Annotated in this window: 45 protein-coding genes, 1 tRNA gene and 1 pseudogene (2 of these 47 cut by a window edge); 30 read left to right on the forward strand and 17 right to left on the reverse strand. The window is 43.8% G+C overall.

The features are described from left to right. Nucleotides 1-93 carry the beginning of a CoA transferase subunit B gene (locus LU351_RS02610; protein ID WP_232592445.1) on the reverse strand. It extends 564 nt beyond the left edge of the window, so the window shows 93 of its 657 coding nt (coding positions 1-93); its start codon is at nucleotides 91-93; its stop codon lies off the left edge, out of view. A 113-nt stretch (nucleotides 94-206) separates the two neighbouring features. Next, nucleotides 207-908 (reverse strand): CoA transferase subunit A, encoded by a 702-nt coding sequence (locus LU351_RS02615; RefSeq protein ID WP_232592446.1) that lies wholly within the window; start codon nucleotides 906-908, stop codon nucleotides 207-209. A 1,005-nt stretch (nucleotides 909-1,913) separates the two neighbouring features. On the opposite strand from LU351_RS02615, the gene LU351_RS02620 reads away from it, so the two are divergent. Beyond that, nucleotides 1,914-2,861 (forward strand): LysR family transcriptional regulator, encoded by a 948-nt coding sequence (locus LU351_RS02620; RefSeq protein ID WP_232592447.1) that lies wholly within the window; start codon nucleotides 1,914-1,916, stop codon nucleotides 2,859-2,861. A gap of 209 nt (nucleotides 2,862-3,070) precedes the next feature. Here LU351_RS02620 and LU351_RS02625 read toward each other — a convergent pair whose 3' ends face one another. Further along, nucleotides 3,071-3,541, reverse strand: a complete 471-nt coding sequence (locus tag LU351_RS02625; protein WP_232592448.1) for an Lrp/AsnC family transcriptional regulator — start codon at nucleotides 3,539-3,541, stop codon at nucleotides 3,071-3,073. 367 nt (nucleotides 3,542-3,908) lie between these two features. Here LU351_RS02625 and LU351_RS02630 point away from each other — a divergent pair, with 367 nt between their 5' ends. From LU351_RS02630 to LU351_RS02655, 6 genes are all read left to right on the forward strand, one after another. Then, nucleotides 3,909-5,099, forward strand: a complete 1,191-nt coding sequence (locus tag LU351_RS02630) for an amino acid aminotransferase (protein WP_232592449.1) — start codon at nucleotides 3,909-3,911, stop codon at nucleotides 5,097-5,099. A 653-nt stretch (nucleotides 5,100-5,752) separates the two neighbouring features. Further along, nucleotides 5,753-6,904 (forward strand): arylsulfotransferase family protein, encoded by a 1,152-nt coding sequence (locus LU351_RS02635; protein WP_232592450.1) that lies wholly within the window; start codon nucleotides 5,753-5,755, stop codon nucleotides 6,902-6,904. Then, nucleotides 6,864-7,265 (forward strand): hypothetical protein, encoded by a 402-nt coding sequence (locus tag LU351_RS02640; RefSeq protein ID WP_232592451.1) that lies wholly within the window; start codon nucleotides 6,864-6,866, stop codon nucleotides 7,263-7,265. Before LU351_RS02635 ends, LU351_RS02640 begins: the two co-directional genes overlap by 41 nt. A 9-nt stretch (nucleotides 7,266-7,274) precedes the next feature. Beyond that, entirely contained in the window at nucleotides 7,275-7,664 is a 390-nt protein-coding gene (locus LU351_RS02645; protein WP_232592452.1) for a hypothetical protein, read from the forward strand. After that, a complete protein-coding gene (locus LU351_RS02650) occupies nucleotides 7,636-8,748 on the forward strand; it encodes a sulfotransferase (protein WP_232592453.1) in 1,113 nt (370 codons plus the stop codon). The genes LU351_RS02645 and LU351_RS02650 overlap by 29 nt, the downstream gene beginning before the upstream one ends. Before the next feature lie 80 nt (nucleotides 8,749-8,828). Beyond that, nucleotides 8,829-9,293 carry a GyrI-like domain-containing protein gene (locus LU351_RS02655; protein ID WP_232592454.1) on the forward strand — a complete coding sequence of 155 codons (465 nt, stop codon included), beginning with the start codon at nucleotides 8,829-8,831 and terminating at the stop codon, nucleotides 9,291-9,293. A 42-nt stretch (nucleotides 9,294-9,335) separates the two neighbouring features. On the opposite strand, the gene LU351_RS02660 is transcribed toward LU351_RS02655, so the two are convergent. From LU351_RS02660 to LU351_RS02675, 4 genes are all read right to left on the reverse strand, one after another. Further along, nucleotides 9,336-10,634, reverse strand: a complete 1,299-nt coding sequence (locus LU351_RS02660) for a DUF1513 domain-containing protein (protein WP_232592455.1) — start codon at nucleotides 10,632-10,634, stop codon at nucleotides 9,336-9,338. Between the two features lie 8 nt (nucleotides 10,635-10,642). Beyond that, nucleotides 10,643-11,674, reverse strand: a complete 1,032-nt coding sequence (locus LU351_RS02665; RefSeq protein WP_232592456.1) for an imelysin family protein — start codon at nucleotides 11,672-11,674, stop codon at nucleotides 10,643-10,645. Between the two features lie 179 nt (nucleotides 11,675-11,853). Beyond that, a complete protein-coding gene (locus LU351_RS02670; RefSeq protein ID WP_232592457.1) occupies nucleotides 11,854-13,392 on the reverse strand; it encodes a di-heme oxidoreductase family protein in 1,539 nt (512 codons plus the stop codon). A gap of 177 nt (nucleotides 13,393-13,569) precedes the next feature. Next, nucleotides 13,570-14,832, reverse strand: coding sequence for an imelysin family protein (locus LU351_RS02675; RefSeq protein WP_232592458.1), 1,263 nt, complete (start codon nucleotides 14,830-14,832; stop codon nucleotides 13,570-13,572). Between the two features lie 547 nt (nucleotides 14,833-15,379). Here LU351_RS02675 and LU351_RS02680 point away from each other — a divergent pair. The 3 genes from LU351_RS02680 to LU351_RS02690 all read left to right on the forward strand — a co-directional run bounded on the left by LU351_RS02680 (nucleotide 15,380) and on the right by LU351_RS02690 (nucleotide 19,100). Next, entirely contained in the window at nucleotides 15,380-16,507 is a 1,128-nt protein-coding gene (locus tag LU351_RS02680) for an OmpA family protein (RefSeq protein ID WP_232592459.1), read from the forward strand. A gap of 116 nt (nucleotides 16,508-16,623) precedes the next feature. After that, complete coding sequence (locus LU351_RS02685; RefSeq protein WP_232592460.1) at nucleotides 16,624-17,433, forward strand: mechanosensitive ion channel family protein; 810 nt, start codon at nucleotides 16,624-16,626, stop codon at nucleotides 17,431-17,433. Between the two features lie 212 nt (nucleotides 17,434-17,645). Then, nucleotides 17,646-19,100 (forward strand): sensor histidine kinase, encoded by a 1,455-nt coding sequence (locus LU351_RS02690; protein WP_232592461.1) that lies wholly within the window; start codon nucleotides 17,646-17,648, stop codon nucleotides 19,098-19,100. A gap of 146 nt (nucleotides 19,101-19,246) precedes the next feature. Here LU351_RS02690 and bfr read toward each other — a convergent pair whose 3' ends face one another. The 5 genes from bfr to pyrC all read right to left on the reverse strand — a co-directional run bounded on the left by bfr (nucleotide 19,247) and on the right by pyrC (nucleotide 23,469). Next, nucleotides 19,247-19,723: a bacterioferritin gene (gene bfr / locus LU351_RS02695; protein ID WP_232592462.1), complete on the reverse strand. Its 477-nt coding sequence runs from the start codon at nucleotides 19,721-19,723 to the stop codon at nucleotides 19,247-19,249. Nucleotides 19,724-20,096: 373 nt separating this feature from the next. Then, nucleotides 20,097-20,324, reverse strand: a complete 228-nt coding sequence (locus LU351_RS02700; protein WP_232592463.1) for a hypothetical protein — start codon at nucleotides 20,322-20,324, stop codon at nucleotides 20,097-20,099. Nucleotides 20,325-20,820: 496 nt separating this feature from the next. Then, nucleotides 20,821-21,030 carry a bacterioferritin-associated ferredoxin gene (locus tag LU351_RS02705; RefSeq protein ID WP_232592464.1) on the reverse strand — a complete coding sequence of 70 codons (210 nt, stop codon included), beginning with the start codon at nucleotides 21,028-21,030 and terminating at the stop codon, nucleotides 20,821-20,823. Nucleotides 21,031-21,503: 473 nt separating this feature from the next. Beyond that, a complete protein-coding gene (rnt, locus tag LU351_RS02710) occupies nucleotides 21,504-22,181 on the reverse strand; it encodes a ribonuclease T (RefSeq protein ID WP_232592465.1) in 678 nt (225 codons plus the stop codon). A 244-nt stretch (nucleotides 22,182-22,425) separates the two neighbouring features. Continuing rightward, nucleotides 22,426-23,469, reverse strand: coding sequence for a dihydroorotase (pyrC, locus tag LU351_RS02715; protein WP_232592466.1), 1,044 nt, complete (start codon nucleotides 23,467-23,469; stop codon nucleotides 22,426-22,428). A gap of 300 nt (nucleotides 23,470-23,769) precedes the next feature. Between pyrC and LU351_RS02720 the strand changes: the two genes are divergently transcribed. The 12 genes from LU351_RS02720 (at nucleotide 23,770) to LU351_RS02775 (ending at nucleotide 36,286) form a co-directional block, all read left to right on the forward strand. Then, entirely contained in the window at nucleotides 23,770-24,795 is a 1,026-nt protein-coding gene (locus LU351_RS02720) for a flagellar protein MotY (RefSeq protein WP_232592467.1), read from the forward strand. A 434-nt stretch (nucleotides 24,796-25,229) separates the two neighbouring features. After that, nucleotides 25,230-26,450 (forward strand): argininosuccinate synthase, encoded by a 1,221-nt coding sequence (locus LU351_RS02725; protein ID WP_232592468.1) that lies wholly within the window; start codon nucleotides 25,230-25,232, stop codon nucleotides 26,448-26,450. 264 nt (nucleotides 26,451-26,714) lie between these two features. Continuing rightward, nucleotides 26,715-28,160, forward strand: coding sequence for a cytochrome-c oxidase, cbb3-type subunit I (gene ccoN / locus LU351_RS02730; RefSeq protein WP_232592469.1), 1,446 nt, complete (start codon nucleotides 26,715-26,717; stop codon nucleotides 28,158-28,160). A gap of 28 nt (nucleotides 28,161-28,188) precedes the next feature. Further along, nucleotides 28,189-28,800, forward strand: a complete 612-nt coding sequence (ccoO, locus tag LU351_RS02735; RefSeq protein ID WP_284285256.1) for a cytochrome-c oxidase, cbb3-type subunit II — start codon at nucleotides 28,189-28,191, stop codon at nucleotides 28,798-28,800. A 14-nt stretch (nucleotides 28,801-28,814) separates the two neighbouring features. After that, on the forward strand, nucleotides 28,815-29,066 hold the full coding sequence (locus tag LU351_RS02740) for a cbb3-type cytochrome oxidase subunit 3 (RefSeq protein WP_232592470.1): 252 nt from the start codon (nucleotides 28,815-28,817) through the stop codon (nucleotides 29,064-29,066). Further along, entirely contained in the window at nucleotides 29,063-29,971 is a 909-nt protein-coding gene (gene ccoP / locus LU351_RS02745) for a cytochrome-c oxidase, cbb3-type subunit III (RefSeq protein ID WP_232592471.1), read from the forward strand. The genes LU351_RS02740 and ccoP overlap by 4 nt, the downstream gene beginning before the upstream one ends. 128 nt (nucleotides 29,972-30,099) lie before the next feature. Next, entirely contained in the window at nucleotides 30,100-31,575 is a 1,476-nt protein-coding gene (gene ccoG, locus LU351_RS02750; RefSeq protein WP_416053924.1) for a cytochrome c oxidase accessory protein CcoG, read from the forward strand. A 27-nt stretch (nucleotides 31,576-31,602) separates the two neighbouring features. Next, the gene (locus LU351_RS02755) at nucleotides 31,603-32,205 is read left to right on the forward strand and encodes a FixH family protein (RefSeq protein ID WP_232592472.1); all 603 of its coding nucleotides are present in this window, start codon (nucleotides 31,603-31,605) and stop codon (nucleotides 32,203-32,205) included. Next, the gene (locus tag LU351_RS02760) at nucleotides 32,202-34,634 is read left to right on the forward strand and encodes a heavy metal translocating P-type ATPase (RefSeq protein WP_232592473.1); all 2,433 of its coding nucleotides are present in this window, start codon (nucleotides 32,202-32,204) and stop codon (nucleotides 34,632-34,634) included. The genes LU351_RS02755 and LU351_RS02760 overlap by 4 nt, the downstream gene beginning before the upstream one ends. 19 nt (nucleotides 34,635-34,653) lie before the next feature. Continuing rightward, the gene (ccoS, locus tag LU351_RS02765; protein ID WP_232592474.1) at nucleotides 34,654-34,902 is read left to right on the forward strand and encodes a cbb3-type cytochrome oxidase assembly protein CcoS; all 249 of its coding nucleotides are present in this window, start codon (nucleotides 34,654-34,656) and stop codon (nucleotides 34,900-34,902) included. Nucleotides 34,903-34,986: 84 nt separating this feature from the next. Beyond that, a complete protein-coding gene (locus LU351_RS02770) occupies nucleotides 34,987-35,733 on the forward strand; it encodes a sulfite exporter TauE/SafE family protein (protein ID WP_232592475.1) in 747 nt (248 codons plus the stop codon). Between the two features lie 76 nt (nucleotides 35,734-35,809). Then, nucleotides 35,810-36,286, forward strand: a complete 477-nt coding sequence (locus LU351_RS02775) for a hypothetical protein (RefSeq protein WP_232592476.1) — start codon at nucleotides 35,810-35,812, stop codon at nucleotides 36,284-36,286. Between the two features lie 64 nt (nucleotides 36,287-36,350). On the opposite strand, the gene LU351_RS02780 is transcribed toward LU351_RS02775, so the two are convergent. The 3 genes from LU351_RS02780 to LU351_RS02790 all read right to left on the reverse strand — a co-directional run bounded on the left by LU351_RS02780 (nucleotide 36,351) and on the right by LU351_RS02790 (nucleotide 40,602). Next, a complete protein-coding gene (locus tag LU351_RS02780; RefSeq protein ID WP_232592477.1) occupies nucleotides 36,351-39,236 on the reverse strand; it encodes a TonB-dependent receptor domain-containing protein in 2,886 nt (961 codons plus the stop codon). A gap of 390 nt (nucleotides 39,237-39,626) precedes the next feature. After that, complete coding sequence (locus tag LU351_RS02785; protein WP_232592478.1) at nucleotides 39,627-40,205, reverse strand: energy transducer TonB; 579 nt, start codon at nucleotides 40,203-40,205, stop codon at nucleotides 39,627-39,629. A gap of 139 nt (nucleotides 40,206-40,344) precedes the next feature. Further along, the gene (locus LU351_RS02790; protein ID WP_232592479.1) at nucleotides 40,345-40,602 is read right to left on the reverse strand and encodes a DUF3820 family protein; all 258 of its coding nucleotides are present in this window, start codon (nucleotides 40,600-40,602) and stop codon (nucleotides 40,345-40,347) included. 335 nt (nucleotides 40,603-40,937) lie between these two features. On the opposite strand from LU351_RS02790, the gene LU351_RS02795 reads away from it, so the two are divergent. The 4 genes and pseudogenes from LU351_RS02795 (at nucleotide 40,938) to LU351_RS02810 (ending at nucleotide 50,243) form a co-directional block, all read left to right on the forward strand. Then, nucleotides 40,938-43,808: a TonB-dependent receptor gene (locus LU351_RS02795; protein ID WP_232592480.1), complete on the forward strand. Its 2,871-nt coding sequence runs from the start codon at nucleotides 40,938-40,940 to the stop codon at nucleotides 43,806-43,808. 64 nt (nucleotides 43,809-43,872) lie between these two features. Further along, entirely contained in the window at nucleotides 43,873-47,892 is a 4,020-nt protein-coding gene (gene pulA / locus LU351_RS02800) for a pullulanase-type alpha-1,6-glucosidase (protein ID WP_232592481.1), read from the forward strand. Nucleotides 47,893-48,332: 440 nt separating this feature from the next. Next, nucleotides 48,333-48,968, forward strand: coding sequence for an RNA ligase family protein (locus tag LU351_RS02805; protein ID WP_232592482.1), 636 nt, complete (start codon nucleotides 48,333-48,335; stop codon nucleotides 48,966-48,968). A 175-nt stretch (nucleotides 48,969-49,143) separates the two neighbouring features. Next, nucleotides 49,144-50,243: pseudogene (locus LU351_RS02810) on the forward strand (AAA family ATPase). A gap of 399 nt (nucleotides 50,244-50,642) precedes the next feature. Here LU351_RS02810 and rtcA read toward each other — a convergent pair. Further along, nucleotides 50,643-51,656 carry an RNA 3'-terminal phosphate cyclase gene (gene rtcA, locus LU351_RS02815; RefSeq protein ID WP_232592483.1) on the reverse strand — a complete coding sequence of 338 codons (1,014 nt, stop codon included), beginning with the start codon at nucleotides 51,654-51,656 and terminating at the stop codon, nucleotides 50,643-50,645. A 90-nt stretch (nucleotides 51,657-51,746) separates the two neighbouring features. Beyond that, on the reverse strand, nucleotides 51,747-52,949 hold the full coding sequence (locus LU351_RS02820; RefSeq protein WP_232592613.1) for an RtcB family protein: 1,203 nt from the start codon (nucleotides 52,947-52,949) through the stop codon (nucleotides 51,747-51,749). A 282-nt stretch (nucleotides 52,950-53,231) separates the two neighbouring features. On the opposite strand from LU351_RS02820, the gene rtcR reads away from it, so the two are divergent. The 4 genes from rtcR to LU351_RS02840 all read left to right on the forward strand — a co-directional run. Continuing rightward, nucleotides 53,232-54,863 (forward strand): RNA repair transcriptional activator RtcR, encoded by a 1,632-nt coding sequence (rtcR, locus tag LU351_RS02825; RefSeq protein ID WP_232592484.1) that lies wholly within the window; start codon nucleotides 53,232-53,234, stop codon nucleotides 54,861-54,863. Nucleotides 54,864-56,096: 1,233 nt separating this feature from the next. Then, nucleotides 56,097-56,654 (forward strand): HNH endonuclease, encoded by a 558-nt coding sequence (locus tag LU351_RS02830; RefSeq protein ID WP_232592485.1) that lies wholly within the window; start codon nucleotides 56,097-56,099, stop codon nucleotides 56,652-56,654. A gap of 133 nt (nucleotides 56,655-56,787) precedes the next feature. Then, nucleotides 56,788-56,864, forward strand: a tRNA-Met gene (locus LU351_RS02835). 426 nt (nucleotides 56,865-57,290) lie between these two features. Beyond that, nucleotides 57,291-57,671, forward strand: partial view of a slipin family protein gene (locus LU351_RS02840; RefSeq protein WP_232592486.1) — the beginning only. 777 nt of this gene lie beyond the right edge of the window; the window shows 381 of its 1,158 coding nt (coding positions 1-381); it begins with the start codon at nucleotides 57,291-57,293; its stop codon lies beyond the right edge, outside the window.

Below are 57,671 nucleotides of genomic sequence, written 5' to 3' on the forward strand. Positions count from 1 at the left end.
TAAGGTTGGAATACCAATGCCTAGATTGACATAAAAGCCATCTTGTAGCTCGCGTGCAACACGTTGCGCCATTTGTTCACGTGATAAAGCCATCCGTTATTGCTCCTATGCTGTACATTTAATCGATTGTTCATCTAACCGATTGTTCATCTAACCGATTGTTCATTTAACTGACTGTTTATTTAATTAATTAACCGATAGGCCGTCTAAGCAGAGCGCACGGTGCGCTTTTCAATGCGTTTTTCAAAACTACCCTGAATCAGACGATTCACGTAAATTCCCGGAGTGTGAATGTGAGCGGGGTCGAGTTCGCCGGGTTCGACGATCTCTTCTACTTCAACAATCGTAATTTTTCCGGCGGTGGCAGCCATTGGATTGAAGTTTTGAGCCGTGTGGCGATAAATCACGTTGCCATATCGGTCGGCTTTCCACCCTTTAACAATGGCAAAGTCCCCAGTAATGGATTCTTCCAGGATGTAGGGACGGCCATCGAATTCTCGTACTTCTTTTCCTTCGCCGACTGGGGTGCCGTATCCTGTTGCAGTGTAAAATGCGGGAATGCCCGCACCGCCGGCACGCATTTTTTCGGCCAGTGTGCCTTGTGGTGTCAGTTCAACTTCTAACTCGCCGCTGAGAAATTGTTGTTCAAATAAGGCGTTTTCCCCAACATAAGAGGAAATCATTTTTTTGATTTGGCGATCTTCCAGCAGTAGCCCAAGCCCAAAATCATCAACGCCACAGTTGTTAGAGACAAACGTTAGTCCCTTCACACCCATGGATTTTATTTCGGCAATGATGCCTTCTGGAATTCCACATAAGCCAAACCCCCCTGCGATGATGGTCATGTCATCGGTTAGGCCTGCTAACGCTTCAGCGTAGCTTTTAACGACTTTATCAAAGCCGGCCATGCATGCCTCCTAATTAATGTATTTGGTGTTAGTTGTATAAAGGTTAATTTGTACTGACAAAGTGTAGATGGTTGCATTGCCATCAATAAAGTTGGTGCCATTACTGTTTGCATATTTCATGATTTTCAGAGAATCTCATTCAAAATGCAGTTGTTTTTTCATGACTTCGCGATCTGTCTAGGCCGAACATTCGGGTAGGCAGATCGCGGAAATGCATGGTGAGCCAAATTGATAAAGCCAGTAACAATAGAGTTAAGCATACTCGTGTTTGCTAAGTAGTAGGCTTTGAATGTCGTTTATAATTATTTTTTGGCGCCATTGTTTTCAAAAATAAAAAAGTGATTTATGTTACTCACAACAAATGCTACTAACTGATCAATCTTACTAACCTTTGTGTTCTAAATATCAGTATTTTTTTTACACAATCTCCAATAACGGTATATAGTAATAATCATGCACATAGTGTGCATTTGCCAGACGTTAGGATGTAAATCGACTATTTTCGGTCGAGTTAATCCAGGCTGAACCTTTGCACGTAGGCACATGTGCAATCAAATAAAACTAATTTCTGGCGGAATTAATCATAGTTCCGATGACTTAACTCTTTGGTAATGTCTAATTGTTGATTGAGGCGCCTAAGGGTGAATCATTGTTTTACGATTATTTTAAGAGTGTTGTATCAGAATGACGTATTTGTCGTGATTCACTCTTTTTTAAAAGTGTGTTGATAATTATGACGATTAGGTGATTGTGCTGATCATACTCGTTCCAACTCGGTTTTTGGCTGCAAATGCTTTACAACCAATACCGTTGCAAACTTTTTGCTGATTGTTTAGCAACATTTCTGCAACAACTTCAAGATCGGTCCGATGTGTTATCAATACCATAACGCAGTGGGCAAGAAAAGTTGGGTTGAAAACATTTGTTCACTTTAACAGCTGCGGAGTGAGTCTTCTTAATCTCACTTCAGAGGACTAATTGCGATAAGCTAACAGGAGTTTCGCTGTGAATGTTACTATCAAACAAATTAATGCATTTGTTGTTGTTGCTCAAAGTCAAAGTTTTGCTGAGGCTTGCAACCGTGTTCATCTCTCTCAGCCCGCCCTTAGTATTACCATTAAAAATCTTGAAGAAGCGCTGGGTGGAGCTTTATTAGTACGTACAACACGAACATTGGCATTGACGCCAGAGGGGCAGGCCTTTCTTCCTGTGGCAAAACGTTTATTGTTGGATTGGAATCAGGCATTAACCGATATTGGCAGCCTGTTTTCTATGAAGCGAGGTAAGCTTTCTATTGCTGCAATGTCTTCCTATGCGGCGAGTCTATTGCCAAGGGTCGTGGTTAATTATCAAGATCAACACCCCGATATTAATCTTTGCATCCATGATGTGATTGCAGAAGATGTGGTGGAGCTGGTTCGTGGAGGGCGTGTTGAAATGGGTGTGTGTTTTGACCCAGGCCCCTGTGATGACTTGGTTTTTGAAGAGCTTTTCACCGATGCATTTATGGCCGTATTTCCCAAAGGTCATAAGTTTGACTCTATGAAAGAGATCACTTGGTCTCAGTTAATGGATGAACACTTTATTGCTTTGCAAAAGCCGTCCAGTACACGTCTTTATATTGAAAAGATATTGGCCGAGTACGATATCTCTTTCGCTGCTCAAACAGAAGCCAACCAGTTGTCGACCATTGGGCGTATGGTTTCTGCAGGGGTGGGAGTAAGCGTTGTGCCTCAATTATGCGAAGCTCAAATGCGAGATATGAATTGTGCTTGCCGGACTTTAAAATCGCCACAAGTTGCACTTCCTGTGGGCTTATTGCATCGTCGTCGCTATTCTTTATCTGCGGCGGCTGAAGCGATGCGTCAATCAATTGTGCAAGAACACTTGGAGGCGAAGCCGGCAATGATTAATCGAGTAATGGCTGAAGAGTGTACGCCGTGCTTGCAATAAGGGGCTGCAGAGTAGCCAGTAGCTTTGTGTTTTCAGGCTTTGTGTGTTCGGGTTTTGTACTTTAGGGTTAACCTTTATCAAGGTGTTTATTCACAAGGATGTATTGATCTTATTTTAGATAATAATTGTTCTTAACAGCTTGTCGTCATTATTTAAATTTGAACAAGATCAGCCTCTGAGGGAGGCGATCGATTTAAGGTGTTCATCGACTAAATAGGAAGTTGAGTTGTAAATTTTACCTGCTTGAGTGCAAAAGTCGAATTAATGGAAGAAACGTTCGGCAAATGCACCAATGTGGTTTTCAGTAATTTTTCATAGTGATCTACGCTATTGACGACAATTCTTAGCATGTAGTCTTTATCGCCACTGGTGGAATAACATTCCACTACCTCCTCTACTTTTAACACGGCGGTTTCGAAGTCATTGAGCGCGCTTTCTTCGTGGCTCTTGATGGTGACATAGGCATGTACCGAAACGCCGAGATTCAGTTTCTCACTGTCGAGCAGAGTCACTCGTCCTTTGATAATCCCTTCTGACTCCAGACGTTTGATTCGGCGCCAGCACGGAGTATGAGACAGTCCCACCTTCTCACCCAACTCGGCCATTGAGTAGTCGGCATTTTCCTGAAGTGCTCGGAGTATCTTACGGTCAAAATCATCGAGTTCAGAAGATAAAGACATGCGTAGTTTTCCATTTCGCAGAATATTCCTACTAATGATAGAAGGTGGTGCGGAAGATGTTCAACTTTGATGAGTAATTCTTTATAACTCTTGCTCATGGTTTTCCGGTGGCGTCCGGCTATAATGCTTTGCCTTTTATGTGGCTCTGCGTTCTGACTCGTGCAAAGGTTTTCGCTGACAGAAGGGGAAACAAGAGAGAATGCAAAGCTTATTTTAAGTGCAAATAATCGTTGTAAATTCAACAAAATAAAGAGAAAGGTTACGTTGAGCGCGGGGGGAGCGGTATTCACCGAGCCTGGTTTGATGACGGGCTTGGAGGGGTGATGCGCTTAACAATGCTTGATATTTATCCTGATTTGGAGATGTTATGTTTAACCAGCTTGACACCTTAGCGGCTGATCCAATTCTGGGGCTCATGGCAGCCTACCAGCAAGACACACATCCTCAAAAGTTAGATTTGGGGATTGGTGTTTATAAGAATGAAGAAGGGCTGACACCCGTACTTGAATCTGTTAGTGAAGGGCAGAATCGTCACATCGCGTTAGAAAACACAAAGTCGTATTTGAACCCGGCCGGTTATCCCGGTTTTAATGAAGCCATGCAAACCCTCATTTTTGGTGAAGCACACCCAGCTTTAATGTCACATCGTGTGGCCACGGTGCAAACGCCAGGGGGGTGTGGCGCGTTGCGTGTGGCGGCTGAGTTAATCAAGCGAGCGATGGCGGATGTGACCATTTGGGTTAGCGACCCCACTTGGGCAAATCATATTCCTTTGTTAGGGGATGCCGGATTGTCCATCAAAACTTATCCCTACTATGACCCAAAGAATAAAGGCGTCCGATTTGAGGACATGTTAGAGGTATTGGCCCAATTAGGCACGGACGATATTGTTTTGTTGCACGGTTGTTGTCATAACCCTTGTGGTGCGGATTTATCCAAAGAGCAATGGCAAACGCTGGCAGGCTTGGCTTTAGAGAGGGGGTTTGTACCGTTTATTGATATGGCCTACCAAGGCTTCGGTGATGGGCTTGAAGACGATGCTTATGGCTTGCGCTTGCTGTCTGAACAGCTTCCAGAAGTGATTGTTGCCACCAGTTGTTCCAAAAACTTTGGCTTGTACCGTGAGCGTACGGGGTGTATTTCTTTTGTCTGTGAATCGGAAAAAGCCATGAAAGCCACAAAATCTCAGCTTCTTAGTGTGGCTCGTGGTATTTATTCTATGCCTCCCGCCCATGGCGCAGCAATTGTTGAAGCGATTTTGAATCATTCAACTTTGCGTGAACAGTGGATACAAGAAGTCGATGGCATGAGAAAGCGTATGCAAGGGTTGCGTTCAGCGTTTTCGAAAGGCATGGCAATAAGAGGCCATGATAATTTCAGTTTCATTGAAAATGAAAAAGGGATGTTTTCGTTTCTTGGTTTAACACCGCAGCAAGTTGAAGCCTTAAGAGTGCGCTACAGTATTTATATGATTAACTCAAGTCGGGTAAATATTGCGGGCATCAGTTCAGTAAACATTGATTATCTTTGTGACAGTGTCAGTGAAGTGCTGGAGTGAGTTGATGCATATGAATTTGTAATCATGTTCTTGAAAGAGTCTTTCTGTAGGCTCTTTCTTTCAACCTTCTCTTTACCTCCTTTCTTTTTCCTCTGATATACACCTTCCTCTTTTGATGTTCCTTCTGTGGTGTCTTGCTGCGGGTTGCATTTTATGTGTTGAGTGGTTGAAATTAAGAATTATTTTTTTTGTTATAAAAAAATAATTTTTTTATTCCTGATTTTTAATTTTTCAAAATGTGATCAATTCCGGTTTTGGCTTTTTTTTGTGTATTGTTTTTTCTGATACATTGTTTTTTGTAGGGAGAGCTTTTATCGTACGGCTTTTATGGGTGAGTGTTGGGTGAGATATTCATTTTTTTGTTTTATTAATATGGCATGGTTTGTGTTAAGCACCCAATAAAGGGGAGTGAAGGGCTGTAAGCTGCCGTGGTAATAAAAAACGATTGAATACGGTATAAAAAATCACATTTTAAATGCCGAATTGGAAAATTGAAATTGGGGTGGGTGTTAATGGCCAGTCGTTTGCCGATTGTAGTATCTTTGTTGTCTTTATTGTTTCTGACTTCAACTGCTACGTTTTTTTGGGGATACTCAGTAAAGGCAGAAGTGCGATGGCCAGCCCCTTTGATAGATAAAGCGTGGGGTTATCTTATGCGCTTTTTTACCACGGGGATGCTTGTACCCCCTGGTTTAATCGTACGTGAAAGTCCGCATTCACAAGGTGATTTTTACAGTGAGGTGGAGGACGGCCTGTATCGTTATGTGATGAAGTATGATGTGAGTCGTGGTATTTACATAGGTCAGCTAATGGATAGTAAGGGCGTCGTCTTAATGAGTTGGCCCCTTGGTGGTGCACAGTTGACAGGTAGCGTTGATTTGCTTGGCAAAAACCCTCATGCGAATATTGTGCTTCCAGATGGCGATATTATTGTCAGCTTTACCGCCACGGATAAAATGATGGCGCGAGTCTCCCCTTGTGGTGAGGTAAAATGGTTCAAGGGCGATTACTACCATCACTCCTTTGATATCGATAATGACGGTTTAGTGTGGACGTGGCTTGGAAGTACCAGTACGTATTCTCAAGATCAATTATTGGTATCGATTAACCCTGAAACGGGTGAGCATGTTGAAGAAATTGATTTTGTTGAAGATGTTCTTAAAGAAGATAAATTCGCAAAAACAATGATGGGGTTGCCAGAGTATTTTTGGGATGAGCAAATACGTTCTTATGAAAATAGGGCGTCGGATTTGTTTCATCCGAATGATGTAGAAATATTGGATGAGGAGCTTGCTGAAGCGTTTCCCATGTTCAATGCAGGAGATCTCCTCATTAGTTTACGAAACTTGAATTATATTGGTGTAATTGGTCGTGAAGAGAAAAAAATAAAGTGGGGTTTTATGGGGCCATGGCGGCATCAGCATGACCCAGACTTTCTTAAAAATGGTAAAATCTCGGTTTATAACAATAATTTTTTAGTTGGGCCTGAGTACGAAAAAAGAACGAATCTATTGGTGGTTGATCCGGCAACGAATCGAGTGATCAACCCAATGTCTGGTGATTATCCTTATTTTTTCTCAGAAACGATGGGTAAACACCAATGGTTAAACGAGCATTATGTTCATATCACTATTCCAAAGGAGGGACGGTTTATTGAGGTGGATACCAGAAGTAATCAAGTGGTTTATGAATTTAATAATCGTGCGATAGAAGGGTTTAATGCTATCGTACCCAATTCGTATGTACTAACAAGGGAGTATTTCAATGAAGATCCTAAAACATTTGCGTGCAATCGTGATGTCTAACCAGGGTGGGCTAATCTCAGGTATTGCTATTCTTTTCTATTGTTCTCAGGCTTCGGCTTACGTAGGGCCAGGGTTGGGTTTGGGAGTGATCGGAGCCATCATTGGCACCGTTGTGGCTGTCATTTTGGCGATATTCGGTTTGGTGTGGTACCCCATTAAAAGCGCAATGAAAAAGAAAAAAGCCGCAGGTGGTGCGCCATTAGAAAGTATGGCTGCTAATAAGGAGTCAGATCATAAAGAAGGGAATAGTGAACACAGTATCTCTGCTCAGGCCCATGACGTATCTTCTGAGTCGTTGTCGTCTGAAAACATGCCCTCTGAAAATGGTTCGTCTCCAAATAGTTCGTCTCAAAATAGATAGGAATTGATTATGTTTGCAGTCGTGATGCTGGCATCAATTGTCTTTTGGGAACTTTTTATTGTTGTTAAAGCCAATAGTACTGCCAAGGAGCTGTTGGGAATTACGAAGCAGTCATTGGGTGTAATTCGATCGGAAAGCATGGATGACGATGAGAAGGCCATTGCCATGCAAAAAAATAGCCTGAATATGTTAAAGCAGGTCTTTCTGTGCTGTTTGAAAATTATGGCTGCGTTATTTGGCTCTTTTGTTGTGTTTTATATGGCCCATATCACTGGGGGATGGACGCTAGAAGAGTTAGCGCTTTACAGTGTTAATCCTATCGTCTTAATTGCTGTTGTAATTTTATTGGTTGTCTATGGGAAGATAAGACATGCCGTCATCGGAAAACGTATCCAGTAATCAAAATTATTCATTTGTTGATCGACTTATTCACCGTATCGCTTTTATCCACCCTATGGTTCAACGCTCATTAGGAGGCATAGAGGCGGATATTTTTAAGTCAGATTTACAACCTGCAAAAATTGATCGACCAACCTTTGTGACCGGCTTACCTCGTGCGGGCACAACGTTAATGCTTGAATCTTTTTATTCAACACAAACTTACGCCACGTTTACCTATCGTAATATGCCGTTTTTGTTAGCCCCTTTGTTGTGGGAAAAGCTCAGTGGTGGATTTCAAAAAAAGGGGGAGTTACAAGAACGAGCGCACCGTGATGGAATGGAAATCTCCTTTGATAGTCCTGAGGCATTTGAAGAGGTTTTATGGTTAAATTTTTTCCATGATCGTTATGTGGACGAGGCGCATTTAAACTGTATTCCCCAACAATGGATTACTTCCGAGTTTGTCGAATTTTTTGAAGCAACGATTAAAAAACTGTTAGTGGTCAATCAGCAAAAGAATCCTTCTGGGAGTAAGGTCAATTCACTGCGTTATCTGTCAAAAAATAACGCCAATGTTTCTCGCTTAGAGAGCATTAAGGCCGTTTTCCCGTCCAGTGTGATCGTGGTGTGTGTGCGTGATCCTGTTACCCATGTTCACTCTTTAATCTCTCAACATCAGCGCTTTTTAAACATGCATGACGACGATAATTTTTCGAAAGATTACATGCGTTGGATTGGGCATTATGATTTTGGCGGTAATTTTAAACCCCTTAAAGTGAGTGATGAGGTGGTTTCACCTAGTAATGTGGCGCAGTTGACGCCTGCTTATTGGTTACGCTATTGGATTGAGGTGTACCGCAAGGTAATGGAAAGCTCGGTTAAGCCAATTATCGTTTGTTATGAAACACTGAATGAAAAGCCGCAAGATACCTTAACGTACATTGCAGAGTTAGCCGAAGTTCAAAATTCTTCTGCGTTTATTCAAAATCACACGAATATTCGTGGGATTTCTAATAAACAGTCCGCGTTAGACGTGCCTATTGAGTTATTGAATGAGGCATACGATATTTACGAGGCTTTGAAAATTCGATCTTGTCGATAGTGCACTTAACCTGTGTGGATTTACTTGCTTCTTTTTACTACGATGGGGCGATGTATATGAACTAAGGGCGCACTGTTGATATGAAAGTAAATGATATGGAAGTAAAACGGGTTTCAGAAAAAGTCATCCATGGGTTATGCACCAGAACCGATAACGCGACAGAAATGACCCCCAACAAAGGGAAAATTCCGGCACTGTGGCAACGGTTTGATGAGTCTGTGCCCGTTGACTACAAGGGTGGCGAAAGAGTATACGGTGTGTATTTCGATTATGAGACAGACCATACTGGGGAATTTACCGTCTTGGCCGGGTTTGATGGGAAAACACTTCCTGCGGATGTCAGCTTGCAAGAAGTCATTATTCCAGCGGCGAAGTATCTTGTGTTTACTCATAAAGGTGAAATGCCACAGATTGCTATTGATGCCTGGACAGAGGTTTGGAATTATTTTTCTGAGGGACATTCAGAGTATGAGCGGTTATATTCAATGGATTTTGAGTACTACCCAAGCGCCGGTGAAATAGCGGTTCATATTGCGATTAAGTGATGGCCTCCTGGCTCTTACGATAGTTTCCATTATCTTTTCACTTTATCCTCTAAACAAACTCAGGTGATTGTCCCAGGCAATATTGTCCCAACCAACATTGTCCCAAGTAACATTGTCCCAAGTAACAGTGGAAAATGAGAATGTACTTTTTTCTCTCTCCTTTTTCAGTGTGCGTTTGTTGATTTTCTGTGGCTGATCTTGGTGTGGTTGAAACGAAAGCTTTTGGAGTTTGCCAAAACCATTACTCGCAATAAAGGTTTTATTTTCATCACTGTAAACCAAGCCTGCGGTATCTCGCATGGGAATAGAGTCAATTAGGGTACGGTGATGTATATCCCAGGCGCTGATGATATTTCCCTTCGGCGAAGAGACCGCTGCAGATTTTCCATCTTGAGAAACGGCAACACTGGCGATGTATTGTTTAAAACGCATCCATTCAATATCGTCGGCTTCCATGGCATGGAGTGGGCAGCCCATTTCGTGTGAGAACACTAATGGCATTGGATCATTTGTGCCTCCTTCAAACTGAGCACCGACTACGACTTTATGATTGGATGTGACGTCCAAATGCCTCAAACTGAGTTGATGGTGTGGTGGTATGACTTGGTCGAGTAATTCTCCGGAGCGCACATCAAGATAGGAGAGGTTGGGTGCCATGGTAGCAAGATTGAGTTTTTTTCTTCCTTTTTCTGGGTGGGTTAAAATACCTCCGTTGGCAATCACCAGAGTGTGAGTGTTCACTAAGTGTTTTAGTTGATGAGGCCCGATGCCATGTGTGTTGAGTTCGCCCACTCGCTTAAAGTGATCGTGAATATCGTAAACGCCTAAGCAACCGGTTTGTTCTTTGAAATTATTCTCGGTGCAGAATAAAAGGCCATTGTGTACCACACCATGCCCATAAAAATGCCGATGAGGAGCACTGGTGATGATCTGTTCGAGACGCCCTGTGCTGACATCCACAACATAGCTTTGAGTTCCAGGACGGCGAGCAAAAAAAAGCGCCTTATTGATTTCTGGTATAAATAAACTGTCATGAGCTCGGTAAGGTACTGGAAGGGCAAATAGTAACTTACCGTTGTTAGAAATGGCGCCGACATGATGTGTATTTTTATAATCAAAGGCGGAAAAAAGAATGCTTGCTTCCGTACTCCGTTCAGTATTTTCTACTCTTAATGTTTCTTTTATTTCACTGGCGTTCGCATTTTGAATCGTACTTTTTGAATGCAAAAGTTGATGATGTTTTATGGCAAAGCCAGTCGAGATGGTGAGAGCAGTAGCTCCGCCACCGAGCATAAGTCGTAAAAGTTGTTTGCGAGAGAGACGATGATTGAGATGCTTCATGTAATGCCTTAATCGCCATCGTTGTTATTAAAGCCAAGGGTTAATCCTAGTGCGGCGGTGACATCATGACTTAATACCTCAATCAGGGTCGTTAAATGTGTCTGCATTTTTTCCAATGAAGGCTGCGCGGCGTCCAATTGGGTAAAAAGGGGAGCCGGTGTTTCGGATAGCGCACTGTTTAATGCAGTGAGTTCTCGTTCAATGTGCTCGGCGTAATCACTGTTATTGGTTTTGATCAGGTAAGTACGTAAGCCGCCCCGATTAAAAAATTGGTGGAACGCTTCAATGTTATTACGAATGTACACCAGTGAACTTTGGCTTCGCCAAGCTTCCAGAAAATACGGGTTAAGTCGAGCATTCTGACGCTCACTGCCAAGAGGCTGACCAATTTTTTGATTCTTCAGTATTTCCAGTTGCGATAAGTAGGCATCTAATAATATGGCTACGACGGCTAGCTCGCTGGAAAACTCTGCGTCGTCACTGTAGGTAAACAAATCGTTTTGGTAAGAGTGCCAGCCTTTGGTCAAGCTTTGGGCAATACTGCTCAATTGTTGGCTGATCAGAGGTACTAATTCGCAGTAACGCTCTGGTTTGCCTGCACTCATCGCTTGAGGATCAAAGAGTAAAAATTCCAAGGCGCTGAAGCCTTGAGCGACGACGCTGGCCTGGCTGAGTTGCTTAGACGTTAGTGGTTCAGTTTGGGAAAGTAAACCTAATGTTTTTTGTGCGACGAGGTTTTTTTTATCTGGCCAGAACTGTAACTTCCAATCTAAATTTTGCTGGCTGATTGGGCCGAAACGAATGGCTTGAATCGTGGACCAAGCTGCCATAGTGTCGTGCCAGTGAATTTGAAGCTGTTCTTTTTGAATAGGCTCATTATTTTCATTACAGAAAGTGTGGCTGGCTTCTGATAATGCGATCGAAGATTTTTCCAGCCCCAAATAGCTAGGAATAATGATGTGCTCTGTTGTAGCACGCACAAACGCATGTTCAGGTGATTCGGATGAACAACCAAATAGAGTGAATGCCGCAATATTCACACTAAGTATTATTCCTGCTTTTTTCCTGCAGGAAAGAAAGGTCGTGACAATATTGTTAATGACGCAATAGGACATGTTACTTCACTCTTTTTGATTGTGCTTTTTCTTCTTATCGAAACACTTTTTATATGCAGTCTTTTATGTACGGTCTTTTATGTACCGCCTTTTATGTACAATATTTAAAGGCTCTCTAAAAAAGACAGTAATGATTGTCTGTCTTCCGTAGAGAGTTGCTTAAATTGCACTTGGCTCTGCTCGGCTTCGCCACCATGCCATAAAATCGCTTCGGTTAATGTGCGTGCTCTTCCATCATGAAGGTATCCAAATTCACCGTTCACCGTTGCTGTTAATCCAATTCCCCATAAAGGAGGTGTGCGCCATTCACTGCCTTTTGCATCAAATTCAGGGTGATTATCATCTAGGCCCTCACCCATATCGTGTAAGAGCATATCTGTGAATGGGTAAATAGTTTGGTTAGTTAGCCAGGGCTGCGGGATATCTAGGCCAATGCCGCTTTGATCTTCTGTGGTTTGCCATTTTTGGTGATGACAATTTTCACAGCCCGTTTCAACAAAGAGGCGTGCACCTTGTTTGACTTGTTCACTGTCGGCGTTTCGCCGCTTCGGCACGGCTAAGTTTGCGCTGTAAAAGGTGACTTTTTGAAGAATATTTTCACTGACTTCCGGTGCGCCACCCGTGGGGGCACTTTCGCACCGGGTTTGGTATTCGGTGCAATTACTGTTCATAAAGACTGGCGTGGTTAAGCCCATGTCACCATTAAACGCTGCTGCATTTTGTTGTTTTAATGTAGGTTGCCCAGCCTTCCAGCCAAATCGACCTAATTGCGTTTTATTTTTCGTCGCATTCCAGACGGAATTAGCGGTGCCTGAAATTCCGTCGTTATTGCGATCATTCGGATCAGCACCTGCCAAAATAGCGGCTTCAGGAATAGAGGCTAATAACCCTAGCCCAATGACAGGTGAGGCGATACGAATGGAATATTGAATGTTATTTAATGGGCCATAGGCTGGATTATTGAATTGTGCAATGGGTTTTCGTAACGAAACTGTCTCACCGTCGGCCAGTGTGACGGTTTGATACTCGTATTTTAATGCTATGTTTGCTTCAGGTGTGTGGCCGGGTATGGCAAAGTCTTGTAATTGTCCGCCGTAGCGAGGATGTGGGGTGGAAGCTTCTCTTGGTTTTTTTCCATCGCCAATACTTAAGCGAATCAACATGGAAACATGGTTATCTTCCAGATTGGCAGGAAGGTGTCCACGTCCATCTTTAATATGGCAATTTTGGCAGGCATTTGTATTAAACAAAGGGCCCAATCCGTCGCGGGCATCGGTGGACGCAGGGGCGATCACCCAAGGGTTGCGAAAAAAACTATTACCAACACTAAAATCCAATCGTTGTTGAAAGGGCATATTGGCGGAAGGCAGTGAAAACGCATTGCTGGTTTGATTATTGACACTGGCTTCGCCCGCCAACTTATCGGGGACATTCAATTCGCTAGTGTGTCTTTGCGTCTGTGGCTGTTTGTTGTCACTGTCGCCGAGAGTTGAACTGTCAGGATTAATGCCGCATGAAGCCATTAGAAGGCATAGGCTGGTAACAAGGCTTGAGCGTTGAAGCAGTTTAAAAGAAGATAAATTCACGGTTTTGGCGGTGAGAGGCTTTGGAATGATGGAGAGTGTGATGGCTGGCTTTTGCATACGTCTCGAATCTGTAAGAGGAAAAATGTGTGTAGTTAATGAGTACTCATGAACGTGATCGTTAGCGCATGATAGTGATTTAATATTAAGTTCTTCGGTGTTAAGTGCTTGCTAATGCCAAGCGGGTAACCCAATAGTAATAGTACCCGCTTGGCGATGTGTTACGATCGATACAAATCAAAAATTATGGTCTGCATTATCAGGGTTTAAGTTTTCAATCTTAAGTGTTCGTGCGACTTGTTCTAGTAGTGCGGTTTCGTTAACCAATGCTTGAATGGCATCATTAATCATTTTGGCGCCGGGTTTATTGCCACCGGCAATTAACTGGTCAAATTTTTCAGGAGATTGAGCGGCCTCAGCTTTATCGACAATACGCTGTAGTTTTGCTTGTGAAGTCGTAAAGGCGTGTTGTAATTGTTGATCTAGAGAATTGTTCTTATTGGCGATTAATTCTGATAGAGAATCACCATTAAACAGTTTGCCATCAATGCGCTGGTATTCATTCAGGTACACATTTTTAATGCCCATTGCATTGTAGAAGTGTGAATAATGGGTGTTGTCACTGAAGCAATCGTGTTCATCTTCCGGAGAGTTGGCCTCTAATGCGACTTTCATTCGTTCGCCGGCCAGCTCACCCAGCGCCAATGACCCCATGCCAAAGAGCATTCGGGTCATTGCTTCTTTTGTGGGTAAGGCAAGCAAGGTTTGGCGATAATTGTTTGTCGCATCGGGCGTCCATTGTTCGACCATATACGTGAGGTCTTTCACCAGTAATTCTGTTGTGGCCAATAAATATTCGGCTCGTCGATCGCAATTGCCATGAGTACATTGCTCCCCTTTGGCAAAGTCGGTGTAAGGACGGCTGCCTGCACCAGCTTTGGTGCCATTAAGGTCTTGCCCCCACAAGAGAAATTCAATAGCGTGATAGCCTGTTGCAACATTGGCTTCTGAACCACCAAGCTCGTTCAGATTGGCCAATAATTCACCGCTTAACGGCTGTAGGTTGATTGTCTCAGCCCCTATTTTTAAGGTCTGGCTTGCGATGATATTGGCGGTAGCGCCGGGATTACCGAGTTCGCCTTGATAGCTATTGTCCACATAATCAATTAAGCCTTCATCCAGTGGCCATGCGTTAAGTTGTCCTTCCCACTCATCCACAACAGCGTTACCGAAGCGAAAAACCTCAGATTGTTGATAAGGTACGCGAGCTGCCTTCCATGCGTCTTTTGCGGCTTCCAGATGTTCTGCAGAAGGCGCTTCAACTAATTTTTTGGCTTGTTGATGTAAGGTTTTTGCGGTGATCAAAGAGTCTTCATAAACCACATGAGCAAGGTCGGCGTAGCTCATTACCACCTCTTTTTCTGTGACCGCTAGGCTGTTTTGGCACACGAAACCAAGGGTGGTAAAAAGAACGGTTTGAGAGAACATTAAGCGTGGCATGACTACTCCTAATATTGTAATCAGTAATATTGTAATCAGTGACAGTATTGGTATCCGGCACGACACTATTTCGTGGGCAGATATTAGTAATAATAAGAACTATTATCAATGGTTGATCATCGGCTTATTCTTTCGTCTCAACCAATAATTTGTATTAATAATGAGCAATGTCGGAAGGTCTAAGGGTTATTCATGTTGCGGTTGTTTTGCTTTATCACACTAAAGTTGTCAGTTCGTATGTGAAATTAAGTATTTGTTCATCTGTAAGGGTATTTAATGATTGCCACCTAAAAGGATTGAGAGCCAAAAAACAGAGAAAGGACGTCACTGCCATGAAAAACGTTTATGACAGTTTGACCAAGACTATTTCCCATGCTTGAGTTGAAGGTTTAAACGTATCAAAGATAAGCTGCGTGTTTTACTTGTTTCTTATTATGCTTGTTTCTTAAATAGCACCATTGTATTCACGCAATTCTATCAATAATAAAACACTATCTCCGAACCAAAATAATGTCATTGGGGATTCAACCGCAACAGGAGTGATTACATGAAACGTCTATTAACGATTAATGCTTTGGCCGCCACAATTGCTATTGGGTCTTTTCCCGTTTTTGCCGATCAGGGGGCGGGCTTTACCGTAACGCCGGGAATAGGTTATTACACTTTTGATAATGATCGCGAGTTGGACAATCATGTATTTGGCTCAATTGGGCTGGGCTATCAATTTGCCAACCCTTGGTCTATTGAGTTTTTATATTTGCGTGGAGATACTGAGGCTGAGCTAACGTCTGAAGCCGATGTGCTTATGGAGCAATTTCGACTGGATGGTTTGTACCATTTTCCGCGACAAGAGAATTGGCAAACGTACCTTGCAGCAGGATTGGGAGATAACCAATACAGCGACAGTTTTGATGCAGAAGAAACCATTCTAAATGCCGGCGGCGGTTTGAAGTACTTTTTTAGGGATAATGTTGCCCTGCGTTCTGATTTGAGATTAATTCATAGTCTTGACGAAGAAGATTTGGATGTCGCTCTAACATTGGGATTAAACATTTTATTGGGTGGCACCACGACAGCGGCAGCAAAACCTGCACCGATGCCCGAAAAGAAAATGATTGAAGATAATGATCAAGATGGTGTACCTGATGATCGAGATAATTGTTTGCAAACACCGACAGGCGCGCCAGTTGATAACCTAGGTTGCGCATTGGATAGTGACAACGACGGCGTTATCGATTTACGTGATCAATGCCCTGACTCAGCTGCAGGAGCAAGAGTCGATGAGACGGGGTGTTACATCAAATTATTGGAAGATCGTGAAGTTCGCCTAAATGTGCAATTTGCCAATAATTCGGATGTAGTAACACCGCAGTTTTATTCAGAAGTAGAGCGTGTGGCGAGCTTTATGCGCGAATACCCTGGTACGTCAGTGGTGGTTCAAGGGCATACCGACGATCGCGGTTCGGCGGCATACAATCAGCAATTATCAGAACGTCGAGCCCGTGCAGTAGCTGCGGTGTTGGTTGAGCAATTTAATGTCGATTCCTCTCGTGTTTCTGCTATAGGGTATGGTGAGGAGCGCCCTCTAGTAGATAATGATACGGCAGAAAATCGAGCTAAAAATCGACGTGTTGTGGCGGTGGTAAAAGCCCAAGTTGAAACAATTGCACAATAAAAATCATTATTTGCCATGGTATGGAGATGTTGTGGCCAAGGTATTGCTATGAAGCCTTGGCTGTTTTCAGTTTGAAGTAATTTTTTCTTCTTTATCTTTAGTGGGAACGTGATTTTATGAATGTTAATGAAATAATAGAAAAGTTGCCTGGCTTGGGTGTGGAATATACGATCAAAATCATTTTGGCAGTTGCAATTTTTGTGATTGGTAAATGGTTAGCAAAATCAATTACCCGATTGATGGCAAAAGGCTTGGAAAAAAAAGGAATTGAAAGCACTCTTTCGTTCTTTGTAACCAATATTCTTTATTATTTATTAATTGTCGTTGTTATTATTGCGGCGTTGGGTCAACTGGGTATTCAAACTGCCTCGTTTGTTGCAGTCATTGGTGCCGCCGGCCTTGCAGTAGGCTTGGCTTTACAAGGGTCTTTGTCTAATTTTGCTGCAGGTGTCATGCTAATTTTGTTTCGCCCTTGTCGAGTTGGCGACTATGTCGATGTGGCGGGTGTGTCCGGCACCGTAAAAGAAATTTCTATTTTTGCGACGACATTGTTAACGGTGGATAATAAAACGGTTATCGTTGCAAATTCTGCAATTACCAGTGGTAATATTGTCAATTATTCTACACAGTCTACTCGCCGTGTTGATTTTCTCTTTGGGGTTAGTTATTCCGCAGATATTAAAAAAGTAAAAAGTATTTTGTTAGAAGTGGCTCAGTCAGATGAGCGAGTCTTAAAAGACAAAGAGGTGACATGTGGAGTGGTTGAATTGTCTGATTCTTCTGTGAATTTTGTTTTGCGGCCATGGGTAAAAAAAGAAGATTATTGGGGAGTCTATTTTGATACCATGGAAGCAGTAAAAGCACGCCTAGATCAAGAAGGTATTGAAATTCCTTTCCCGCAAATGGATGTGCATTTAGATAAATAAGGTGAGTCCAAGAAGTTGGGCGCAAAAAATGCGGTTTTTTTCTAGTACACTGAAGGATGGCTGGATTTTTACAGCCATCAAGGTTGATCGAAAATGACGGCATTAAAATTTTTATGTCAAAGTGCGATAAGTTCTTTGTTTTTATTCTGTTTTTCTTTTCTGCCATTCAAGGTTAACCGAAAGCTTAATGAAAGTGTCTATACTCCAGCAGTATGAGAATACTGATTTTACACATTGATTTGGAAGATTCAGGTTGCATCTGTAATTGGTTAGAAGGTATTGCAGAGTGCAGTCTGTTTTCTGATGTTAATGACCTTGTCGATGCTTATAATGCATCGTCTGCAGATATTATTGTTTTTCAAGCCGATACCAACATATCTTATTTCTATCAATATGCCCAAGTGATTCGAGAGGAGCCGGTTGGGTTCCGTGGGCCATTGTTATTGGTTCACAACAGTAGTCAAGATGTGAGTCTGGCTACTATTTATAATAGTGGTGTTACCGAAAGTTTTTGTTTATCAGAAGCTGAGCCATTTCAAAATTTCGTCAAGCGTTTTATTACCAATCAGCGCAAAATAGATGCGACCATTTTGTTGGTCGAAGATTCTGTGACACAACGTAAAGTGATCAAGCGCCTGCTACAAGACGCTTACTTCACCATTTTGGAAGCTGGTGATGTGAAGAGTGCATGGCAATTGTTTGAGTCAAACAGTGTTGATCTAGTTCTAACGGATATTGTGCTGGAGGGGGCGGCAACCGGTGCTAATTTAGTCAGTACTATTCGTCGAAGTTCTGGTGAGCAAGCAGATACTCCCATTATCGCTATGTCTGGTTTTTCGGATTCTGCGCGTGTTGTGGAGTTGTTTGCATTAGGTGTTGATGAATATATTTCGAAACCGCTTCAGCAAGAAGAGTTGTTGGCACGGGTTCGTCGGCTGATTCGTGCTTATAGCGATCATCGAGAGCTGCGTCGAACTAATGCTGCAATGAGCCAGTTTATTAGTCGTTTAAGCCATGAGTGCCGAAATCAGATTAATATTGTGTTGGGGGTATCAAGAATGCTCATTCGAGGGGGCGGCTTATCTGAGCGCCAAATGGAGCAGGCTCGTGTGGTTGAGCGGGCAGGGGTGGGTCAGCTTTCTTTATTCAATGATATTTTGGATTACACCAAATTCATTTACGAAGGTTTGGTACTGAATGAAAGTTTAACCGATATTCCAGAGTTAGTCGCTGAAGTGGTTTCGCTTTTTGAGTATCAGGCCAATGAGAAAGGGTTAACAATAGAGTCTGAAATTGCTTCACCACTTTCCACGCCTTGTGTAGTTGATCGACAAAAATTATTTCAAGTAATGATTAACTTAATGGGCAATGCCATCAAGTTTACTGAGATTGGGGTTGTAAAGATAAAAGCCAGTATTAGCGACGACGGTCAATTACTCAGGCTATCAGTAAAAGATTCTGGGCCAGGCATTGCGGAAGAAGAATTGAGTTTACTTTTTCAAGCGTTTAAGCAAACTGGGGCAGGGTTAAATGCCAAGGTGGGGACTGGATTGGGCTTGGTGATTTGTAAACAGTTTGCAGAAATTATGGGCGGAGAAATTAAAGTGTCTAGTGTTTTAGGAAAGGGGGCGCAATTCTTACTTCAGATTCCCGTACGATACGAATGAGTGGTGGTCTGTGCTGGAGGTGAAGAGTTCGACAAATTGCCCCACAGCAATTGCGCAGCAGCTATTTACAGTCTCAGATGCTTGCAATTACTGCAGGTGTATAGAGAGAAGCCGGGACTTGGTCACTGCAACTAAGTTACTGCAACTTAGTCAATTTCACCCATGGCGGATTGTAAGTAGTTTTCCAAGCCCACTTTATCAATAAGACCAAGTTGTGTTTCAAGCCAGTCTACATGCTCTTCTTCGTCCTCTAAAATGGATTCAAATAAATCTCTGGAGACGTAATCCTGCACGGACTCGCAATACTGAATGGCTTCGCGAAGCTCGGGAATGGCAATAAGCTCTAGCTTCAAGTCGCATTCAAGCATTTCCTTCGTATTTTCGCCAATCATGAGCTTGCCGAGATCTTGAAGGTTTGGAATACCTTCCAAAAATAAAATACGCTCAATTAATTTATCAGCGTGTTTCATTTCATCAATGGATTCTTCATATTCCTTTTCTGCTAACTCTTTTAGCCCCCAATCTTTATACATGCGAGAGTGCAAGAAGTATTGGTTAATGGCCACGAGCTCGTTATAAAGCGCTTTGTTTAGATAATGAATAACTTTAGCGTCGCCTTTCATTGCTTTTCTCTCCAGTAGGGATGTGATCAGAGGTTAAATAATCGAGTGAATTTTGGACTTGGTGTTTTATTTTGTCAAGGTAAGTTATTGATTTTAAAAGAAATTTAAATCTAAATACGAAGGTTTATTAATTCGTTTATCAAAGAAAGAGTCAAAAGGGAAAACCACTGGGATCATTATAATGATGAAGTTTTTATTGTAATAATAAAGGTAACTTGTACAAAGAGAGTGGTATGAAGAAATACAATTGTATGAAGAAATAATGAATTTTTCAGGAGAGATTAAAAAAGTGCCGTTACACACTTTTTGTATGAGAATAAACCAATAGAGTAATAAAGCGTAGTGTGCGAATATTGAGTAGATGGTGAGTGGTTTAAAAAAGCCACTCATACCCAATAGCCATGACTAAATAAAGGCAAAGTGCAGCAAGCGTATAAGTACGCCAGGATCGGCCATCGTTGAGTTGTTTACTGCTGGGCTTGCGGACTGAAGAAATGTATGCGGAGTTGCAGGCTGGACATTTACCTTGTGCGGTTTGTAAGCCTTTGTAGCCACAGGCAAGGCATTGATATTTGACAGAAGTGACGTGCGATGCAGGCATGGAGAACTCGTTATTGGTTGTTGTATTTTTAGTTATGCTGCCCATTTTGTGTTGAAAAGATAAGTAAATATTTCACATCGTTATACGAAAGTTCAAAAGCGTGAATTGTAGTGGCGCCTAATACAATTTATTTCACACCTTGTGGGGCTAGAAGATCACGCTGTCGAAATGATTGGTTTACGCTGAGATTGGTTTACGCTGAGATTGGTTTACGCTGAGTCAGTCCAGCTTGATAGGGTGGTTAACTAAGGCGGTATTTTGTAATAGCGACTGATCTTCAAATCACTTGCTCGGGAGAAAAGCAGAGAGGGTAAGTCTTGAAAAAGTAGTAGAGGCAGTGGAGAAAGAGGGGCGGATAAAAACCGTCTATATCTAGAGGGTACTGTGTCTAGAGGATACGGCCAGAAAGGAGGCGAATTACACAAGGGATTAGAAGTGGGTGGCCTTCATAGCGATCAATTGGAATTAAGATCGGTAAAAAAGGAAGGCCTTTAAGTTAAGCCGCTGAATAGAAATTGGGCTCGCCACTTGAGAGAGCTTTATCAGCCAATGTTTGTTCAACGATATCGCGAGTCATCATTGCGCATTTTCCGCACTGAGTCATGGCCCCTAACTGCTGGCGTACTTTTTTCAGGTTACTTGCACCACCACACACGGCTTCGCGAATTTGGGTGTCAGTGATTCCCTTACAGATACATACATACATTGCACTATCACACTCTATTAATCATCAAATACATCTAATCGTTGAAATACCGGGTTATTGAAAAGGGTATTTCTTTAGTCAGTTTTCTCTACAGGCGGTTATCCATTCCTTTGCTCATTAACCCTAATGAGAATGATAAATCAATGAGAATCATTGTCAACTATCGATGAGAATTGTTTTTATTTGTATTTTGTTAATACTTTTTGCTTCCTCATAGTTTTGTTCAATAATAGACCGAGTTAAATAATATTAATGCTTTGGGGTCATTAGAGTAGGTAGGTTAAAGCAAGCTCGAAGTAGTACCAGGTGCAAGTAGTATTAGGTGTCAGTAGTACTAGATGTCAGTAGTACTGTGCGGCAGGAATCGAGGGGAGTGAGATAAATAGGTCGCCGTTGCTCAGAAGCTATTGGGCAACGGCAATATTGATTATTAGCAGGCTGTCTATAGAGGACGTGGCGAGCTGGTTTTATCTTCAGGGTGAATCGTTGTCGTTTTCCTCATCAATTTCGGATTCCGGTAGTGGCCACCCCCCTAAATCCCTCCACCGATTGACAATATAACAAAATAGATCTGCGGTTTTTTCTGCATCATAAGCGGCAGAATGTGCCTCTCGATTACTGAACGGAATACCTGCGGTGGAACAGGCTTTGGCCAGTACGGTTTGCCCCAGTGCTAATCCTGAAAGCGTTGCGGTATCGAAACACGAAAAAGGGTGGAAGGGGTTACGTTTTGCATCTACCCGTTGGGCGGCTGCATTCACAAACCCAAGATCAAAGTGCGCATTATGGCCCACAATAACCGCTCGTGTGCAACCATGGGTTTTGATCGCTTTGCGAATCGGCTTAAACAGCTCCGGGATAGCGATGATTTCAGGTTCAGCAGGTCGGTTCGGGTTTTCTAGGTCAATACCGGTGAAGTCTAAGGCAGATTGCTCGATATTTGCCCCCTCGAAAGGATCAATGTGAAAATCGAACGTTTCTTCCCGGCGTAGAGTACCATCGTCGTCCATGGTGAGTGTGACGGCTGCGATTTCAAGCAGTGCGTCGCGACGACTGTCAAAGCCTCCGGTTTCGACATCGACAATAACAGGTAAAAACCCTCTAAATCGTAGCGCGAGGGGTGATTTTGTTTCAGGAGGTGACTCAGTCACGTGGATTCCTTAACTGATGTATCTTGAGGGAAATAGTATTGAGATAAACGATCTTTGATTAAATAGCCTTAACATCTTAAGGAACAGTGCTTAACACTCAAACACTGCTCTTAATGATCTTTACATTATGAAAGGCTCTACTGCCATTATGCAAGACGATAGGTTATTCGTAGATTGTAAAAGGTACTATTTGTACAAGTACTATTTGTACAAGTTGCTAAATATAGACCGCCGTTTTTCGCGGCTAATTTCTTACAAGCTTCCACGGTAATGTTTCTCCGGCTCGTAAAGGGGATAGCGTTGACGTCCCCAAAGGAAGGCTATCAGGGGCGGTCCATGGTTCTTTTACCAAAGTGACGGTGTCGTTATTTCTGGGTAAGCCGTAAAAATCTGGGCCGTGAAAACTGGCAAAGCCTTCCAGCTTATCCAGAGCATTCATAGACTCGAAGGCTTCAGCGTACATTTCCAATGCGGCATAAGCGGTGTAACAACCTGCGCAGCCACAGGCACTTTCTTTAGCGTGAGTGGGGTGAGGGGCAGAATCGGTGCCTAAGAAAAATTTTGTACTGCCACCGGTGGCGGCTTTCAAAAGCGCTTCCTGGTGAATATTTCTCTTCAGTATTGGCAAGCAATAGTAGTGCGGCCTAATCCCCCCGACGAGCATATGGTTGCGATTGTAGAGTAGGTGGTGTGCTGTGATGGTGGCACCGAGTTTGGAAGTGGCGCTTTCAACAAACTCTGCGGCATCTTTTGTGGTGATGTGCTCAAGTACCATTGCCAGTTCGGGAAAATCCTTCACCAAATGGCGCAGTGTTCGATCAATAAAAATCTTTTCTCGGTCGAAAATATCAATGTCACTGTGAGTGACTTCTCCGTGCATTAAAAGCTTGACGTCGTGCTTTTGCATGGCCTCCAGTGTTGTGTAGATCTTTTTAATATCAGTGACACCGGAGTCCGAATTGGTGGTGGCGCCGGCTGGGTAGAGTTTACAGGCAATGACACCGGCTGCTTTGGCGGCTGCGATATCTTCTGCTGACGTGTTATCAGTGAGATACAACACCATCAATGGCTCAAAGTTAGCCCCAGGGGGAATAGCCGATTCAATGCGTGCTCGATAGGCAAGGGCATGTTCTGCGGTGGTCACTGGAGGAACAAGGTTCGGCATGATAATGGCCCTGGCAAAGGTGTTTGCCGCATCTGGCACAGTCAGGCTCAGAGCGTCATTGTCGCGCAAGTGAATATGCCAATCATCAGGTCTGGTCAAGGTGAGGGTTTGGGGGGTGGTCATTAAACAGTTACCCTAAGTCATTGCGAGCGTGTTATTCGTTCCGAAAACGGCATCGTTTCGAAAAGCGTTTCTTAAATCGCTGAGTTGAAATTATGGGGGCCAAAAAAGCTGTATTTTGGCGGCGCTATGCTATCGAAAATCCTACCTAAAGCACAGTTGATCTATGCCGATAATTGTAACTGAAAGAGACGAGTCTCTACGATTGTAGTGCGTAGGGTTATCGTTTATGTAGCTTTCTTCTACGGTAATGAAGAGGCATTGTTCAACACGGTAAAGGTAAGCAACTTGGCAGGCGTATTCTTGTTTTTCACGTATGGGTTAAATTGCCACTCAATACAATGGATTTCACCTTGGCGTTATGTCGGTTGTATTGTTGCGTTGTTACTTTGGGTAATTCCACTTTTGGTAATCCCGCGTACCGCTATGGGCATTCCCTATACCCCGCCTATTGAAGACACTGAGTGGTTGGTTGAGGCGTCTATTTTTGAATGCAGTTTATCCCAGCCCATTCCAGACTATGGCCGAGCGGTGTTTTATCACCGTGCCGGAGAGCAGTTACAGTTTATTTTGGATTCCCATATACAGCATATGAAAACGGGGCGGGCACAGGTGAAGGCAACAAGCCCGCTGTGGAAGCCTGAGGAAGAAGACCAAAACCTAGGGTATGTAGATGTGTTACAAGGCCCTGAGCCCATTGTACTGGGTAACGCCTTATCGCATAAATTAATGCAAGAGTTGTATGTGGGTAATCACATTGAATTAAGGCGTCGGCCCTGGTTTGATGAAAGAAGCTCAGTATTAGTGGAGGTCTCGACCGTTAACTTTCGTGGTGCCTATCGAAAATATATCGATTGTCTCGCCAGTTTACTGCCGGTAAATTTTGATCAAATCGAGCGTACCGCTATTTATTTTGGTTCAGATGGCGTTGAATTGATGCCCACAGAAAAGAGGAAGCTTGATAATATTGTTACCTATGTGGATGCTGATCCTTCTGTCCAATCTTTTTATTTGGATGGCCATACCGATAGTGTCGGCACACGGGTAGATAATCTTGATCTCGCTGAACGTAGAGCCAATGCCGTGAAGACGTATTTGACAGCGGCAGGTGTTAATCCAGAATCCATTCAAACGCGATGGCATGGTGAGCGTTACCCTATTGCGGTCAATAGTCATCGCAAAGGCAGAGCCAAAAACAGAAGGGTAACTATTCGATTAACTAAGGAGCCTCTGGAACCTTTGAAGTTGTTAAGCCCTGAAAAAGAAAATAAGAGCACTGGTAACATGCTTCCTGGAGTAAGCGATAAGGCGGGTATGCCAAGCCCATAGCGTTTCTGTGTTACGAACTTTTATTTTCTCTCGCTGATTTATTCAACGAATCGCCTGTATTTTCTCCTTCAGATTTCTAATCTTGTTCTCTTCTTTGCAGTCCGCTGCTTCAGAGGCTTTATTGGGGAAGGTGGAATTTATCGTGTCACAATTCAAAGAAGTGACTATTCTTTGAACATTGATGATGTGCCCCGTACAGTCAAAATCATTCTCAAAGTAAAAGTGAGTTATTGCAGAATTGCTGTTTGATTGTTTTTTGCTCTTTTTGGCGCGTGTCGCTGGTTATATGTCAACGCTCAGTGCTTTTGTGACATCACAATGACAGGTAATGTCTGGGAATTAGGCGTAATAAAAGCTACAATTCGCGCCGCTGAAAATTCGGGTTGTTTTATTTTTGATGCTTGTGAAAAGCAAGTAAACCGTGAGGGTCATGTATGTCATCGGTAAAAAAAGTGGTTCTTGCCTATTCAGGCGGTCTTGATACTTCTGTGATTGCAAAATGGTTACAAGAAACTTACCGATGCGAAGTAGTGACATTTACCGCCGATATTGGCCAAGGCGAAGAAGTTGAGCCAGCTCGAGCTAAAGCTAAAGCCTTAGGTATCGAAGAAATCTACATTGATGATTTACGCGAAGAATTTGTTCGTGATTTCGTCTTCCCCATGTTCCGTGCGAACACCATTTATGAAGGTGAGTATTTACTCGGCACTTCCATTGCTCGTCCATTGATTACCAAACGTATGATTGAAATTGCCAACGAAACGGGAGCTGATGCGATTGCGCATGGGGCAACCGGTAAAGGTAATGATCAAGTCCGTTTTGAGTTGGGTGCTTATGCTCTAAAGCCGGGTGTGAAAGTGATTGCACCTTGGAGAGAATGGGATCTTAATTCGCGTGAAAAATTAATGGCCTATTGTGAAGAACACAATATTCCGGTGGATTTTTCTGGTGGTAAGAAAAAATCCCCTTACTCGATGGATGCTAATCTTTTGCATATTTCCTATGAGGGCGGCATTTTAGAAGACCCATGGGCTGAGGCGGAAGAAGATATGTGGCGTTGGAGTGTTTCTCCGGAATCCGCACCCGATGAGGCGACTTATTTGGAGCTGACTTTTGAGCGAGGTGATGTGGTTGCTATTAATGATGAGGCAATGAGCCCTGCTACCGTTTTGGAAACGCTCAATAAAGTAGGTGGCGCTAATGGTGTTGGCCGATTGGATATTGTTGAAAACCGCTATGTGGGTATGAAATCCCGTGGTTGTTATGAAACCCCAGGGGGCAGCATTATTTTGAAGGCCCATCGAGCGATTGAATCTATCACGCTTGATCGTGAAGTGGCACACCTAAAAGATTCCTTAATGCCGAAGTATGCTGAAATGATTTACAACGGTTATTGGTGGAGCCCTGAGCGAAAAATGTTGCAAACGGCGATTGATGAATCTCAATGCGTGGTGAACGGCAAGGTTCGCGTAAAATTATATAAAGGCAGCGTGAGTGTTGTTGGGCGCCAATCCGACGATAGTCTATTTGACGAAAAAATTGCCACGTTTGAAGATGATGCTGGTGCTTATGATCAAAAAGATGCGGAAGGGTTTATCAAATTAAATGCCCTACGTATGCGCATCGCTGCGAATAAAGGTCGCAATTTACTTTGAGCTTAAACGTAGTGTTCGTTTTCTAAGAAAGTGGATGACGGGTTGGTAATTAGGTTTTTTAGTCAAAGGAAGTGGCGCGATCAACGAAAAAGGGGGCGAGAACAAGCCCCTTTTTGACGTAACACTTATCAATTTTCACCGGTTTGACTCTTATCAATAAGCTAGTCATATACATGCGCCACAATCCACTCGTTTTTTTGCGTGCATGAGCCGAACGTTTTTACATTAACTTTTCCACAACATACTGGTATTGGGATAGTCACTATGGGTAGTCACTCGGCAGCTGTTGGAGAACAGCAGACATACGACTATAAGGTCGTTCGTCAATTTGCCATCATGGCCGTTGTCTGGGGCGTGTTTGGTATGGGCATGGGCGTGTTTATCGCCGCCCAGTTGGTTTGGCCAAGCTTGAATGATTTGGTTCAGCCTTTCACTCACTTCGGGCGCTTAAGACCTCTGCATACGAATGCGGTGATTTTTGCATTCGGTGGGTGTGCGTTATTTGCCACCTCTTATTATGTAGTTCAGCGAACCTGCCAAACTAAACTGTTTGGGGGCTTTCTAGTACCTTTCACCTTTTGGGGGTGGCAAGCGGTTATCGTGTTGGCCGCCATCACCTTGCCACAAGGGATGACATCCTCTAAGGAGTACGCGGAGCTTGAGTGGCCCATTGATATCTTGATTACGCTGGTATGGGTTTCTTACGCGGTTGTGTTTTTCGGTACCATTGCCAAGCGTAAAACCTCTCATATCTATGTGGCGAACTGGTTTTATGGGGCTTTTATCGTCACCGTTGCCATGCTGCACGTTGTTAATAGTGCGGCTGTTCCTGTTACCCTAACCAAGTCCTATTCTGCTTATGCTGGTGCCATGGATGCCATGGTGCAATGGTGGTACGGTCATAATGCCGTAGGGTTTTTCCTCACGGCGGGCTTCTTGGGCATGATGTATTACTTCGTACCTAAGCAGGCGGGTCGTCCGGTTTACTCTTATCAACTATCTATTGTTCATTTTTGGGCATTGATCTCTCTTTACATTTGGGCCGGCTCTCACCACCTTCATTACTCGGCCTTGCCAGATTGGGCTCAGAGCTTAGGCATGGTGATGTCGTTGATTCTTCTTGCGCCGTCTTGGGGTGGGATGATTAACGGTATTATGACGCTATCGGGCGCTTGGCATAAATTGCGTACTGACCCAACATTGCGCTTCTTGGTGGTATCACTTTCGTTCTACGGAATGTCGACCTTTGAAGGCCCAATGATGGCGATCAAAACTGTGAATGCGCTATCTCATGATACTGATTGGACAATCGGTCACGTTCATTCTGGTGCTTTGGGTTGGGTTGCAATGATCTCTATTGGTTCGATTTATCATCTTCTGCCGGTTCTTACTGGTCGCAAAGAAATGTGGAGCGTTAAGCTCATTAATATTCATTTCTGGTTGGCCACCGTTGGTACTGTTTTGTACATCGCCGCAATGTGGGTGAATGGGATTACTCAAGGCATGATGTGGAGAGCCTTTAACGAAGATGGCACGCTAACCTACAGCTTTATCCAATCTGTAGTGGCAAGCGAGCCCGGTTATGTGGTTCGGGTAATCGGCGGTGCGTTCTTTGTCGCCGGTATGCTGATTATGGCCTACAACACTTACCGTACTGTTGCCAGCGAGCGCTCCGAAGAAGAGTCTGCTGCTGCGCCACAAGCCGCATAGCTGAATAGACGATTAAGGAGAAGCAGTAGTGAAAAACCATGATATTGTCGAGAAGAATATCGGCTTAATGGTGATTTTAACCATCGTCGCCATCAGCTTTGGTGGCTTGGTCGAAATTGTTCCGCAATTCTTTCTCAAAGAAACCACCGAACCTATCGAAGGTTTAGAGCCTTGGGATGCGGTTGAATTGGAAGGCCGTGATATTTATATCCGCGAAGGCTGCCATGTGTGTCATACCCAAATGGTTCGCCCTCTTCGTGCAGAAGTTGAGCGTTATGGTCATTACTCTGTTGCTGGTGAGTCCGTTTACGATCATCCATTTCTATGGGGCTCAAAGCGTACCGGCCCAGATTTGGCTCGTGTAGGGGGGCGTTACTCCGATGACTGGCATAAGGCGCATTTGTATAACCCACGTAACGTTGTACCTGAATCCAATATGCCGGCGTTCCCATGGCTATTCGATAACGTTTTAGATGGTAAGCACACCGGTGCCAAAATGGCGGCGTTACGCTCGGTAGGTGTTCCTTACACCGATGAGGATATTGCCGGGGCACAAGAAGCTGTAAAAGGCGTCACCGAGATTGATGCGTTAGTGGCGTACTTGCAACAGCTCGGCATTTTACTCAAGCAGAAACGATAAGGCTTGAGGTTACGATGGATTTAAATACTCTGCGCGGTTTGTCGACCATACTGGTGATGATTGCCTTTGCTGGCGTATGCTGGTGGGCTTTTTCACCCAGACGTAAACAGCGTTTTGAGGATGACGCGAATCTCCCGTTTGCGGATGAGCCTTCATCGACGATTCAACGGGATGATTCGAAAACTGCCCCTACAGAGGCACAAGATTCACAGTCAGCCATCGCTCAGCCTGACGATGGCGAGAAAAGGCAGGAAAAACAACAATGAGCACGTTTTGGAGTTTGTGGATCATCATTCTCACGGTGATCAACCTGGCGTTACTTTTCTGGGTATTAATGGCCAACCGCAAAGTGGCCGTCAGTGATGAAGATGATCCAGAGAATCGTACTACAGGTCACGTGTACGATGGGATTGAAGAATACGATAACCCACTGCCGAGGTGGTGGTTTATGATGTTCTTGGCCACGTTTGTATTTTCAATTATTTATCTTGCAGCTTATCCAGGTTTGGGAAGTTATAAAGGCTTCTTGGGTTGGACATCGACTGGCGAACTGGCCAATGACCAGGCCAAAGCGCAAGAGAGTTATGAAAAGACCTTCGGCAAGTATATTCAAATGCCGATTGAAGAGCTGGCTCAAGATCCTAAAGCGATGAAAATGGGCACACGTCTGTTTGCGAATAACTGTGCGGTTTGTCATGGTGCCGACGGTGGCGGTGCGTTTGGTTTTCCAAATTTAACCGATCATGATTGGATTTACGGTGGCACACCTGAAGCGATCAAAACTACGCTGATTAATGGGCGTCAAGCCGCAATGCCGGCGTGGGGTGATATTCTTGGTGAAGAGAAAATTGCCGAGGTGGCTCAGTTTGTGTTGAGTCTGTCTGGTCGTGCTGAGGATGACAACATGGTGACAAAAGGTAAGGAAATCTTTGCGCAAAATTGTGCAACTTGTCATGGGGCAGATGCAAAAGGATTGGTTGCCATGGGAGCGCCTAACTTGACCGATGATATCTGGTTGTACGGTGGCGATCCTGCGGAAATCCGGCAAACCCTTCGTAGTGGCCGTAATGGTATGATGCCTTCCCAGGCTGACAAACTTCGTGAAGATAAAATTCACTTACTTACCGCTTACGTTTACAGTTTGTCTCTGGACGCTCCTGAGTCGAAGTAAGCAAGCCCTTTACTACAACAGCCTTGATTTTTAAGGCTGTTGTTCTCCTGCGGTTCACAATATTGAGCCACCCATGTCTTCTGAATCAGTACCTTTTTTCATTTCCGTATCGGCAGTGAGGTGTATCCGTGGTTGATAAAATTCCTGTCAAAGAAATTACGCCAGACGTCATCGAAAACTCGCCTAAAAATAGGGATGAACCTGCCGGTGGTGTGAGATACGTTCATTTATATGAATCCAGTGGCAAAGTTTACATCCGTAAGATCACTGGCTTTTACCAAAATATCCGCCGTTACACGGGCTTGCCTTTGCTGATTGGTTTTGTATTGATGCCGTGGTTGATGATTGATGGCAGGCCTGCCATGTTGTTCGATCTTGATACACGGCAGTTTCATATCCTATGGCAAACCTTTACCCCACAAGATGGCATTTTTTTGGCTTGGCTGCTGATTATTGCAGCGTTTGCGTTGTTTGCTGTGACGGTGTTAGTTGGACGGGTTTGGTGTGGCTTTACTTGCCCACAAACCGTGTGGACACTGATGTTTATGTGGGCTGAGCGACTCTGTGAAGGCGATCGTAATAAGCGCATTAAATTGGATAAACAAGCTTGGAGTTTTGAAAAGTTTGTTCGTAAGAGTGGTAAACACGGTTTATGGTTGCTGATTTCGTTTATCACCGGTGTAACTTTTATTGGTTATTTTGTTCCGGTACGTGAGCTTTTAACGGGGTTTCTTCCAGTTATTTCTGACTCTGGCTTTGTAAGTTGGGGCTCACATCCAGCGACGGCCTTTTGGACTTTCTTTTTCACTGGCATGACGTACATGAATGCGGGCTGGTTACGTGAGCAAGTGTGCAAATACATGTGCCCTTATGCGCGTTTCCAATCAGTGATGTACGATGAAGACACTATTGCCGTGCATTATGATGCGGCCAGAGGTGAAACCCGTGGTCCTCGTAAACCCAAAGAAGATTACAAGGCTCAAGGAAAGGGCGATTGTATTGATTGTTCGTGGTGTGTTCAGGTTTGCCCGGTGGACATCGATATTCGGGATGGGTTGCAATACGAGTGCATCAATTGTGGTTTGTGCGTAGATGCTTGCGACAGTGTGATGGAAAAAATGAATTACCCGAAAGGGTTGATTCGCTTTACGTCTGAAGATGCCCTTAAAACTGGGCACACGCATTTTCTCCGGCCTCGCTTATTTGGTTACGTCTTTGCCGTATTGGCAATGATCGTGGCGTTCCTCTATGCACTTTCTGTGAGGGAGCCCTTAAAAGTAGATGTTTTCCGAGACCGTGGAGCGTCGATGTATCGCGTACAGGCGCAAAACATTGTGAATGTGTACACCGTGCAAATCAGCAATACAGATCGAGCCGAGCACACTTATCGCATTGAAGCCTTGGGGGAGATAGAATTCTCAGTTAGCCATCGCCCGATTTATTTGGAAGAGGGTGAAATATTTACGGTGCCAATACGGGTGAGTGCCTCTCGAGACGAGTTGGGCGCTAAAACCAAATACGACGTGATCTTGCGCGTGACGGCTGAAGAGGATGAGAGTATTACGGTGGAGCACACGAGTACGTTTATCGGGCCGGGAAAGTAATGTTTGATTTGAATACTGGAGTAACTTTTGACCGACTCAACTTCTAAGCCATGGTACCAAGAGTTTTGGGCGTGGTTCATTTTGTTCCCTTTAATTGCAGCCGTCATTTTAGGTGTGATTATGGTGTCTACGGCGTTTCGGCATGGCGATGATGTGGTGACAGATAGTTACTACAAAGAAGGCCGAATGATTAATCAAAGTTTGGAACAGGATAAACGTGCAGCTGAGCTGGGCATTATAGGCGACCTTCGTTTTGATATGGAATTGGGGGATGTCAATTTAACGCTGACTCAGAGTGCGACGAGTGAGCCGTTACCGAAAAAGTTACAACTGTATTTAGACCACCCGGTGAGTGCTGATCAAGACATGGTGCTGTTGCTCAATAACGTTGCGCCGGGTTACTACCGAGCTGATTTGGAAAAGCCCATTCGCTATCGTTGGTATCTGCGTTTGGAGCCTTTGCAGCTTAAACCCGCTATGGCGGCTTCTGGCAATATTCCCCAGTCCCGCTCTCCCCAGTCCAATTCTCCCCAGTTCAACTCTCTTGAGTTTCACTCTTTTAAGCCATGGCATATCAGTGGCGAAATTGATTTTTCCAAGTCACAACAGGTTCAACTCGCGCCTCGATGACCGTTGATACACAGCAATCTGCAGGGTGCTACCACTGTGGATTGCCAGTGCCGAACGGTAGCCCTTTTCGTGCGGAAATTTCCGGAGAGCAGCAAGACTTTTGTTGCCCCGGTTGCCAAGCCGTTGCCCAGTCTATTCATTCCCATGGTTTGGATCAGTTCTATCAATTCCGCTCTCAGCGCAATAAAAAACCTTCTGACAATGCTATTGAATATGCGGTCTATGATTTGCCCGCTATGCAGGAGGAATTTGTCAGTGTTGAGAATAACCTTGCGACGGCACAATTGCTGGTTGAGGGGATGACGTGTGCTGCATGTGTATGGCTGATTGAGCACCATTTAGGTCAGGTAAATGGAGTTGAGCGTGCCCGTGTAAACGCAACGTCTGCCAAATTAAGTGTGTCTTGGTTATTAGATCAAGTCTCGTTGAGCAAGGTGATGGCGGCTGTTGCAGAAGTGGGTTACCAAGTTCGACCAGCTACTGAGCGAGAAGCTGATCGTTTGCGGCAAAAGGATCATCGGCAAGCGTTGATGCGTTTGGGGGTTGCCGGTTTTGGCATGATGCAGGTAGGCATGGTGTCAGTGGGGTTATACACCGGTGCAGCAGAGCAATGGCAACTGTATTTACGTTGGATCAGCTTTCTTCTTGCCACGCCTGTGGTGCTTTATGCAGCACGCCCTTTTTTTGAGGCCGCATGGCGAGCCATAAAACAACGTCAATTGGTGATGGATGTGCCTGTTTCCATGGCCATCGGTGGAGCTTATCTTGCGAGTTGTTGGGCAACCGTCACTGATACGGGGGAGGTGTATTTCGACTCCGTGTCGATGTTTACATTTTTCCTGTTATTGGGGCGATTTCTGGAAATGCGGGCTCGTCATCGCAATGGGCATTTATTAAGCCGGTTAGCTCAGCTATTGCCAATGGTGGCGACAAGGGTGATGGGAGAGCAGGAAGAAACGGTTCCCCGTAAAGCATTACAAGTGAAGGATTGGGTAAAGATTGCGGTTGGCGATACTGTGCCTTGTGATGGCCGGGTGGTGTCTGGTGAGTCTTCTCTAGAGGAATCTATTTTAACCGGAGAGGCCGCGCCGGTTAAAAAGCAAGTGGGGGACAACGTGATTGCCGGTACTATTAATCGTGATGCTCCTTTAACGGTTGAGGTGACTGCAACAGGCCATGAGACGAAGTTGTCGGCCATTGAGCGTTTAGTGGAAAATGCTGCGCAACATAAACCTCGACAGGTGGCCGTTGCGGATCGATTAGCCGGTGTTTTCGTGGCCGGGGTGCTTGTAATTGCGGCGTTTGTTGGCGGCTATTGGTGGCTTACCCAACCAGAAGATGCCTTTTGGATTGTCTTGTCCATTTTGGTGGTGACTTGCCCCTGTGCTTTATCTTTAGCGACACCGGCTGCGCTGACTGCAGCAGTAGGGAAGCTCCGTTCTAAAGGTTTCTTGGTGACGCAAGGCCAGATATTGGAGGGCTTAGATTCTATCGATACGGTTGTTTTCGATAAAACCGGTACCTTGACCGTGGGTAAGCCCACGGTTGTGTCTGCATGTGACCTGGTAGGCCAGCCACTTCATGATGAAGAAAAAGACGAATACTTGAGGCTCATAGCGGCTTTAGAATCGGGTTCTAGTCACCCTATCGCGACAGCATTTTCTCCATGGGCTGGGCATTTAACGCCTTCAGATCAGAAGGTCCATACTGGTGATGGGGTTAGTGGTGAAGTCAATGGAAAGCAGTATCGTTTTGGTCATGCGCTATACGCGTTAGGGGGTGAAGAGTATCCATTGGATATACTCCCTCCAATTGGTAATGGTCAATGGTTGTTATTGTCTCAACAGACCAGCGAACAACCTGATCGTTGGGTTGCGCGATGCTGGGTGTGTCTTGCCGATGCATTACGGGAAGACGCGAAAGCGGCTGTAGCCCAATTACAGCGACAAGATGTCGCAGTTGAGTTATTGAGTGGTGATACCTCCAATCAAGTGCAGTATATTGCGCAGCAATTGGGAATAGAGTGTGCCACTGGAAGCGCTAAGCCAGAGGGTAAGCTCCGTCGAATTCGCAAGCTTCAAGCTCAAGGCAAGAAGGTAATGGTCGTAGGGGATGGCATCAATGATGTGCCTATCTTGAGTGGTGCCAATGTCTCAGTGGCGATGAATTCAGCCACGGACTTAGCGCAAACTCGAGCCGACAGTATTTTACTCAGTGATCGTTTAACGCTGTTACCAGAAACTTTGGTGTTTGCGAGTCGGTTAAAAACCACGATTCGGCAAAACTTGACCTGGGCCTTGGCCTACAACGGTTTGGCTTTGCCACTGGCAGCGGCAGGGTGGGTACCACCGTGGGCAGCGGCGATTGGCATGAGTGCAAGCTCATTGATTGTTGTCTTGAATGCATTACGATTAGGGCGTGCTGGTTAATCGACGCCCTGGAGATTTAATGGATATTTTATACATCCTAGTGCCTATCGCATTGGTGTTTGTTGCTTTAGCGGTGAAAGCGTTGTTTTGGGCCATTAACAATGGCCAGTACGATGATTTAGATACCGAAGCCCATCGAATTTTGTTTGATGAAAAGCCTAAGGTGGCCTCATCGAAAGAGTTGAATTCCAATCAAGAATTCACCTCCCTTCCCAAAGACTCTGGTAATGAGCTTAACCGTTCGCAGAACCAGAAACACCCGTCTTAAACAGCGCCCATTATTTTTGAAGTTTTAGGTGCTGCACAATATGTTTACGAAACGATAGAGCTCATAAAACAATAGAGGAACATTATGGAGTTATTGGCTGCATTAGGTATTGGTTTTTTAGGCAGCAGTCATTGTATTGCCATGTGTGGTGGTGTGTGTGCCGCCTTAAGTTTTGCTCTGCCAGCTCAAAGACCATGGTGGAGAGTGTTAATTTTAGTGGGCTATAACGTAGGGCGTATCTCTAGCTATATGATAGCGGGAGCGTTGGTTGGTTGGTTGACCGCAGTGGGTGCACAAGAACACTTAACCCCTATGCGTATTTTGGCCGGAGTAATGATGATTGCCATGGGGTTGTATTTAGGTCAATGGTGGTTGGGGTTAACCTATTTAGAAAAGGCGGGACAGCGTTTGTGGGGGCGATTGCAGCCGCTATCCAAATCCTTGATGCCAGTGGATTCCATTCCCAAAGCCTTAGGGTTTGGTGCAGTTTGGGGGTGGTTACCCTGTGGTTTGGTGTACAGCACACTCACACTAGCCGCATCACAAGCCAATGTTTTTCAGGGGGCATTGGTTATGGGGGCTTTTGGTTTGGGCACCTTACCGGCCATGTTTGTAAGTGGCCTACTCGCTGAGCGTTTAAAGCAATGGACTTCTCGTCGAGCGTTGCAAAAAATATTTGGTGTATTGCTGATTGTGTTTGGCGTATGGACGTTATATTTGGTGTATTTACACGGTGGACATGATCATCATGGTAGTCATGGGCATCATAGCGAGCCTGTAATGGAGAGCGACCAAAAACCCATGGAGCATCACCACCACCATCACCATTAATCTACACTTTCATTGAGTTGGCGAAGATAGGTGATGAAAAAATCAATGCTAAAATCGTATCTAGGCAATAATAAAAATGGCAGTTCATATTAAAGGTCGAATTGGTCAAGTGGATATTGACCTAGAGGTGACGGCTACTGAGGAAGATAGTTTACTGTCATTAATCGGTGGGCTTGTGAATCAAGTTTCTGTTCAGGATGACCAGTCTCAAATAGGTTCCCAGAGTGTTAATTGTAGAGAAGATAGTGATAATTCGAATTCGGAAAACAATAGGTTTAACAATACGAAAACGCTATTTTCTCATTCACCTAAGCCAGAATTAACATCAGTTGACTGTAGCACTGACAATAAAAAAGACCCGCTTGCTATAGCGTTAAAGGCCTTAGAAAAAAAAGGCCCTCAAACGGGTAGTGAGTTAATTAACCTGCTGAGTCCATATTGTTTGACGGATCGATCTTTGAAGCGTGTTTTAATGATGTTGAGGGAGAACGAAAAGGTTGAGGTAACCATATCTGATGATGGACAACAGCGTATTTATGGTATTAGGGCTTAATCGATTTTATTTAAAAGAAAAGGGCTGAAAATTCAACCCTTTTTTTATATTCTAAAAATATGTATTAGAAATTAAATGTAGCCCCTAAGAACCAATAACGACCTAATGCATCGTAGGTGCCTGGGAAAGTATTACCATTGCCGAAGATCCCCGCACCAGGGCTAGGTCCGATAGGCGGTTCTCTATCAGTAATATTATTAATGCCCGCACGTATGCTGACCATATCATTAATGCTCCAAATTCCTGATAGGTCTAGGTAATTTTGTGCATCGAAATCGGCTCTATCCAAGACGTCTTCAACTTCACTCATGTGGCGCCATTGTGTATTAATAGATAGATTCATTGGTGTTAGCCAAGTAACTCTAAAGTTATTTTGAAAATCAATAACAGGGTCTTCACAGCTTTCACCCCATTTTCCATTACAGTCAATAACAGGGCGCTCCGAAACTTCCTGTCTCTCCCAATCCATGATGTAAGTTGATGTATTGGTGAAGCGCAGTGCACCCAAATCACCCAGCTCTAAATCGAAGTTAATGGCAACATCTATGCCTTCAGTTCTGAACATACCAATATTTTGGTCAACAGCAGTTACTGAGCCAGTTCCTGTCCAGAGAGAGCCATTGCCTGGGTCTCTGTTTACGAGGCTACAATATTCTGGTGCGCCAGAACTTAAACATTGCTCCAAGATAAATTGAGGCGTGAGTGCATCAATGGCGTCAGTCACTTCTATTTCGAAATAATCGAGCGTTAAATCGAGACCTGGTAATTGACTAGGTGTGTAAACAATACCAAAAGAATAAGCATCGGACGTTTCTGGTTTTAAATCGGGCTCACCTCCAGATATGTCATTGTATTGTTCTGCGGGGTTATTTGCGATAGCACCATATTGTGCAGACGTAACGCCGGTACGTCGACATTCTTCTAAAGTACGCTGAGGTGTTGGGCCTCCACATGGGTCAGCGTCCATGTCATATAAGCTTATGGCTTGGGGTCGAAATAGTTCTCGAATATTGGCATGGCGAACTGCGCGGTTGTAACTGCCTCGAATTTTAACATCGGAATTAGGCGCCCACCCAAAAGCAACCTTATAGGTATCCGTAGTAATGGATGTCGAATAATCTGAAAAACGATAACCAATATCTAATGTTAACTCTTCAGCAAAAGGTTGCCCTTCCATTATGGGGATTAGCGCTTGGAAATAAACATCCGTTACGTCGTATTCCCCTTCAACACTAGGGCGAGGGCCGCCTTGGCCTGCGCCATCACCAGATTCATAACCAGGGCCTGCATTGTAATCTAGGCTTTCTTCTCGATATTCAAGACCAAATGCTACAGCAACTCCATTATTGGCTTGGGGTAATGTCATGCCGTATTCACCTAGATCACCTGAGAATGTTGCACCAAATACGGAAAGTTCGGTATTCCCTTCTGCCTCTAAGTCAAGGTAGAGGTACTCCAGCATATCTTGTGTAACCGCTCCAGCTTCGAAAATATTCCAGGCAACACAGTCGGGGTCTTCTGGGTTGGGCCCTAAGGTAGAAGCGCATACCACATTGTTATTCTCATCGAGTCGTGCATCAAGTGCACGATTGACACGTATTTTTGATAAATCATTGTTATAGGCTTCGTAGAATTCGACTTCTGAATATTGAGCAAAAATATCATAGCTCCAACTTTCATTTATATTGCCTTTGAATCCAAATAGTGTACGAAGTGATTCATGTTCTAAATCATTATTTCGTGCACCACCTTCTACGTTACGTCGGCCTATTAATATGTCCCCATCGTCGGAATACTCATCTCTGCCATATTCTAGAGCGCCGCATAGTGCATTATATTGCTGGTCGGACATAAATGGGTTGCCGCAATAGAATGTATCAGTGATAAAGAATGCTCCAGATGGTGCGATTTGTGCGTTAGACTCATTCGACATATACATGATTTCTGTATAGGCCTTGACTTTGTCGTTAATTTCATAATTAGCAAATAGCCCTGCTGTTGTACGCTCGTCTGGGCGTTGGAAGAAGTTATCTGGTGCAAAATTAAATAGATAGCCGTTGCGGTTAACAAACTGATTACCTTCAACCATTAAATCAACATCATTTAAATTACCAAAGGTTCCTCTATCAGTCGTTGCAGAACCTCCGCAAGAATAGTTACCCTCTACACCACCTAGTGCACATGTACTGAAATCACGATCATCTTGTCGAACTGCCTCAATATCACGATAGGTATAGTAAGTGGTGATATTGCCGCGTCCATTGTCAAAATTCATTCCTCCAACAAGAGAGATATCGTAGGAGTCACCATCATTAATAGAGCCGCTTGGATAATCAAAATTGCTCTCTTCTAAAAGACTTTGTACCATCCCATTGTCATTGTCGTGTTGGTATCCAGAGGCTTGTACGTCTACTTGGATACCTTCGAAATCTGTTTTCATAATGAAGTTCACAACACCAGCTACAGCATCTGAACCATAAGTGGATGATGCACCACCAGTAAGAATATCAACCCGTTCAATCAGTGCACCTGGAATTTGGTTGATATCGGCTCCAATACCATCGGCCACTGGTGAGCCTGCGGGTAGGCGACGGTTGTTAACTAAAACTAATGTTCTTTCTGTGCCTAAATTTCTTAAATCGACGGTTGCAGTACCTGTCGCCCCATTGGCTTGACCACTGGTTTGACCTGGATAAATAGCCGGTTGGTCATTCAACAAATCTTCGACACGGGTAATACCCTGAAATTTAAACTGTTGAGCATCGACTTGTGTAACCGGACTGGTGCTAACTAAATTTTCTCTTCTAATTAATGAACCTGTCACCTGAATTTCTTCCATTACTTCTTCTTGTTCAGATTCTTGTGCGATACTCATCATCGGTGTCGATAACATTGCCCCTGAGACAATTATGGAAGAAATTGTGTACGCTAATTTTCTTTTAGTCGCCATAGTAAAGATTCCTTTTATTTAATTGTTGTTGACGTCTCTAACCCTAAATTCTCCGGTAGAACTGCTTTATCTTGGCGTTGTTATTGCCGACTTTCAGAAAAAACACCAAGCCTTACAAGTCTTCAACGATTAAACTGGATGGCGCCGCAATGAAATGAGTGCCAATATTTATTTCTTTTTATTTTTTATATTTTAAAGTTATTTATTGGAGGTTTTGATATTATCTTGATGAATTTTGAGAGGGAATGTGTATCTGTAATTGGGGGGTATATTTTCTCGATGGTAATAGGTGCGTGCTTAAGCGAAGAGTTTGGGTGTGGAAATTGGGTGTGAATGGAAAAAGAATCAATATAGGAAAGGAGTAAATAATCGACAAGGAAATTAGGGGTGTTACCCCCCTGCAAGCAACCGGTCATACTTCATGCTCAAAATGTCGTAAAATTTTTCTTTTACGTCGTTTATTTCTTGTTTTAATACATGAATTTCAGTTTCAGTAATGTCTTTTCGGCACACATAAACTTCTTTTCTGAAAATGGCAATTTTGGCGGCATAGATTCGTAATGCCCTTTCCATATTTTTTTCACCCAGCATTAATAGTTGTGACTGCACATTGGCCAGTTTTTTGAATTCATTCACGAGTTCAACATTGATGTCGGTGAGCTCTTCTCGCCGTGTGGTAGGCCAGCGGTCTCCGTAGTGGATCGATTCTGTGACCAGTGCGGCGTATTTTGAGAAAGCATGGGTAACGGCACCTACGTCCGCTGAGGTGGACTCAAGAATTGCCATGCGCCGGTTGGTCAGTGGGTTTTCTTGGCCTTGCTGGCGTCGGCTAACCAATAACCAAGTAAAGAAGCCTGCGATAACCGCGCCCAACCCCACTTTGACGGAGGTGTCGATTATCTGCCATATGAGTGATTCGTTCATGACGTCTTGCCCTGTATTTCGCCAAATAATTGTCACTAACCCCATTTGATTACCCAAAAGAGGGCGTAATGGGGAAGAATACTGTCTGAATGGCAATTAGTGGGCCAACACAGGAGGTCGACTACCGGATAATCAGAAGAATGTATACATCAATTGAAGAGTGCTTACTTCGATTGAAGAGTGCTTAAGTGTTCCTAAGTGGCTCGATAAGAGGTTCCAAGCCGTTTACTTTGACGGTATGAAGTAGTGCCATTAAATCCCCTAAGCGACCCTTGGGGGGAGCATGGTTCATTAGCCAGAGAACATAGGGTTCTGGAAGGTCGATCAATGTTCTTCCTTCGTATTTACCAAAAGGCATTACCTTATTCGCTAATTCAATTAACAGTTCTGTGTCAAATAGAGTGGCATCGGTATAGTCGTGATCATTTGGGGTGTTGTTCATGGCAAATCTTTTGGCTTTGATAAATTGGGTGCATTGTGCTGGATGACTACCTTATTGTCACTCTTCTCTGGAAAGAGTGTTGAGTGAATTCTTACGATGATTCAGTGGCGCTTAAAATCTTATTTGTCATCTGAATACGTATGCACCCCATTGTATGTTTTTTTTATCATCGGCACATTATTGGGAGGGTTTTAGGATTATAAAAATAAGGCGATCCCATGTTCATATCACGACCTTGTTCTACAAAAAATAATCATATTTGTACGTCCTTGCTTCACAATACCACGTTTGACTTTTCTCCTTTTTATAACAAGGCACAGTTTTGTAAAAAAACAGTGTTTAGTAAAAAAACAGCGTTGTCGGTATCCATTGTTGCCATCAATGTCAGTTTACTTACTGGTGCTTCGAGTCTTTTCGCGGCTCATGTTTTCGCACAGAGTGTCTCAATTCCTTCAGAGCGTGAATTAAGTGAAGAGCGTGAATTAATTGAAGAGGTGACCGTAACGGGGTATCGGCGCAGTTTGCTCAATGCCATTGATACGAAACGATTTTCAGATACGGTTTCTGAGGTGCTGTCGGCTGATGATTTGGGCAGCTTGCCGGATGTCTCTATGGCAGATGCATTAACCCGCTTGCCCGGTATTTCTGCCGTTCGAACAGGAGGAGAGGCGGGAGAAATTAATATTCGAGGCATGTCGGGCGGGTTTGTGATGTCTACATTGAATGGCCGAGAACAAGTTTCGCCCAGTGGTAAGCGTAGTATCGAATTTGAGCAATACCCGTCTGAGTTAATTTCTGCTGCACAGGTGTATAAATCACCGAAAGCCTCATTAATTGAAGGTGGTGTTGCAGGAACAGTGGAATTAAAAACGGCCAGTCCGTTATCCCTTTCGGGTGATAATAATCACCAATTACAAGTCAATGCACGAGGTATGTTTAATGATCGTGCCAGTGATGTGCCGGATGCAGAAGAGTTTGGTCATCGCTTTAGTTTTTCGTATCAAGGTGTTTTTCTCGATGATACTTTAGGCTTTGCCGCAGGGTATGCGAGGTTGTATCAGCCGAGTGTGACCGAGCAGTTTGTTGGTCTTGCCTATAACGGTGAAGTGGATTTAGACAATGATGGTCAAGGGGAGACACCGGTTAGTGAAGGATTTGAATTACAACACAAAGGTGGTGAAGAAGCGCGCGATGGTTACATGGCCACCATCGAATGGGCACCGACGGACAATTTTACGGTAAAAGTGGATGGCTTCCGATCTGTATTTGATGTTGAGAGTTTTGCGCGTGGGTTTCGCGTTAAGTTTCTTGAGCAGTCTCAGGTATTTAATCCTCGATTAAATGACTTGGGCAATATTACGGGCGGAACCTTCAATCGGCAGGGCGAGAATAATTTTTTAGTGCAAACCACGAATGACGATGACGCTGATTACAATGAATTAACCTCTTTGGGTTTGAACGCTGAATGGAATGTTGGGCAGTGGACATTTTCAGCGGATGTTTCAAATTCTCGTGCTGACAGTGAATTTAAAAATGGTGTTAGTTGGGCATTGCTATTTGAGGATCCTAATGCGGATATTCCTATTGCCGCTTCAGATGCGTCTGTTGCCTATCAGCTTAACAATTTAAATTTACCCAGCGTGGGATTTAATCAAGATTACACTAATCTTCAACAAATGATGTTAACCAAGTATGGTACTTACCCGTATGAAAATACCGATGAAGTAGAGGCGTTAAAATTCGATGTTGATTATGAATTTGACGATGATCGTATTCTTACTTCTATGGAATTTGGTGTCCGTCGTTCTCAAAGGCAATACACCAATGATCGCTCGATGTATGAATATGGCAGTGAATTTGGCGGTGACCCAATACGAAGACCATTACCATTAACCGACGCGTTAACCGATGATGTAAATTTTTCCAATGAATTTGATTATCTTCCATCTTACTTAGCGATTGATGTAGATGCCGCTCTGAATCTATGGCTTCCATCGGGTGAGGGGCGACCGGTAAAAGATTGGAATAATGATTGGACATTTTTTCAAAGTGGCTCTGTTGATGAAGATGTGCTGGCCGCTTATGTGATGGCGAATTTTGATTTTGAATCCGTCGGGATTCCAATTTCCGGTAACATTGGAGTTCGACGTGTTGAAACGGAGCAGAAAGCAAGAGGATTGCAAGATGTCGGTGGGGATCCCGCTTTAGGCGCCCGTGCCATTGCTGATGGTTATGGTGCAGTACGTGATCAATACGCTTATGTGACCGCAGGTATTGATTATGTGGATTATTTACCTTCTCTTAATTTAAATTATCGCATTACCGAGCAGGATCAAGTCCGATTTGCCTTAGCAAAAGTAATGGCTCGTCCTCCTATTGAACGATTGTTAAATAATGCCAGCATTAATTTTGGTGATGATGGTCAAGTCTTCATTGATAGTAGTAATAACCCTGCGTTAGAACCGTTTTACGCTAATCAGTTAGATCTTTCCTACGAGCGTTATTTCAATGAAGGCAACGGTGCTTTTGTGGCCGCGTTGTTTTATAAAGATATTGATTCGTTTGTGCAAACCTCCACGGTAAACGATTTTAATTACGCTGCGGTGGGTTTTGATTTGCCACGATATGTTCCTGGAACCGAACCAGGTAACCCAGGTAATGCGATCCCCATTGTCGTTGAAGATGTGGCAAGATATACCGCCGCTTTCAATAATGCCGAAGGGGGTTATGTTCGAGGGGTGGAATTAGCCTATACACAAACGTTCACTCAATTGCCGGGTATTTGGTCGGGGTTGGGTTTTTCTGGCAGTTATTCTTACACCGAAAGCGAAGTAACTCAGTTAGGTAGCGCAGAATTATTTGGATTGGAAGATGTGACGATTCCGCTGGAAGGATTATCTAAGAATGTTGTTTCTGCCACACTCTTTTATGATTATGAGAATTTTTCAACCCGTGTGAATGTTCGTTACCGTGATGACTTTGTTTCAGAGCAAGTGGCGGTTGAATCTCAAACGGTCTTTTTCTCTGGCGAAACCGTAGTGGATTATCAAGCTTCTTACGCCCTTGATGAAGGTTTAACTCTGTTGTTTCAAGTGAATAATCTTACCGATGAGCCAACACGTTCGTATTTTCTTGATGAATCTCAAACGGGAACGATTCAGTTTTTTGGTCGACAAGTGTTTTTGGGTGTGTCTTACCGGCTGTAATGTAGCATTTTTTAAGCTGAGTGCATTGGTGGTGAATACAATAAGAAATATGGAGAATACCTTCATGGGTGTGTTGAAAAGAATTGTGGTTCGGTTTTCAAAATTTCCTTTCCTAAAGGACGGGCTCTTAAAAAAAATTATTTTGAGTTTGTTGCTTTTGGGTGTGGTGAGTTGCGGCGGTTCAGGCAATGATACTGAGTCAGGCAGTACGTTGTTTACGTGTAATCAACCCCTTGTTATTAGTGAAAGCGGCAACAGTTGCGTTGAGCCGCCTTCTCTGGAATGCCCAACACCATTGGTGCCAGATGCAGACAATGTAATGTGTATTCCGGCTGTTGATCCTACTTTGCCAGAACCGTCTATTCAACCTGGTGATAATCAAGCGGTGCTCTATTACAACCGAGGCGATGGTGTTTATGATAATTGGAAATTGCATATTTGGAATGATAATGGCGCTCCCTGCGATGCGTATTCTGATGAGCAATTAAATGGTGTGGATTGGAATAATGGCGTAGTGCATTCCGGTGTGGATCCAAATTATGGGGCATATTGGATACTAGCGTTAAAAGATGGGTTTAGTGAATGTGCGAATTTTATTATTCATGATGCCGATGAGAAGGAAAATTGCGGGCAAGATAAACGTTTATTTTTAACCGGTGAACGCATGACATTTGCACTGCAGGAGGTGTGTGATGTTTATAATACGCCTATTTTGTCACTCGGTGTTTCTGTTGCCGGGGCCAGTGCGATTTGGGTTTCTGAAAATACTTTATTGTGGGATGCACCCACTGATGCTGCACAGTATCGATTGCATGTTTCTTCCGATGCTGGATTGAATTTTGATAGTGAAGCTGGTGTCACTAATGGAAGGGTGACAAGTCTAGCGCCCGTTGAGTTTACCTCAGAATTAACAAGTCAATTTCCTCATTTATCGAGTTATACCCCCTTCTCGCACAATGAAAATCGAAACTGGGTAACGGCTGCCTTAAAGGGAGAATTAATTGCGGTTGCTTATGATGCAAACAATGCGCCCATCGCGGCAACACGGGTACAAATTGCAGAAGTACTGGATGATGTTTTTACCTCTGGAGATAACGATGCGAACGAAGCCACGCTGGGTATACAGTATGAAAATATAGGTGATAGTGCTCAGAGAAATATAAGTGCTCAACTTTGGGCGCCAACCGCTCAGCAAGTTCGTATAAAGATTTTTTCTTCGGATAAAACTTTGCTGGATACTCAGGCAATGACGTTGGATGAGGCGACGGGTATTTGGCGAGCGACAGGGAGTAATTGGGATCGACAGTTTTATCGATATGAAGTGACGGCATTTCATCCGGCATCGAATGCCATAGAAGTGATGGAAACCACAGACCCTTACTCGGTCAGCTTATCCACCAATGGCGAGTATTCTCAATTTGTAAACTTAAGCGATACTGAATTAAAACCCATTGGATGGGATACTCATAACATTCCCACTTTAGACGCTTGGGAAGATGCGATTATTTATGAAGGTCATGTTCGAGACTTCAGTATTTGGGATGAAAGTACCTCGGTAGATAATCGCGGAAAATACCTCGCATTTACCGAAACTAATTCGGTTCCTATGCAGCATTTGCAATCCTTGGTGAATAATGGATTGAATGTGTTGCATTTATTGCCGACCAACGACATTACGACGGTAAATGAAAGGGGGGCGGAACGGGTTGATTTAACCGATACCGTTGAAAAATTATGTTCGTTAAACAACGCTGCACCCGTCTGTGGTGTTGAAAATGGCTCATCGATTTTACGAGATGTTTTGGCCAGTTATGACCCTGCTTCGACGGATGCGCAAGCATTAGTGAACAGTTTGCGTGGATTGGATGGATTTAATTGGGGTTATGATCCCCATCATTTTGGCACACCGGAAGGCAGTTATGCCACTGACCCAGATGGCGTCGCACGGATTATCGAAATGCGTGCAATGATTCAGTCATTACACCAAATGGGTTTACGAGTTATTTCTGATGTGGTCTATAACCATACGGCGTCGTCGGGTTTAAACCCAAATTCGGTACTGGATAAAGTGGTGCCAGGTTATTATCACCGCTTAAACGAAACCAGTGGTGCAGTGGAAAATTCCACTTGTTGCGACAATACGGCGCCAGAGCGCGTCATGATGTCCAAATTAATGACGGATACCTTAGTTATTTGGGCGCAGCATTATAAATTTGATGGGTTTCGTTTTGATGTAATGGGGCACATTCCTAAATCAGAAATTTTAGCCGCACAGGCGGCAGTTTTAGCGGTTGATTCTGATAATCATTTTTACGGCGAAGGCTGGAATTTTGGGGATGATGTTCGAGACGGAAAACGTTTTGAACAAGCGACACAGGCCAATATGGCAGGAACAGAAATCAGTACTTTTAATGATCGTATTCGAGAAAGTGTTCGTAGTGCCGATTTATTTATGGAAAACGGCAGTTTGTTAGAGCAAGATTTTATTCGAATCAGTATGGCTGGAACGTTAAAAGACTATATTTTTCAGGATCAAAACGGTCTTTCTGTGCGTGCCGACAGTGTGTTTTGGAACAGTCAGCCTGCTGGTTATGGAGAGGATCCCGCAGATATTATGAATTATGTGTCGAAACACGATAATGAAACTCTGTGGGATATTTTACAAACCAATCTGCCTTCAAGCGAGTCGCTAGAGAGTCGAGTTCGATTACAAAACATCGCAATTGCTATTCCGCTAGTTAGCCAAGGGATTCCTTTTTTGCAATTTGGCGGTGATTTTCTTCGTTCAAAATCCTTAGATAGAAATACCTATGATGCCGGGGAATGGTTTAATGACGTTGACTTTACATTAAATTCGAGTAACTGGAATATTGGGTTGCCTTTGGCACAAGATAATGAGAGTAAGTGGGATAATATGAGGGCGTTGATTGCCAATCCTCAATCTCAACCGCAGCCTTCGCATTTGCAATTCGCTTCTCAAGCATTCCAAGAATTTTTATCGATACGTTCAAACAGTGCCCTGTTCCGTTTGCAAAATAAAGAGGAGGTCTTGGCGAGAATTGGATTTCATAATACGGGAACACGTCAAACTCAAGGGGTAATCGTAATGAGTATTGATGATGGTATCGGTTTATTGGATGCGGGCTTAACCGATATTGACCCGAATTATGATGCGTTAGTGGTGGTGGTAAATGGCACAGCGCAATCGCAATCGCATCGTATTCCAACGGCACAAGGTTTTTCTCTGCACCCGGTATTGGCTTCGTCGGTGGACGCCACGGTTCGCACTTCAACCTTTACCTATGATGCCTCAACTAACTCTGGTGAATTTACAGTGCCAGCCCAGACGATGGCGGTGTTTGTAAAGGCCCAAGGGGCTACACAAGGCGAAGGGTTGGCTGCCGATGCCACCAGTGGTGAACCGGATGTGGCACCGTTTGGTGGGACGACGGTATTTATTCGTGGCTCCATGAATGACTGGGGTGAAGTGGATATCTTAGAATACCAAAGTGCAGGAATTTACCGACTGGAGCGCACATTAACGACGGGAGATTATGAATTTAAAGTCGCCAGTTCAGATTGGAGTACGGTGGACTTGGGGGGGAGTGGCTCTGCAGTGGTATTGGGTACACCCCAAAATCTCATCTCAGCCGGGAGTAATATTCCCCTTTCTATTGCGCAAGATGGTCAATACGTTTTCACCGTTGATGCTTTAGACATTAATAACCCCACGATTACGGTGAATGAAAAAGTACCCTTTGATGCAACGACGATTTATGTGCGAGGCAGTTTAAATGGGTGGAGTACGGATAATCCAATGACCTACAGCGGGAATAACCTATATACCACCAGCATGAGTTTGGCGGTAGGGGATTATGAATTTAAAATTGCTTCAGAAGATTGGACAACGGTGGATTTTGGTGGGAATGGTACAGACAATGCCGTTGTGCTAGATACACCAAAAACGTTAACGGCAGTAGGTGCTAATTTAACGTTAACCATTTCGGTAGCGGGAAATTATCAGTTCTTTATTAATGCAGCCGATAGCGCCAATCCTAACGTGACCATCAGGGCAGTGCCGTAGTATAAAAGTGTCGTTCAAACACGATTTCCCAGTACTGTAAAGTACGAATTAAATGGCCGCCCTGAAAATACCACAATTTTCAGGGCGGCTAATGGTATCCAAAATGGATTTTTTGGCTGAATTCTCTCAGGGTTATATTACCCGCCGCTTGCGGCGGGGTAGTTTATTGTATCGACCAGAAAAGACGACATCGAAGATGTTGGGAGAGTCAGAAAGAAGCGTTATGGAATTACGTCAATTTACGAAATTGATGTTTAAATATTTGCCCGTCTTCAATATACTTGCCGCCACAACTTCTGAGCTCTCGCTCACCAGATAGAGTAATCGTTATGTAATTTTTCCTCTGCGCGCTACTACCCACAGTGCGCTCACTATGCTCAATATCAAAAGCCCCTATCTTGATTAATATCAGGAGAGGTACATAGTGTTTGGAGGAAATAATGACAAACCGCCGTAAATACCCTCGTACCCCACACTTACCGTGGTCACCCGGTTTCAACCACGATGATGTTCGTACGCTCAATGTTAAAGCCTTTGAAGGCAAAAGAATTGTTGTCACAGAAAAAATGGATGGTGAAAACACCATTCTTTACCGTGATGGCCTCCATGCTCGGTCTCTAGACAGCCGTCATCACCCTTCTCGTGATTGGGTGAAGCAATGGCATTCAACGATTGCCCATGAGATTCCAAAGGGGTGGCGAGTATGTGGTGAGAATTTATATGCACAGCACTCAATCACTTATACCGACTTACTCAGTTATTTTTACGGTTTTTCTCTTTGGAATGATAAAAATTATTGCTTAGGCTGGGAGGAGACCCTCGAGTGGTTCGATCTATTGAATATTGCTGTGCCAACGGTTTTTTATCATGGCATCTGGGATGAAGAACTGATTAAAGCGATTTCCGTCAATGAACAGAAAGTTGAGGGCTATGTGGTGCGTATCGTAGAGTCTTTTGCTTACGATGCCTTCTCACGATCTGTGGCTAAATGGGTGCGTAGCAACCACGTACAAACGGATGAGCATTGGATGTTTATGGAACTTGTGCCGAATGGACTGGAGCCTAATGGAGGTTAAGATGAATGACAAAACGCTTAGTCATTGGTTGGAAAGTTTATCCCTTGCAGCAACCCCAGATATTGATGAATGCATTGACACTTTAGGTGACCATATATCCTGGTTGTATGAATTTAAAGACACACAACAAGATCCAGAGTGGCATGCAGAGGGTGATGTCCATATCCATACTGGGATGGTACTGAATGAGCTTTATGATCTATTAGGTAGCCAAGCTCGACATATTACTGGCGGTCGACGGCAAGCTTTGATACTGGCTGCTCTATTGCATGACATCGGAAAACCCAAATGTACCAAGGCTATTGAGATTAAGGGTATACACCGAATTGCATCACCACAGCATGAGAGTATCGGTCGCTCATACTTAGCGTTTGCCTTACAAACGTTACCGCTTTCTTTCGAGGTTTATTGGCAGGTACTGGGGCTTGTGGGAGAGCATCATATGCCCAAACTATTAGCGGTGAAGAACATGTCGCGTGGTCAATACTTGGCGTTATCACGCCGGACGGATACAGAGCTGTTGTATTGGTTAGAGGTTGCCGACATGAGAGGGAGAAAATGCCCTGATTTGTCACTTCAGTTGTCGCACCTTGATGAATTTGCCTTGTTCGCCGAAGAATACAACGTTTGGGGCAAAGCATTTATGTGGCCTCAATCTGCATTAATCGGGGAGTCTGATACGGCAAGGCACTATGTTTATGCAAGCGGTTTACAAGCTATGGAACAGGATCGTATTTTTCATCCGGATGAAGCTTTAGCAATCGCCTATCAACATAAAGATCAGCATCCTCAAGTCATGGTCATGTGTGGCCCTAGTGGCTCGGGTAAGTCGACGTGGATTGCTCAACATGCTTCAGAGTATGAGGTTATATCGCTGGATGAATTAAGACAGGAGGTTAATGGAAACCGTAGTAACCAAAAAACAAAGGACAAATTTTACACTTGGCTAAGGATCGTTTTAAAGACAGTTTGCGCCGAAAAGCGAAAGTGATTTGGGATGCAACCAATCTCCGTAGTGACTTTCGCAGTATGATCATTGAGCTTGCTGAAGCTTATCATGCTCTGGTGACAATGGTTGTCTTTCTATTGCCGGAAGACGAGCTATTGAAAGCGGATCAACAACGTCAATACAGTGTAGGTTCCCAGGTATTGCGGGCTCAAATTGATAGTTATCAATTCCCCTTGGTCAATGAGTGTCACCGTATGATAGTCGTAGGTGTTAAGGGCAAAGAATGTTTTCGCACGGGGTTTGTTGATGACAAGTCCATTTATTAAATACCCACGAACGCAGTCATTGTCTGAAACTCAGTTTTGCGATGATGATTTGGCCTTACCAGGGGGTGATAGCTGGGTAATAGAAGAAAAAATGGATGGTACACAATTAGGTTTGTCATTTAATGGAAGGGCTATATATAAAAATGGAGTCAGATCGCCATGTGCTGAAACGCTATAAATGGGTGCGCCCAGAGTTTGTGCGTTTTATCATTAAAAAAGCTGAGCATTGGCGAGAAAGAAAGATTACTTTAAATAAACGATTAGGGGAGTAATGACTTTTTTTATTGATTTAGCTTAAGCTTGGTTGCTTTTTACCTACCCTGAGGGTGTGCGGGCTAAACGATATATTTTAAGTATGGTGCGAGATACACTTATTTTCCTGAGTAAGCTACTGGAGGCTCATGACACCAATACTTTCCAGCTATTCGATGCGAGCTTGCTTATGGTGATTTTAGTCCCCACGAATGCTTGAATAATTTCAGCATTGGTCTTCAAGTGCAGACTGGGTTCTATCGTCGTAAAACTACCACCCGCTCCAAGCGCCATAGGCAGTAGTAGCTGATCAGCCAGATACTCACCAATAACGGAATTCGAAGAAAGATACGTTTTGAGTTTATCGGCGGCGTTATCCGCAACAACTTCAGCGGAAACACTTCTCTCCCCAATTACCTCTACACACTCTGTGATCTCCTCGTATTTAGCCTGTAATGAGAGAATGTTTCCGGGGCCAACGGATTTCACAAGTCGTTTATTTAAATCGACACATATCGGCGAAAAGTGATCGGTCACTCTGCGCAACTCTCTATCCACCACGTGGCCAGGAATTTGTGCAGAGGTTGCAACAGCTGTTAAGGATAATAATTCTCCACGCCTCTCATTTTGGTAGCTGACTATTTTGTCTGTAGAACGGATATAAGCTTTCCAAGCACCTCCGCCAGCGGGATAAAAACCAAAACGTTCAAGTTCTGCCTCTATCATCACGCCCATTTTTTCCAATTCAGGTAAAAATGACTGCCGAATAAAATCAAAACTTGGCGCCATCCCATTATGCGTTCCACCTTCTAATAATAATTCACTGTCGCTGCCGGCCAGCAGTAACGGCAAATAAACGGTTTGAAACACCAAGGTAGTGCTTCCTGCTGAACCAACGGCAAAATGGTATTTTCCCGCCCGAACCTTTCCAGGAATAAATTCAACGAGAGTAGAGCCTAGAGTTGCTCCCTTAACTTTCGCCTCACAAATTTCTTGCGCCGCCTTTAAGCACGTTAAGTGCTGACGTAAAAGCCCTGGCTTTTTTCTGCCTGCACGGATATTTGTTATGGTAACTGGCTCACCGAGACACATTGAAAGCGTCAAGCTAGTGCGAAAAACCTGACCCCCACCTTCACCTTGAGAGCCATCAATTATTTTCATCTTACTTCCTTAGTTTCTCTTATCCTTAAACGCTTATTTCTTTAAACTTTATTTTCTTAAGCAAGGGGCCATCCTTAGCCAGGAGCTTGCTCACCCCTTAACACATACCACCTGCTTTAGGGTATACACCACCTCGACCAAATCTTTTTGAGCCTCCATGACTTTTTCGATTGGCTTATACGCGGAGGGTGTTTCGTCAATAACACCTTCATCCTTGCGGCATTCTACGCCTTCGGTGGCTTGGCGATGTTCTTCCAATGACACTAACTTTTTAGCCTTGGTTCGCGACATAATTCGTCCCGCTCCGTGGCTGCAACTACAGAAGCTTTCTTCATTTCCTAATCCACGGACAATAAATGAGCGAGCCCCCATACTTCCTGGAATAATACCCATCTCACCTTCACGGGCACGCACAGCTCCCTTACGAGTAACCAAAACATTTTTTCCATAATGGTTTTCTCTAGACACATAATTATGATGGCAATTTACCGCTTCCATGCGTGCGTCAAAGTCTCGATGCAGGGTACTCTTAACGGCATCAATCACCCGAGCCATCATCACTTCACGATTAATGCGCGCGAAGTTTTGCGCCCACTCCACCGCCTCAACGTACTCATCAAAGTGATCCGTACCTTCAGGCAAATACGCCAAATCAGAATCTGGAAGTTGGATATGCCAACGCTCCATATCTTTTTTCGCTTTTTCAATAAAGTGCGTGCCGATTCGGTTTCCCACACCACGTGAGCCGCTGTGTAACATTAACCAAACGCTATCATGCTCATCCAAACACATTTCAATAAAGTGATTTCCCGTCCCAAGCGTTCCTAAGTGATTAATGTTATTGGTATTCTTTAGTACTCGATGCTTATCTTTTAATACATCAAACTGTGCTGATAAAGGCATCCAAGCGGTCATGACATCATCAGGAATATTGGCCCAAGCGCCTTTATCGCGGCCTCCTCTGGCGCGAGCGGAGCGTCCATGGGGCACAGCGCGTTCAATGGCATTTCGAATTCCTGATAAGTTATCGGGTAAATCGGAAGCGGTTAAGCTGGTTCGCACTGCCATCATTCCGCAGCCAATGTCCACGCCAACCGCTGCTGGTATCACTGCGCCTAAGGTTGGAACAACACTCCCAATCGTTGCACCTTTGCCTAAATGAACATCCGGCATTGCCGCGATCCACTTATGAATAAACGGCAAGCGAGAGATGTTTTTTAACTGCTGTCTGGCTTCGGGCTCAAAAGAAACACCTTTGGTCCACGACTTAATCGGAACACCGCCTTCCTGCATCACTTCATAAGCATTTTCAATCACTGCTCAATCCTCTTCATGTTTATTGGTTAGCAGGCGTATTTCGTTGATAGGCCTGCTTTATTGATATTCATGTTGACATGAGCGTAGCGAAGACAGTGCCAAACTTTTGATATCTAACCAAAAAACACTTAACTCATTGTTTTTAATGATAAAAAATGTAATAACGTGGATAAGTTGTCATCCATCTATTTTATCAATGCATATCTATTTCGATAGATTTATAATAGTTTGGATAATGGTATTAATAGGAGTTACCCCATGAAAACCGTCGCTATTAGCATACTCGGCACCGTACTCGATAAACGAGGCAAGCGCGGTAAGCGCTGGGATAAATGGCGACCTACGGTTTCGATGTTTCAACACGATGACTTGATGATTGATCGTTTAGATCTCGTATTTGATAGGAACTCCCAGCGGCTTGCAGACCAAGTCACCGAGGATATTTATCATGCATCACCTGAAACAAAAGTGGTTCATCACTACGTTAACTTTGAACATCCTTGGGACTTCGAAACGGTCTATAGCGAGCTGTTAGATTTTTGTAGGAGCTACACATTTAAGCCAAGCAGAGAGCAGTATTTAACCCATATCACCACAGGCACGCACGTCGCCCAAATATGCTTATATCTGTTAACGGAGGCGGGGTACTTACCAGGAAAACTCCTTCAAACCTCTCCCCCGAGAAAAAACAGTGCCGGAGAAAACGAAACTCATTCCGGAAAAAACCAAAGCAGTGCCGGCGAATACCAAATCATCGATTTGGATCTGTCCAAGTACGACCAAATTGCTTCGCGCTTTCAAAAAGAACACAAAGAGGGAACCTCCTATCTGAAAGGGGGAATTGAAACCAATAACCCTGCGTTCAACACGATGATTGAACAGCTAGAGAAGGTTTCCGTTCGATCCAATGAACCCATATTAATCACAGGGCCAACGGGCGCAGGCAAATCTCAACTTGCACAAAGGGTCTACGAACTCAGAAAGCATAGAGGCATTATTGAAGGAAATCTTGTCGCCGTTAACTGTGCAACGTTACGAGGCGAAAACGCTATGTCAGCGCTGTTTGGCCATAAAAAGGGGGCTTTTACTGGCGCCACCACCGATAGACCGGGGCTACTAAAAGAAGCGGATCAAGGCCTTCTTTTTTTAGATGAAATTGGCGAACTCGGCATTGATGAACAGGCTATGTTGCTGCGTGCCATTGAAGATAAACGTTTTATCCCATTTGGGGCAGATAAAGAAACCAGCAGTAACTTTCAACTCATAGCAGGGACCAATAAAGATCTTGCGAAATACGCTCATGAAGGTAAATTTCGGGAAGATCTGCTAGCAAGAATAGACCTTTGGGAATACAACCTCCCATCTTTAAAAGAACGACCGGAAGACATTGAGCCCAACATTGAATACGAAATTGAAAAATTCGCCTCAAAGAGCGGTCAACTCATCAGCTTTAATAAAACAGCTCGGGACATCTATCTGAGTTTCAGCCAGTCTCCCGAAGCTAAGTGGTCGGCCAATTTTCGTGATCTTAATGCGAGTATTACACGACTTGGCACCCTGGCGGATGGAGGACGAATTACCGCCGGTCTAGTGAAAGAAGAAATCGATCGCCTGAAAACCAAATGGAAAGTCTCCAAGCAATCAAACGACAACCCAATCGAAATGACAAAAGATCTGATTGGCGAAGCCAGATTCAACCACCTCGACCTCTACGATCAAATTATCTTAGCCGGAATTACAAAGGTGTGCCGAAACTCAAATTCAATGGCAGAAGCCGGTAGAACTTTGTTTAATCAAAGTCGCACAACCAAAAAGTCTACGAATGATTCTCACCGCGTTCGACAGCTACTAGAAAAGTACGGTGTTTCGTTTGATGAGCTGAACCGATAAGTAGATGAGTGGATATGGAGCTCTCCATAAGCTCGATAGGCACAGCGTCTATATAATTAACGGCTTACTGGTGTGCTGTTCAATAGTTAAGAACAAGCCACCAAACGATATTTAAGTTGCACGGATTGTGAGACTAGCGGCATCTAAAATAAATCTCTTCTACAAAATCACTTGACTTTAACACCTCGGTTCATACAATCCGCTCAAACTTAATTTGAGATTGTAATGACTTTACTACGTTGTAAGCACAGCAGTTTTTCTATTTGGACGCCTGGGATGATATGTCATCCACAGGAGGATCTCGCACGTCCACACTTTGCCTGCTAGACCAAAGCTCTGGTAGGCAATACGCCTTCCAGCTTTAGTTTAAGTATTCAAACAAAAACCCGGAAGGCGATTGACGCTTTTCGGGTTTTTTTTTGCCCATGGATGGGCTTATGCAGCGAAGCACAGGATGTGCGAGAGCGTATTTGCCCGAAGGAAATTAAAGATTGAAATTAGGGCTCCCAACGGGTGGTTGCGGAAGCAACAAAGTATATGAATATACTTTTCACGCTCATGAACCACCAAATTTAGGATATCAACAGGAAAGAGAAATTTATTTTAATTGAGGCTTAGAACATTTTTGTATAGATGAATAGTGTGATTTAACCGGTAGAGAAATTTTGAATTCTAGTCAATTTTTCTCCGATAACCCCTTTCCGAAATATTGCCATAAGTTGCAGTAGGGGATTGCTCACCCTAAAAAAAATAATGTTATATAACGTTCAGAAATACACTTAAATAATCACCAAAAAATTAAATTTGCAAAGAAAAAAATCAGCACGTATCGTTTAAAACAGATTCGCAACACGAACAAAAACAGTAAGTAAGAAATTATGAATTTTATCTGTCAGCAACATAACAAGCATTTTTATTTATCGGACTGGTCCACACCGTCCATAGAGACAAATGTACTCCGTAGTGGGCTAGAACACCCCTGCGTGAAAATTGGTGATAGCAATTTGATGTAAATAGCTTTCAATAACGGAAGGCTGTGCCTTCCGGTGAATGAGAGAAACCCCGGTTGGCAACAATCGGGGTTTTTTATGTTCAGGATGAACGGTATGCCTTGAGCGCATGGATGCGCAGGAGCGGCTCTGTTCAGAATGAATGGTATACCGTGGGCTAGGGCAAAAACATACTTTTTACCCAACCGGGAACGCCAGTTTAGCAACCAGTAGGAGTAATGAGATGGGCAGAATCTTGCGCTTAGATATCTCCGGTACACCAACTTCTTGGCTTTCGCGGGAAGAAGCGGCCGTTTTATATGTCAAAAATTTGGTGCAGTGGGAAGTTGGAGATAAAAGTTTAGTTATCTTCGGAGGAACAAACCGATTCACCGGAAAACAATCTTCGTTGAAAATCAGTCCAGTTATTGCCACTCGAGGTGATTCACATCGAAAAAAATTGGTTTCTGGGTTTAATAATCGAATGCTATTTCGCCGAGATAATTATCATTGTATGTACTGCGGTGACAAATTTAGTCATGCAGAATTGACGCGAGATCACGTAGTACCGCGTGCACAAGGAGGGTTAGATATTTGGGAAAATGTTGTTGCGGCTTGTGGAAAGTGCAATCACTTTAAAGCAGACCGAACACCTGAGCAAGCGGGTATGAAGTTACTAGCCATACCTTTTAGGCCAAATATATTTGAATCCATGTACTTGGCACAACACACAATATTAGCGGATCAAATGGAATATTTGGAAAAACAATTTTCAGGTAAAAGGATTTGGAAAGCGGCGTAAATTTTCTACGTCGTATTCCATACAGAAGTTTATATCTTCGCCGAGAGTTAGCGGAACTGGTTCTGTATACCAGTCTGGCACAAGCGTTACTAACGTATTGTGTACCAATTCGAAAGCGGGAATAAACTGGATGGTTTTTGTAGCTCATTTGGGTAGAGCAATAGACTCATAATCTATCGGTAGCGGGTTCGATTCCCGTCAAAAACACCATGTCGTCTCCAAAACGACTCTTATGGTAATGGTCGAGAGACCTTGAGGTTCGAATCCTCACAAGACTTTCACTCTTGTTTAAAAATCTACAAGAGGCCCATGGTCTTGAATTGTGTTAACCAGCCGCAAATGGGGTTCGTTCAACACATGAAGATTTTGCTCCATACAAAATCTGTATTTCCACCATCTGTGGTGGTCATCAAGACGCCGACAATACAGCCGGGTTAGATGGATCGAATCAGCACGATGACATTGTATGAATGGAATGTGTTTATACACCACATCAATAGATAAGAATGATTGTTGGGTGAGTGATAAATAAATCCAATCCTCTGGAATGAATTCCTGCTGATTTCAAATTTGACCCCCCTGGATTCGAGGGTGGGCCTCGCCACATCTTTAAATGATTAGGCAAAAGGATATACGATGTTATTTTTTAAAACAGTGGATATTGCCGACAGTGAACGAGCCTTGCTCTTTGATCGAGATCGGCTACAAAAAGTACTTGGTCCGGGTCGACACCGATTGTCTACCCTTGGGCGAGAGTTAAAAGTAGAAAAATTTGATATTACGTCAGTGCGTTTTGAACACCCGAAATTGAAATTTTTGGTGCGTCAATACCAAACACTTCTTGAAGACGCTATAGATGTGTTTGAACTAAATGATAACGAAGTGGGTATTATCTACCGAGATCAAAAAATCTCAGATATTTTACCTCCGGGTAATCTATTGGTGACTTGGAAAGGCGCTGAAGATGTTCGAGTGGATATCGTCGATATCACTAAAAACTATGCACTCAATGATGAG

The sequence above is a fragment of the Marinibactrum halimedae genome (genome assembly GCF_021234875.1).
Classification (GTDB): domain Bacteria; phylum Pseudomonadota; class Gammaproteobacteria; order Pseudomonadales; family Cellvibrionaceae; genus Marinibactrum; species Marinibactrum halimedae.

Excerpts from the sequence above, each read along its gene's own strand:
- LU351_RS02740 (WP_232592470.1), top strand. The coding sequence starts at position 28,815 with ATGGATTTAAATACTCTGCGCGGTTTGTCGACCATACTGGTGATGATT.
- LU351_RS02635 (WP_232592450.1), top strand. The coding sequence starts at position 5,753 with ATGCGCTTTTTTACCACGGGGATGCTTGTACCCCCTGGTTTAATCGTA.
- LU351_RS02655 (WP_232592454.1), top strand. The coding sequence starts at position 8,829 with ATGAAAGTAAATGATATGGAAGTAAAACGGGTTTCAGAAAAAGTCATC.
- LU351_RS02785 (WP_232592478.1), bottom strand. The coding sequence starts at position 40,205 with ATGGGGTTAGTGACAATTATTTGGCGAAATACAGGGCAAGACGTCATG.
- LU351_RS02625 (WP_232592448.1), bottom strand. The coding sequence starts at position 3,541 with ATGTCTTTATCTTCTGAACTCGATGATTTTGACCGTAAGATACTCCGA.
- ccoP (WP_232592471.1), top strand. The coding sequence starts at position 29,063 with ATGAGCACGTTTTGGAGTTTGTGGATCATCATTCTCACGGTGATCAAC.
- LU351_RS02760 (WP_232592473.1), top strand. The coding sequence starts at position 32,202 with ATGACCGTTGATACACAGCAATCTGCAGGGTGCTACCACTGTGGATTG.
- LU351_RS02680 (WP_232592459.1), top strand. The coding sequence starts at position 15,380 with ATGAAACGTCTATTAACGATTAATGCTTTGGCCGCCACAATTGCTATT.
- LU351_RS02650 (WP_232592453.1), top strand. The coding sequence starts at position 7,636 with ATGCCGTCATCGGAAAACGTATCCAGTAATCAAAATTATTCATTTGTT.
- LU351_RS02630 (WP_232592449.1), top strand. The coding sequence starts at position 3,909 with ATGTTTAACCAGCTTGACACCTTAGCGGCTGATCCAATTCTGGGGCTC.
- LU351_RS02640 (WP_232592451.1), top strand. The coding sequence starts at position 6,864 with ATGAAGATCCTAAAACATTTGCGTGCAATCGTGATGTCTAACCAGGGT.
- bfr (WP_232592462.1), bottom strand. The coding sequence starts at position 19,723 with ATGAAAGGCGACGCTAAAGTTATTCATTATCTAAACAAAGCGCTTTAT.
- LU351_RS02790 (WP_232592479.1), bottom strand. The coding sequence starts at position 40,602 with ATGAACAACACCCCAAATGATCACGACTATACCGATGCCACTCTATTT.
- LU351_RS02645 (WP_232592452.1), top strand. The coding sequence starts at position 7,275 with ATGTTTGCAGTCGTGATGCTGGCATCAATTGTCTTTTGGGAACTTTTT.
- pyrC (WP_232592466.1), bottom strand. The coding sequence starts at position 23,469 with ATGACCACCCCCCAAACCCTCACCTTGACCAGACCTGATGATTGGCAT.
- LU351_RS02615 (WP_232592446.1), bottom strand. The coding sequence starts at position 908 with ATGGCCGGCTTTGATAAAGTCGTTAAAAGCTACGCTGAAGCGTTAGCA.
- LU351_RS02705 (WP_232592464.1), bottom strand. The coding sequence starts at position 21,030 with ATGTATGTATGTATCTGTAAGGGAATCACTGACACCCAAATTCGCGAA.
- LU351_RS02685 (WP_232592460.1), top strand. The coding sequence starts at position 16,624 with ATGAATGTTAATGAAATAATAGAAAAGTTGCCTGGCTTGGGTGTGGAA.
- LU351_RS02670 (WP_232592457.1), bottom strand. The coding sequence starts at position 13,392 with ATGCAAAAGCCAGCCATCACACTCTCCATCATTCCAAAGCCTCTCACC.
- LU351_RS02675 (WP_232592458.1), bottom strand. The coding sequence starts at position 14,832 with ATGCCACGCTTAATGTTCTCTCAAACCGTTCTTTTTACCACCCTTGGT.
- rtcA (WP_232592483.1), bottom strand. The coding sequence starts at position 51,656 with ATGAAAATAATTGATGGCTCTCAAGGTGAAGGTGGGGGTCAGGTTTTT.
- LU351_RS02780 (WP_232592477.1), bottom strand. The coding sequence starts at position 39,236 with ATGGCGACTAAAAGAAAATTAGCGTACACAATTTCTTCCATAATTGTC.
- LU351_RS02725 (WP_232592468.1), top strand. The coding sequence starts at position 25,230 with ATGTCATCGGTAAAAAAAGTGGTTCTTGCCTATTCAGGCGGTCTTGAT.
- LU351_RS02805 (WP_232592482.1), top strand. The coding sequence starts at position 48,333 with ATGACAAACCGCCGTAAATACCCTCGTACCCCACACTTACCGTGGTCA.
- LU351_RS02700 (WP_232592463.1), bottom strand. The coding sequence starts at position 20,324 with ATGCCTGCATCGCACGTCACTTCTGTCAAATATCAATGCCTTGCCTGT.
- rtcR (WP_232592484.1), top strand. The coding sequence starts at position 53,232 with ATGAAAACCGTCGCTATTAGCATACTCGGCACCGTACTCGATAAACGA.
- LU351_RS02770 (WP_232592475.1), top strand. The coding sequence starts at position 34,987 with ATGGAGTTATTGGCTGCATTAGGTATTGGTTTTTTAGGCAGCAGTCAT.
- LU351_RS02660 (WP_232592455.1), bottom strand. The coding sequence starts at position 10,634 with ATGAAGCATCTCAATCATCGTCTCTCTCGCAAACAACTTTTACGACTT.
- pulA (WP_232592481.1), top strand. The coding sequence starts at position 43,873 with ATGGGTGTGTTGAAAAGAATTGTGGTTCGGTTTTCAAAATTTCCTTTC.
- LU351_RS02830 (WP_232592485.1), top strand. The coding sequence starts at position 56,097 with ATGGGCAGAATCTTGCGCTTAGATATCTCCGGTACACCAACTTCTTGG.
- ccoS (WP_232592474.1), top strand. The coding sequence starts at position 34,654 with ATGGATATTTTATACATCCTAGTGCCTATCGCATTGGTGTTTGTTGCT.
- LU351_RS02820 (WP_232592613.1), bottom strand. The coding sequence starts at position 52,949 with ATGCAGGAAGGCGGTGTTCCGATTAAGTCGTGGACCAAAGGTGTTTCT.
- LU351_RS02690 (WP_232592461.1), top strand. The coding sequence starts at position 17,646 with ATGAGAATACTGATTTTACACATTGATTTGGAAGATTCAGGTTGCATC.
- LU351_RS02775 (WP_232592476.1), top strand. The coding sequence starts at position 35,810 with ATGGCAGTTCATATTAAAGGTCGAATTGGTCAAGTGGATATTGACCTA.
- ccoN (WP_232592469.1), top strand. The coding sequence starts at position 26,715 with ATGGGTAGTCACTCGGCAGCTGTTGGAGAACAGCAGACATACGACTAT.